The organism is Rhodothermales bacterium, from assembly GCA_034439735.1.
GTDB lineage: Bacteria > Bacteroidota > Rhodothermia > Rhodothermales > JAHQVL01 > JAWKNW01.
Window position 1 is genome coordinate 1 of the sequence record JAWXAX010000122.1, and the last position, 42,339, is coordinate 42,339.

Below are 42,339 nucleotides of genomic sequence, written 5' to 3' on the forward strand. Positions count from 1 at the left end.
CCCATCCGCGGCGAACAGCCGCAGGCGGTGCAGGATGTCTACCTACCCGAACCGGCCGGCATCGAGGTCCAGACCTGGGTGGATAGCCTCTCGATCCCCTGGTCGATCGTCTTTCTTCCAAACGGCGATGCCCTCATCGCCGAGCGGCCCGGGCGGATCCAGCGGGTGCCGGCCGGCAGCACATCGCCCCACGTCGTCGCCACCTTCGAGGTAGTACACGATGCCGACATCGGGCTCATGGGGCTGGCCGCGCACCCGGAATTCGAGACGATGCCCTACATCTATGCGATGTACGCGTATCGTGCCGGTGAGACCATCTATTCGAAGGTCGTGCGCCTGACCTTTACGCCGGACCGGTTGACGGAGGAGCGCGCCATCCTCGATCGCATCCCGTCGGCGATCATGCACGCCGGCGGGCGCATCGCGTTCGGGCCGGATGGGATGTTGTACATCGGCACGGGCGACACCGGACAGCCGGAGCTGGCGCAGGAGCTGCATTCGCTGGCCGGCAAGATCCTCCGCATCACCCCCGATGGCGCCATCCCGGCCGATAATCCCTTTGCCGGCTCCCCGGTCTATTCGCTCGGACACCGCGCCATTCAGGGCCTCGCGTGGGACCCGGCCACGGGCGCGCTCTTCGCCTCCGAACACGGGCCGTCCGGCTTCCCCCAGGAAAGCGGCGTCCGGAATCGCGACGAGATCAACTGGATCCTGCCTGGCAAAAACTACGGATGGCCGAATGTTGTCGGCGCTCCCGGATTGCCGCAATACGAGGACCCGGTCGCCATGTGGCAACTCCACTCCGTCCCGCCGTCCGGCATCGCGTTTTATGAGGGCGACCTCTTCGTGTCCACCTTGCGCACGCAGGCGCTCATCCGCATCCGGTTCGCCGATGACTACACGGTCTCCGCCGTCGAGCGCTGGTTCGCGGACAACCCGAACGAGGGCCGGCTCGGTCGGCTTCGCACCGTGGCCGCCGGGCCAGACGGCTACCTCTACGTCGGCACCGGCAATGGCGATGGCAAGGCACCCTTCCGCCCCGGCGACGACCGGATTCTCCGCATTCGATACACGCCGTAGAGACGGGATACCTCGCGTCTCTACACCATAATCGCGTATTTGTGCCGTTATTGCGATCGTACCCCGGTTTGCGTTGATATCCCTTCCCGGGATCACCCTACGCACCATCTTCTCAGCGGCCTACAACCGACCTGGCGTCACACCGGCCAGTACCGTAGTCCACTTCACCCTACCCTGTCATTGTCCGGGCTACCCGGCGCGAAACCAATTCTGACAACGACATGGAAACGACATACACAGGCAAAACAGCGCTTGTAACGGGTGCCTCTTCGGGAATAGGTAGGGCAACGGCTATCGCTTTCGCTCAGGCCGGCGCCTCGGTGGCCGTGGCCGACTGGGACGAGGCCGGCGCGCGCGAAACCGTCCGCTTGATTGCCGACAATGGCGGCAAGGCCATCGCCATAAAAGTCGACGTCTCCGACCCCGCCCAGGTCGACGCCATGGTAGCCCAGACCGTAAAGGCCTTCGGCCGGCTCGACGCGGCGTGTAATAACGCCGGCATCGGCGGGGCGCTGGCGCTCACGGCCGACTACCCGATCGACGAATGGGATAAGGTGATCGCCATCAACCTGCGCGGCGTCTTTCTCTGCATGCGCGCCGAGATGCCGCATCTCCTACAACAGGGCGGGGCCATCGTAAACGTGGCGTCTATCCTCGGGACCGTCGGGTTCGCGAACGCCTCGGCCTATACCGCCGCGAAACACGGCGTGGTGGGGTTGACAAAAGTCGCCGCGCTGGAGTATTCCGCGAAAGGCGTCCGCGTGAACGCCATCTGCCCGGCGTTTATCGAGACCCCGATGCTGGAAAAGGCGGGGTTGCTTGGGGATCCGGTCGCGAAACAGGGCCTGGTGGCTGTGCATCCCATCGGGCGGCTCGGAACGTCGGACGAAATCGCCAGCACCATTGTCTGGATGGCCTCGCCGGCCGCCGGATTCGTCACCGGAGCGGCCGTCCTGGCGGACGGCGGGTATTGTGCTCAGTAGGCGGGAAATACCATAAAAAAAGCCCTGCGTGTTTGGCGCGCAGGGCTTTTTTAATATATGTGCGGTCCGGACGGGACTCGAACCCGCGACCTCCGCCGTGACAGGGCGGCATTCTAACCAACTGAACTACCGGACCAGGATGTAATGCCAATCGTAACGAGCGGCGTTTTGGTTCGAGGGGGCTTCTACCGGCCGCCACGAAAAGAGATCCAGATGATACGGTGGGCGGTATCTCGCCACAAGCCCCGTGTTCACGAAAAAGGCCTGTGGGCCGTGAAAAACAGTTGAAGAGCCAGAATGCCTCCCAAAAAGGCCTTTCTCTACCTATTTGCACATGGTTTCGGATCTGTTTAGATTGCCCGTCGCCACGACACATGCTCGAAATGGGGGTGCGGTCGTGATGGTCACGTGTTGTTGTTTCTGAATTGCCTTTATGAGATCAGTGCCGCTGTAAGCGCTTGCGGCCGGCGCATCACCGTTCCACCACCGGCCCGATGCGTCGCTGTTCCCCCCGCGAATACAGCTTCTGATAGATTTTTTCCCAAACAGTCCGGTCGCTTGCTTACCGCCAAGCGTCCCGTGCCGGGCTGACGTTTGTACATCTGACCGTGGAGAAACCAACCATGACAACAAGTAACGCGGGCATCAATCGCGAAAAACTGTTCTGGGGCAGCTGTTTAGCGTTGCTCACCACCGCTTTTGCCTTCACAGTGATCACGTCGATTGCCTATGCCGTGAAGCAGGAGTTTAACGTCACGAACGAGCAGCTGGGCCTGTTTACCGGCGTCTTTTTTATCGGGTTTACGGTCTCCCAGGTGATCTTTGCCCCCTTCTGCGACACGATCGGCATGCGCTGGATCGTTCGTCTCGCGTTTGTCGGCCATGTGGTGGGCGCGCTGCTGCTGCTCTTCGCCGGTAGCTTCCCGATGGCGGTCGCCGGCTCGCTGTTCGCCGGGCTAGGCGCCGGGTTGGTCGAAGCCGGCTGCAATCCGCTCGTAGCGGCGCTCTATCCGGATAATAAGTCGACCAAGCTGAACCTCTTCCACATGTGGTTTCCCTACGGCAACCTGATCGCCGCCCTGCTCACTACCTTTATTCTGAGCAGCCTCGTAGGCGACGGCTGGAGAGGGTACACGGCCCTCATCCTGGTGCCCGCTGCGGCGTACGGTGTGATGATGCTTTTTGTGCCTTATCCGAAGACGGAAGGCGCCAGCGCTGGCATCAGCTTCACGGAATCGCTGAAAGCGACCTTTGCCCCGATCATGCTGATCATGCTGCCGATGATGTTGCTTACGGCGTCGATGGAGCTGCCCCCGAGCAGCTGGGTGCCCTCGGTACTCACCTCGGGTGGAGTCAATGGCATCCTGGTCTTTGGCTTTATCTTCGGGATCATGGGCACCTTGCGGTTGGTGGCCGGCCCCATCCTGAAGGCGCTTACGCCTACCGGTGTCCTCTTCGGCGGCTCCATTCTGGCCACTATCGGCCTCTATCTGTTCAGCCAGGCCAACTCGGTAGGCATGTACTTCGCCACCGCCGCCATCTGGGCCACCGGTATAGCCCTTTTCTGGCCGACCATGCTCGGCTTCGTGTCCGAGCGGAATCCGCGTAGCGGTGCGCTCGGGCTTGGCGCGATGGGCGCCGTCGGCATGCTCGCTTCGTTTCTCGTGACCCCGTGGCTGGGCCAGATCGCCGACATCGAAGGCCACTCGCAAATCGGCGCTGCGCCGACCATGGAGGTGTTCGAGACGGTCCAGCGCGATTGGCCGGCGGCCGCCGCCAACGCCGGCGTCCTCCGGACTGAACTAGAAGCCGTTATTGCACAAGTTGACGGCGTCACGTCAACATATGAAAGCACGGGCGAGCTACCCGCCGGGACCACGGCGCAGGCACTCCGCGCCGTCGCCACGGCCGACATCGACTCTCCCGCCAAAGGACAGGCTTCGGCCATCCTGAACCCGGCGGATAACTACGGCGGAAAAACCTCATTCGCCAAGCTGGCGCCCATAGGCATCATCCTCATTCTGGTCTTCGGCGGGTTCTTCATCCGAGATCGCATGACGGGAGGTTACAAGGCCGAGAAGCTGGTAGCCTACGACGCGGAAGAGGCGTCGTCCTACTAACGGTTCAACGTTTCGGGTTCAAGGTTCAAGGAGGGCTTGTTGCCTTCCTTGAACCTTACCCCGTTAACGCTACCGCAAGTACCTTGAACCTGGAACGTTAAACATTAAACCAATGATGGACAGACGCGAAGCACTCAAACGCGTAGGCGCGGTGATGGGGGCGACGCTCTCTTTGCCGTTGATTTCGGGCGTACTTGCCGGCTGCGGCGGCGGCGCGAGCGATATGACGGCGTTTGTCCCGAAGACGCTGTCGGCCGATCAAAATGAGCTCGTCTCGACGCTGGCGGAGTTGATCATCCCTACGACTGACACGCCCGGCGCTCGCGCCGCCGGCGTTAATGAGTTCATCGACCTGATGATCACAGACTGGTACGGCGCCGAGGATCGCACCCGCTTTCTCGAAGGACTTGCCGCGGCCGACGAGCGCGCACGCACCGCTCATAAAGTGGCCTTTGTGGATGCCACTGTCGAGCAGCAAACCGCCATCCTCACCGGGTTCGAACAAGAAGCCCTCGCCGGCTCTAGTGCCGACAAGCCGTTCTTCTCGCTGTTGAAGGAGATGACGATCACGGGGTATTATACATCCGAAATCGGCGCCTCTCAGGAGTTGAAATACCTCCATTCCGCTGGCTATTATAACGGCGATGTGCCCTACGCCGAAGTCGGCCGGGCCTACTCGTAAAACGACGTTAAACGTTATCTCGTTAAGCCTGTCAAACGTTCAACGCCCAAACGTTCAACGTTTTTTGTTCAACGCGTTTATGCACCGATGAAAAAAAACGTTTATATCGCCCAGGAAACGAACACGTACGACGCCATCGTTGTCGGGTCCGGCATTTCCGGTGGATGGGCGGCCAAGGAGTTGACTGAAAAGGGGCTCAAGACGATCGTGCTGGAACGAGGCCGGCCCGTGGAGCATGGGGCCGACTACATCACCGAGCACAAGTCACCCTGGGAGCTGCCCATGCGCGGGCGCGTGCCGACGGCGGTCGCCGAGCAGGATTACGCCATCCAGCGGCGAACCGGCCAGTTCGATAGCACCGCAAAGCACTGGTTCATCAACGACCGCGAAAACCCGTATATCGAGGAGGAGCCCTTCACCTGGATCCGCGGTAACCATGTCGGCGGCCGGTCGCTCATCTGGGGCCGGCAGTGTTACCGGTTGAGCGATCTGGACTTCGAGGCGAACCTGCGGGATGGGCTCGCGGTCGACTGGCCCATCCGCTACAGCGATATCGCCCCGTGGTACGATTATGTCGAGCGCTTCGCCGGCATCAGCGGAGAGTCGCTCGGGCTACCCCATCTTCCCGATAGTGTTTTCCAACCAGGGATGGACCTGAATGTGGTCGAGAAACACCTGCGTGAACGGGTCCGTGCCGCGTTTCCCGAGCGCTACGTCACCATCGGCCGCGTGGCCATCCTCACCCAGGCGCTGAATGGCCGGGCGGCCTGTCATTACTGCGGCCCCTGCATTCGCGGCTGCTCGACAGGCTCGTACTTCAGCAGCCAGGCTTCGACCCTGCCGGCAGCCGCCGCCACGGGAAACCTCACGCTGCGGCCGTATAGCGTCGTCCATAGCATCATCTTCGATCCAGAAACCGGCAAGGCGGCCGGCGTGCGGGTCATCGACGCCGAAACCCGCGAGGCCATCGAATACCGGGCGAAGGTGGTATTCCTCTGCGCCTCCACCCTCGCGAGTACGCAGATCCTGCTTAACTCGGCCGAGACCCGTTTCCCGAACGGACTCGCTAATTCCAGCGGTGTCCTGGGGCAGAATCTGATGGACCACCATTTCCAGGTGGGGGCTTCCGCCATCGCGGAGGGATTCGAGGACCGCTATCACTACGGCAACCGTCCTAATGGGTTCTATATCCCGCGTTTCAGGAATATCGATGCCGCCACCCGGCGGCAAGACTATATCCGTGGGTTTGGATATCAAGGGTCGGCCGGCCGCATGAACTGGGGCCGCGGGGCGCAACGACCGGGATTCGGCGCCGAGCTAAAACAGGCGCTTCGCGAGCCGGGGCCGTGGCGAGTGAACATGACGGCCTTCGGGGAATGCCTCCCGCGGACCGAAAATGCCGTCACCCTGGATCCTACCGCGACGGATATATACGGCATCCCCGCCCTGCGCATCCGGTGCACCTGGGGTGATAATGAAAAGGCGATGCGCGCCGATATGGGCGCCAGTGCCGCCGAGATGCTCAATGCCGCCGGCTTCGCGAATGTCTCCATCTACGATAATTACGTGGAAGGCACGACGAACGCCGCCCCCGGCCTTGGCATCCATGAAATGGGCACCGCCCGGATGGGGCGCGACCCTCGAACCTCGGTCCTTAATGCCTTCAACCAGGCCCACGATGTCCCTAATCTCTACGTAACTGACGGATCGTGCATGACCTCCTCCGGCTGCCAGAACCCGTCCATCACCTACATGGCCCTCACCGCCCGCGCCGTCGATCATGCGGTCAAGGCATTGCAAGGATGATACAAGGCACCTTAACCCTTTAATCCTATAATTTTTAACCACTTTCATGGATAGACGCGCTTTTATTCAACATACCGGCGTTGCCGCACTCGCTGGCTTCGCGCTTCGGTGCGCCGGCGAGACGCCCGCACCCCCTACCGAATCCGCTGCCCTGATAGGGAAGGTCCGGCCCCAATTGGCTACGGTAGGGCTGCAGTTATACACGCTGCGCTCGATCATGGGCGACGACTTTACGGGCCCCATCCGACAGGCCGCCGAAATTGGCTACAAAGAGTTCGAGTTCGCCGGCTACGGCAACCTCACCCCGCAAGAGGTCCGCGCCCTGCTCGATGAGCTGGGCGTGACCGCTCCGTCGACCCACGTTAGCGCCCAGCAACTCCGCGAAGACCTCCCCGGCCTCATCGAACGCTCGGCCATCATCGGGCATAAATACCTCATCTGTCCGCACCCCGGCGAGCTTCCGTTTAAGACGGTGGACGACTACAAGGCGATGGCCGCGAAATTCAACGAATGGGGCGCCGTGACGATGGCCAACGGCATCCAGTTTGGCTACCACAACCACTCGTTCGAGTTCGAAGCCATCGATGGCGTGCTGCCGATGGACATCCTGATCCAGGAGACGGACCCGAACCTCGTCGCCATCGAGCTCGATTTATGCTGGGCGGTCAACGCCGGCACGGATCCAGTGGCGTATTTCGATAAATTCCCGGGCCGCTTCCACCTCTGCCACGTGAAAGACCTGGACGCCGCCGGCGAACTGGCTGACGTCGGGGCTGGCACGATCGATTTTGCAGCGATATTCGACAAGGCACAGACGGCGGGCCTTCGGCACTATGTCGTTGAACATGACCGCCCTACCGAGCCGATCACCAGCATTCGGAACAGCTTCAACTACCTGACCGGGGCCTGATCTGCCGTCGATCGTACGAATGCCCGAAGGTCTGGTCGCTCCGCAAGGAGGGCCAGACCTTCGTCTTTTGTAAGTACCGTCAACGCCGTTGCGTAACTGTCGGCCGTCATCCCATCCGGCGCGATGACGGTGGCCAGGGCGCGGCTCGTGAGCGCCATCCCCGTTCGCGGGTCGAGGACGTGGGAGTAGCGGACGCCGTCTACGTCCATGTACTGCTTGGTGTCGCCCGAGGTGGCGACGGCGGCGAACGTGAGCGCCGAGGCTGCCGCGGCCAGGTCTGGCGGAGCGTTCGGGATGGCGATCTGCCAGCCGGCGCGCCCCGGCGGGGCCCCCGAGACCAGAAGGTCGCCGCCGGCCTCAATCAGCGCGCTGTGGATCCCGCGACGCGTTAATTCCACCATGGCCTCGTCCAGGATGTACCCCTTGGCGATGCCCCCGAGGTCGATTGCCATGCCGGCGAGAGCCAGGCGGACCGTTAACTCAGCAGCGTCGAGCTGGACAGCCGTCCAGCCAACCCGGGCGCGGGCCAGCGCCAGATCGGTGCTGTCCGGCAGGGCGCCCGAGCGCCGCGCGTCGCGCCACAGGGCGACGAACGGGCCGGCGGTGACGTCAAACGCGCCGTCCGTCCGCCGCGCCAGGTCGGTCGCTGCCGCCAGTACCCGAAACAGCTCCGGACTCACCGGCGCCGGGCGCTCATGGGCCGTCTCCGAGAGCCGGCGAATTTCACTGTGGGCCCGGTAGTCGCTGAAGACGTCTTCGAGCATGGCCATGCGGTCGTACGCGGCGCGTGCAGCCCCGCGAGCATCCGCCTCTTTTCGCGCATAGAGAACGATTCGGACTTGTACACCTAGATGGAGTTGCCTATACTCATAGGGCTCAGCCGGCGACGCCGGCGGAGCGCCACACGAGATCTGCAGCCCTATAATCGATACCGCCATGAATGCCGGCAATTGGCAGCGCATCGCGCGCCGGATGGCCTGAAATGGCGGATAGGAGAAAACCATGATGGGGAGGTTCGGCCCTACGTCCGTCGCGCGCGCGTCGCTGGGCGCGTTTGTGCTGCTCGGGCTTATCGCCGGGTGGGGATTCGATACCCGAGACCGTCCGATCGTTACCGCGTCCGACCCGGTGCGGGATTCGATTCCCGGTACCCTCGTTTCCTTCGAGATGATCCCCGTTCCCGGGGGGACAGTGACCATTCACACCGACAGCGGCGCCGTTGACGTTGAGGTCGCGCCGTTTCTGATCGGCCAGACGGAGATCACCTGGAACGAGTACGATGTGTTCGCCTACCGGCTGGACCTGCCGCCGGAGCGACGGACAGATCATGAGGATGCGACCTCGCGCCCGAGCCGGCCCTATGCTCCACCGGATTACGGCTTCGGGCACGACGGCTATGCCGCCATCTGTATTACCTACCGCGCCGCGCAGGGTTACGCCGCCTGGCTCTCTGAAAAAACCGGCAAGACGTATCGGTTGCCCACCGAAGCCGAGTGGCAGTGGGCCAGCCAGGCCGCCGCACCGTCCAGCCCCGCCCTGAGCGCGGAAGCGCTTGCTGAAGTCGCCTGGTTCGCCGGCAACGCCGGCGATAAAACCCAGGCCGTGGCCACCAAAGCGCCCAACGGCCTCGGCCTATTCGATACGCTCGGCAACGTGGCCGAGTGGATCACCGGACACGACGGCAAGCCGGTCACGGCCGGCGGTTCGTTCCAGGACGAAGTCGATGCCGTACAGATCCACGCCCGGGCCAAACAGGCGCGGCCATGGAATCAAACCGACCCTCAGATACCCAAAAGCAAGTGGTGGTTGTCCGACGGATACTTCGTCGGCTTCCGGCTCGTACGCGAGCCATGATGGCTGCCACACCGCACAACGAAACCAGAAGGTGTAAACGATGAGTAGCTTCAACGACCCGCGCTTCTCCCTATCACGCCGGCAATTCGTCCAGACCACGGCGGCCGCCACGGCCGGCCTCATGGCGTCCGGCAATTTTGCGTTCGCCCGGGGCGCGGATGCCATCCGCGTGGGCGTCATCGGCTGCGGAGGGCGCGGCACGGGTGCGGCGGTACAGGCCCTGAGCTCGGGCCAGAACGTACAGCTCGTCGCGATGTGTGATGCGTTCCAGGATCGTCTCGACATGAGCCTGATGAGCATCATGGAAGAAGTGGAGGACAAGACCCGTATCGCGGTGCCCGAAGATGCGCGCTTCGTCGGATTCGACGGGTATAAAGAGGTGATCAAGCGGAGCGATGTGATCATCCTGACCACCCCTCCCGGCTTCCGCCCGATACACTTTGCCGCAGCCGTCGAAGCCGGCAAACACGTGTTCATGGAAAAACCCGTCGCCACCGATGCGCCGGGTATCCGCAGCGTGCTGGCCTCGGCCGAAATCGCGAAGCAGAAAAAACTCAACGTGGTCGTCGGTCTCCAGCGCCATTACCAGCACGTGTACCGGGAGTGGGTGCAGCGCATTCACGACGGCGCCATCGGAGACATCACCTCGTCGCGCGTGTACTGGAACAGCGATGGGGTATGGGTGCGACCGCGCGAGGCCGGCCAGACCGAGATGGAGTACCAGATGCGCAACTGGTATTACTTCAACTGGTTGTGTGGCGACCACATCAACGAGCAACACATCCACAATATCGACGTCGGCAACTGGGTCAAGAAAGGATATCCCGTACGCGCCCAGGGCATGGGCGGCCGGCAGGTCCGCAACGGCAAAGAGTTCGGGGAGATCTTCGACCACCACTTCGTCGAATACGAATATGCCGACGGCAGCCGGATGTACAGCCAGTGCCGGCACATCGAAGGGACGATGAGCCGCGTCACCGAGGCGTTTCAGGGCACCAGCGGCTCCGCGCCGCAACCCGGTCTGCTCCTCACGTCGAGCGGCCACTCGATCTGGTCCTACGACGATAAAAACGACCCGAACCCGTACCAGGTAGAGCACGACGAACTCTTCGCGGCCATCGCCGCCGGCGAGTGTAAGTTCGCCGATGCTGAAAACGGCGCCTACAGCACGATGACCTCCATCCTGGGCCGTATGGCCACCTATTCGGGCCAGGTGATCGAATGGAACGACGCGCTGAACTCGAACCTCAGCCTCATGCCGAAGAAATTCGCCTGGGACGCCCCACCGCCCGTCCTTCCCGATGAATACGGGTTCTACCCGGTCGCCGTGCCGGGCAAAACGGTCGTCCTGTAAAACATAAAACGTTTGCACGTTGAACGTTGGATCGTTGTTCGATGAAACGGTTCGCGTTCAACGTGCAAACTCCCCATCGCTACTCGCTACTCGCTAATCGTTTAATCGCTAATCTCGAATCCCGAATGGATCGTCGCAATTTCGTCAAAACCGGCCTCGCCGCCGGCACCGCCGCGTTTGGCGCCCCCGCCTTCAACCGGCTGACCAACCCCTCGGCTGCGGCTTTCAAGCTGCATTACGCCCCGCATTTCGGCATGTTCGAGCAGCACGCCGGCAAAGACCTGGTCGACCAGGTGAAGTTCATGGCCGATGCGGGATTCACGGCCATGGAGGACAACGGGATGAAGGGCCGGTCCGTGGCGGACCAGGAGCGCATCGCCGCCGAAATGGGCCGGCGGGGGATGATGATGGGCGTGTTCGTTGCCCACAAAATCTACTGGACCGAACCGAACCTGGCCAGCGGCAAGGCGGACCTCCGCGACGAGTTTCTTGCGGATATCCGAAGCTCGGTCGATGTCGCCAAACGCGTGAATGCAAAGTGGATGACGGTGGTCCCGGGGTTTGTCGACCTGCGCCTGGAGATGGCGTACCAGACGGCGCATGTCGTCGAGTCGCTCAAACAGGCGAGCGCGATCCTGGAGCCTCACGGCCTCACCATGGTCCTAGAGCCCCTGAATTTCTATAACCACCCGGGGCTGTTTCTGACAAAGGTGCCGCAGGCGTACGAGATCTGCAAAGCGGTTGGTAGCCCGGCCTGTAAGATCCTGGACGACCTGTACCACCAGCAGATCCAGGAGGGCAACCTGATTCCTAACATCGACCTCGCCTGGGACGAGATCGCCTATTTCCAGATCGGCGACAACCCCGGCCGCAACGAGCCCACGACAGGGGAGATCAACTACAAGAATATCTTCAAACACATCCACGGCAAAGGCTTCACCGGCATCCTCGGCATGGAACACGGCAACGCCGCCCCCGGCAAAGAAGGCGAATCCGCCCTGATCCAGGCGTATCAAGAAGTGGATGGGTTTTAGGTTGCAGGTTCTCAAGTTGCAGGTTACAGGTTTCTTATATGTGAACCTGGTGCCATAACTCAATCACGCGCAACCTTCCAACCTGCCTACCTCCAACCTGCCAACCTGCCAACCTGCAACCAACATGTCTCTCGGTAGAAAAATTCGATACGGAATGGTGGGCGGCGGCCCGGGCGCGTTTATCGGCGCGGTGCATCGCAAGGCCGCGGCGCTGGACGGTGAGATTGAACTGGTGGCCGGCGCTTTCTCGTCGTCGCCCGAGAAATCGGCCCAGCAGGGCCGTGAGCTCTACCTCGACCCCGCGCGTGTCTACGGTTCCTACAAAGAAATGGCGGATCGGGAGAGTAAGCTGCCGCTCGGCGAACGGATCGACTTCGTCTCCATCGACACCCCGAATAACTCGCATTATGAGATCGCGAAGACGTTCATCGAAGCCGGCTTCCATGTCGTGTGCGACAAGCCAATGACGATGACCGTTCAGGAGGCAGAGGACCTCTGCCGGCTCGTCAAGAAGTACGACGCCGTATTCACCCTCACCCATAATTACACCGGCTACCCGATGGTGAAAGAGGCGCGGCACCTCATCCGCGCCGGCAAACTGGGCACCCTCCGTAAGGTGGTCGTGGAGTACCCCCAGGGCTGGCTCGCGACCTTCCTGGAAGGCGATGGCGCCAAACAGGCGGTGTGGCGGACGGACCCCAAGCAGGCCGGCGTCTCCTCGGCCATCGGAGACATCGGCTCCCATGCTGAAAACCTCGCACGGTATATCACGGGGCTGGAGATCGAACGCATCTGCGCCGACCTCACCACGTTCGTCCCGGGCCGGAAACTCGAGGACGACGCCAACATGCTGGTGCACTACAAAGGCGGCGCCCGCGCCGTGTTGTATTGCTCACAGGTGTCCGTGGGCGAGGAGAACAACCTCAAGATCCGCGTCTACGGTACGGAGGCCTCCATCGAATGGCACCAGGAGCATCCGAATTACCTGTATTTCCGCCCGGCTAGTGGTCCGGAAGAGGTGCTCAAGCGCGGCAACGGCTACCTGAGCGATGCCGCTAAGCACCACAGCCGGCTCCCCTCCGGCCACCCGGAGGCGTTCCTTGAGGCCTTCGCCAACATCTACGTCAACGCGGCTCGTACGATCGCCGCGAAGTTGGCCGGCGTCAAGCCGGGCCCGTTCGACACCGACTTCCCCACCGTCCAGGACGGCGCCGTTGGCGTCCACTTCATCCATAAAGCCGTCGAAAGCGGCCAGAAAAAAGGATGGGTCGATGCCGGCTACACCCCGCCCACATGATCAACGCCCATTTGCTGAATCACCAATCGCTTAATCGCTAATCGCTTAATCGCTAATCGCTAATCGCTTAATCGCTAATCGCTTAATCGCTAATCGCTTAATCGCTAATCGCTTAATCGCTAATCGCTTAATCGCTAATCGCTTAATCGCTAATCGCCTAATCGCTAATCGCTTAATCGCTAATCGCTTAATCGCTAATCGCTAACCCCATGTCCCGCCCAGTAACCCTCTTCACCGGCCAGTGGGCCGACCTCCCGCTGGCAACCCTCGCCGAAAAAGCGGACGACTTCGGCTTCGACGGCCTCGAACTCGCCTGCTGGGGCGATCATTTCGATGTCCAGAAGGCGCTGTCGGACCCTACGTACTGCCAGAGCCGCCACGACATCCTGAAGAAAAACGACCTCGGGGTGTGGGCTATCAGTAATCACCTGGTTGGCCAGGCCGTGTGCGACCACATCGACATCCGGCACAAATCCATCCTCCCGCCGCACGTCTGGGGCGACGGTAACCCCGAAGGCGTCCGCCAGCGCGCGGCGAAGGAGATGATGGATACCGCCCGCGCCGCGGCCAAACTGGGTGTCAAGGTGGTCAACGGCTTTACCGGAAGCAGCATCTGGCATCTGCTGTACTCCTTCCCGCCGGTTTCGGCCGATATGATCGAGGCCGGCTTCAAGGACTTCGCCGACCGCTGGAATCCCATCCTCGATGTGTTCGACGAGGTAGGCGTCCGCTTCGCCCTCGAAGTCCACCCGACGGAGATCGCGTTCGACATCTCGTCCGCCCGCAAAGCCCTGAAGGCCATTGGCAACCGGCCGGCCTTCGGCTTTAACTACGATCCGAGCCACTTTGGGTACCAGGGCGTCGACTATATCGGGTTCATCGAGACGTTCGGCGACCGCATCTACCACACCCACATGAAAGATGTCTGGTGGTCCGACAAGCCTAAAGAAGCCGGCGTCTTCGGTGGCCACATCGAATTTGGTCATCGTGACAGGTTCTGGGATTTCCGCTCCATCGGCCGCGGCGCGATCGACTTCGAGGAGATCGTCCGCATGCTCAATCGTGTCGGATACACCGGGCCGCTCTCGATCGAATGGGAGGACTCCGGCATGGATCGTGAGCACGGCGCCGAGGAGGCCTGCTCGTTCGTCAAAGGCGTCGATTTCGCCCCCGCCCACGGCGCCTTCGATGCCGCTTTCGCCAAAAAATAACCGGTCGTACGGACACGACACCTCGTGTCCGGGCTGAAAAACCCGCACCTACGTGAAACCTCTCAACGTCATCAGCGCCGGCATGACCGTCCTTTTCGTCGTCTGGGCCTATTACCAGCTGGACGATGTGGATGGCGAGGCCGCGATCTGGGCCGCGGCGTATGGGGTCGCGGCCGTGATTAGTGCGCTGTTCGTATTCCGCAAAATCGCCCTTATGCCTGTCGCGATCGTGGCCGGGCTGTATCTCCTCTGGGCGCTTGTAAACATCCCGCGCATCGAACTGCAAAGCTCGCTGTTTGGCGCCGAGGTGTGGATGCAGAACGAGTTGCTTCGCGAGACGGGCGGATTGCTGATCATGGTCCTGTGGCTGGGTGTGCTCACGCTGCATCTATACCGTCGAGGCAGAGGGTGACGGCGACTTGGGCCGGCTGAACCTTCAGCGGAGGCAGACGTACTTCCTGGGCACGGTGCGCACCCCAGCGCATCGTGCCCTTTTTGATTCACCCCCCGTTTCGTCCGTCTGGCCCCCCACATGGTGCGGTATGCGCGACTGGCAGGTCCTCGTTTTATGCATGGCTATGAGCATCGGTGCCTCCCCGGTGCGCGCACAGCCGCATGTGCTCGGGCCGGAGGTAGTGATGGGGGGCCTCGAGGATCGTGGGCACGTACTCGCCGTCGCGTTGCACCCGGAATACTGGGCGGCGTACGACGTCGAACGTGGCAGTCTGTATCGGGTGTGGAAAGGATCGCTGGATGAGGAGAACGGTGCGTCCGGAGCCGCGGTGCGCGGGCAGGTGGTCCAGCGAGATACCGAGGGCGAGGCATGGCGGCTCCGCATCGCCGGCCGCGACACCACGACGACGTTTCGGTATCTCGGCTTTAGGAAGGAAACGGACCAAATCGTGCTCAGTTACGCGTTAGCGGTGGGAGATAGCGGACGGATCCTCGTCGACGAGACCCCGCGGCTGATCGTTTCCGAGGCCGGTCACCCCGAGTTGCGCCGGCGCTTTGTGGTGCACGACGCCCCGCCCGAGGTGGAGGTGCTCCACCGGGTCGAAATCGAACACGCCGCCGTGCAGGATGCCGTAGTATACGAAGGGATACTGTTCCGCACCGAAGGCCGACGCCACCGCCATGGCTGGGGCATCACCTACGATGTCGGGGGATGGGTCGTCCTATCGCCCGATGGGCGGGTTTCCGACGTGATTACACAGTACGGCCTTGACGTCCTGCGCCGTGTCGCCCGCGACGCCGAAGCACCGGCCCTAACACCGGAGGCTTTCCGTCGCCACCCGCCCGTGGCTCTGCGTACGATCGGCCATTCGCCCGCTCAGTCCGCTCCCTCGTCACCAGACTCGGCTGTCGCCGCGCCGTCGGGCACCCGGGACATTCCGGTCGAGGAGCACCAGAGCAACACACCTTGTTTTTGGGCCGGACCTCCGCCCTTCGACCATTCCGTGGCCACGGGAAACCCCACGCGAGGGGTGACCTGCGCCCCATCGGCAGAGCTTTAACGGTCGCCTCTCGCCTGCGTTACCCTTCTCGCTTTACCCTTTCGCGCGCCCGTGACGATACCGTATATTGTCGCCACACGTCCGTGCATTCGGTACGCGTCTTGCGGACGCATCGACATCTTCTCTTGCGCGCCCCCACTTCGGCGTCGTGGCATCCACCCCACAGGCCACTACCGTCGACGGCGCCGACATCGCTTTATCATCACCCATGATGCTTCGTACCCGCGCGCACGCACGCGCCGGTCTGATCGGAAACCCGTCGGATGGGTATTTCGGGAAGACGATTTCGTTCATCGTCCGCAACTTCGGCGCTGAAATCACCTGTTATGAGTCACCCCGCGTGGTCATCATGCCGGGGCCGCGCGATCATCTGACCTTCCAGAGCCGTGAGGCGCTGGTGTCGGACGTGCGGCTAAACGGTTATTACGGAGGGATCCGGCTGATCAAGGCGACGATCAAAGCGTTCAGCGATTCCTGCGACGAGCGGGGCATCGTGCTGGACCGCCGTAACTTTACGATCGAATACCAGACGAACATTCCGGTTCGTGTGGGTCTCGCCGGCTCGAGCGCCATCATCACCGCCACGATGCGTGCGTTGATGACGTTTTACGGGGTCGAGATCGATCTGCCCCTGCTGCCCAACCTCATCTTGCGTGTCGAAACCGAAGAACTCGGCATCGGGGCCGGCCTGCAGGACCGCGTGATCCAGGTCTACGAAAACGCCGTCTACATGGATTTCGACCGCGAGCTGATCGCGCAGCAGGGGTACGGGCACTACGAATATGTCGATCTGGCCAGCCTCCCCCCGCTTTTCATCGCCTACCACGACAACCTGTCCGAGGGCACCGAGATCACCCACAACGATTTGCGAAGCCGGTTCAACCGGGGCGACCGGGCGGTGGTGGAGGGAATGAAGACGTTCGCCGGCTTCGCCGAAGAGGCGCGCCAGCTGATCGCCACGGGGCGAGGCCGCGAAATTGGTCCGCTGATGGACGCCAACTTCGATCTTCGCGAGCGGCTCGTCCGGATCAGCGAAGGCAACATCCGACTCATTCAAACGGGCCGCCGCCTCGGCGCCCACACGAAGTTCGCCGGCTCGGGCGGCGCCATCGTTGGCGCGTACGACGGCGACCCCGAACGGCTGGAGCGGCTTCGCGCCGCCTATGAAGCCTTCGGCGCCCGCCTGATTCAACCCATCATCGAACCCATCCTACACGAGGTCCACGCATGAGCGCGAAACAGGTAAGAAAAGCCATCATCCCAGCGGCCGGTATGGGCACGCGGTTTCTGCCGGCGACCAAGTCGATGCCCAAGGAGATGCTCCCGATCATCGACAAGCCTGTCCTCCAGTTTGTCATCGAGGAAGCCATCGCCAGTGGCATCACGGACATCCTGATCGTCACCGGGCGCGGCAAGCGGGCCATCGAGAACCACTTTGACTATGCGCCGGAGCTCGAGGCCTTCCTCGTGCAGGCGGACAAGCGTGAGCTGCTCGGTCAGATCCGAGACATCGGCGAGCAAGCCTCCATCTTCTACATCCGACAGAAAGTCCAGCGCGGCCTCGGAGACGCCATCCGTCTCGGCCGCGACCACATGGGCGACGAGCCGTTCGCCGTCCTGCTGGGCGATACGATCATTCACCCGATCGATGACGAGCGGCCCGGGTTGCGTCAGCTGCTGGACATATACGAAGAAAAACAGGCGAGTGTCGTGGCCGTGCAGAAGGTGCCCCACGAGTGGGTGAGCCGCTACGGCATCGTCGCCGGCCGCGCCGAACCGGACAACCACGAACTCGTCCGCCTGGACCACCTGGTCGAGAAGCCGGCCGCCGGTAAGGCGCCGAGCAACCTCGCCATCGCCGGCCGTTACGTCTTCACCCCCGAGATATTCGACTGCCTCGATGAAACGACCGAAGGCCACGGCGGTGAAATCCAGCTCACCGACGCGATGAATCTGCTGGCCCAGCGCGAGCCGATGTTTGCGCTCGACTGGCATGCGAAACGGTATGACATCGGCAATCGGGTGGAGTACGCGAAGTGTTTTCTCGACTATGCCCTGCGCCGTGAGGATACCCGCGACGCGATCCTCGAACATCTGATCAAACTGCTATCGCTTCGTCAAGAGGCGGCCTGAAAACGTGGCAACGGACTCGCTGGATGCATTTTTCGCTGTTGGCGATCGGGTTTCGATCCCCGGCCTGTACGAGGACCTGGACCGCCGCCGGCGGCTGCTTTCGACCTCCGCCCGGGCCGTGGAGCGCAGCCGCGCTGTCGTGGAACGAGCGCTCGCGGCCGGCGAGGTGCACTACGGGATCAACACCGGGTTCGGCTATCTCAAAAACAAGCGCATCCCTCCCGAACAGATCGAAACGTTACAGCAGAATCTGATTCTGAGCCATGCGGTCGGGGTAGGGGACTGGATTCCGCGGCCCATCTGCCGGCTGATGTTGCTGCTCAAGATCCACGCGTTGGGACTGGGGTATTCGGGTGTCTCGCCGGGGACCTTCGCACGGTTGCTGTTGCTGGCGGAGCGGGACCTCATCCCGGCGGTGCCGCAACAGGGCAGCCTTGGCGCTTCCGGGGACCTCGCGCCGCTCGCGCATCTGTCGTTGCCTCTGTTGGGGTACGGATATTTCTGGGATGAGGCCGGCGCCGGCGTGACGCCCACCGAAGAGGTTTATGCCCGTGAAGGTCTGGCCCCGATTGCACTCAAGGCCAAGGATGGGCTCGCGCTCATCAACGGCACCCAGATGATGGGCGCCTATGGCGCGTTTATTCTCCATCGAGCCGTTCACGCCGTAAAAGTGGCCGACATTCTGGCCGCCATGAGCCTCGAAGCGCTCCAGGGCAGTCTCACCCCATTCGATCCGCGCATCCAGGCCCTCCGCCCCCATCGCGGGCAGCGTGAGGTGGCGGACAACGTCCGTGCCCTGCTGGCCGAGAGCCAGATTTTAGCGTCCCACCGCGATTGTGGCAAGGTGCAGGATCCCTACAGCCTCCGTTGCGTCCCACAGGTACATGGCGCCAGCCGGGACAGCCTGCGGCATGCCGTCTCCGTCGTCGAGACCGAGATCAACAGCGTGACCGATAATCCGTTGGTGTTTGAAAATGGGGATATTCTGAGCGGGGGCAATTTCCACGGCGAGCCGCTGGCTCTGGTGTACGATTTTGCGGCGATGGCCCTGGCCGAGCTGGCGAGTATTTCCGAACGACGCACCTACCTGCTGCTCGAGGGGCATGACGGCCTGCCGGCGTTGTTGATGAAAGAGACCGGCATTAACTCCGGCTTCATGATTCCCCAGTACACGGCCGCGGCGCTGGTCTCGGAAAACAAGGTCCTGTGCCACCCGGCATCCGTCGACTCCATCCCCACCTCGCTCGGGCAGGAAGATCATGTGAGTATGGGGAGCGTAGGGGCCCTCAAGTTGCTGCGGGTACTACATAACGTAGAGCATGTGTTCGCCATCGAAGCCTTCACCGTGGCGCAGGCACTCGATTTTCGGCATCCACTCCGGCCGGGTCGTGGCGTCGAAGAGGCCCACGGCTACATTCGCGATCGCGTGCCGCATGGCGAAAAAGATTATTATTTCAAGAACGACTTAAACGCCTGCACCGAGATTGTGCGGAGCCCGGACTTTGTTTCGATGGTAGAAACAGCAACCGGAGCGCTTGTAGGTCTGCCGGCGTAACCCACCCCGGTGACTGTCTGAGCAGCGCGGAACGATTTGTGACTCGCACGTCCACGCTACCTTCCGCTAAACTTTTCCCTGGGGCTCGCCTCCAGCGTCCGATGAACTTCTCGCCCTCGATCATACGTCGTCTCTCACGCCGCCCTATGGCCACATCCGCACTGTTGGCCCTGTTTGTGGTCACCGGCGCCTTCAGCTTGCTAGTGCCAGGACCGCTGGTCTGGCGCGAAGTGGATCAGACGAACACACCGGATGCCCGGCACGAAAATGCCTTTATCGAAGTAGGGGGTAAGTTTTACCTGCTCGGCGGCCGGAGTACACGCCGCGTGGAGATCTACGATCCGTCGGACAGCACCTGGACCAACGGGGCGTTCCCACCCTTGTCCATCTCGCTCCATCACTTCCAGGCCGTCGCGATCGGAACCACGATCTACGTGGTCGGCGCCTATACCGAATCGTACCCGGACGAAGTGACGGTGCCGAATATCTATACCTATAACACGACGAACAATACGTGGTCGACCGGGTCTGCGATTCCGACGGAGTTTCAGCGCGGCTCCGCGGCAGCGGTTGTGTATAACGGTAATATCTATCTGGTCGGGGGCAGCGTCGGCGGTCACGGCGGGTCGGCCGTCCGGAAGAAGGACTTTTCGATGTACAATCCCAACACGAACACCTGGACGGCGCTGACCCAGGCGCCGCGTGCACGCGATCACTTTCACGCCACGGTACACGGGCACAAGCTGTATGTCGCCGGCGGGCGCGACGGCTCCAACCCGGACAACATCGCTCCGGTCGACGTCTACAACTTCAACAGCGGGTTCTGGTCGACGCTCAGCAACAACATTCCCACGCCCAGGGGCGGCACGACGTCGGTTACGCTGGGAGACTATGTGCTCGTCATCGGCGGCGAAACGTCGCAGCAGCTCGCGCATGACGAGGTCGAGGCCCTCAATGTGCTGACGGGCGACTGGTTGGAACTGAATCCGCTGGTCACGGGCCGGCATGGGATGCAGGCGATCGTGTATGGCGACGACCTTTTTGTCGTCGCCGGCTCCGGGGAGAAAGGGGGCGGTCCGGAATTGACCTCGCTCGAAACCTATGAAACGAGCGGCGAGACGACGCTTCCGGTAGAACTGGCGCCCGGCTTCGAGGCCGTGGTGGATGGAGGGTCCATACACCTCCACTGGGAGACGCTGTCGGAAACCAACAACGCCGGCTTCGAGGTTCAGCAAGACGTTGATGGCCGTTTCGAGACCCTGGGCTTTGTGCCGGGATTTGGGACGACCACCATTCACCAGAAATACACGTACACCGTCAACCACGCCACGCCGGGACGGCATCGATTCCGCCTCAGACAGGTCGATTTCGACGGGGCGTTTGTCCTCAGCCCGGTCGCGCACGCCCTGATCGATCTCTTGGGTAGCCACTACCTCGGCGAGGTCTACCCGAACCCGTTTAATCCAGAGGCGCGCTTTGTGCTCACCGTTCCGCGCGAGCAGCAGGTGAAAATCGAGATTTATGATCTGCTCGGGCGCCAGCAAAAGACCCTGTTTGATGGGATGATCCTGGCCCAGGAGCCGACGTCGTTTACGATTCAGAGCGATGGCCTGGCCGGCGGAAGGTACCTCCTACGCGTCGTCGGCGAAAGCTTCACGGACAGCCAGGTCATCACGCTGCTGAAATAGAGGTGAACGTTTTGTACGTTTAACGTCGAACGTCACCATCAGCCGCTGCCCATGCCCACCGTTACCCCTGCCTCATCCGTTTCGACTTCGCCGCGTCAAATTCTCGTCCGCGTGGGCCTGCCGCTCTTGTTCATGGGTATCGCGGTAGCGGTTCTGGTGAGCAGTACCCGGCCGGCCGCGCCGTTTGTGCTTGCCTTTGACGGGCCCGTGGCGCCCCCGGCAGGGGTTACCCAACCTGCCGGCATGGTCTACATCCCCGGGGGGCGGACGCAGATCGGATCACAAAAGGGCCTCCCGATGGAAATGCCGGTTTTCGAAACAGAGATCGGACCCTTCTTTATGGACGAGCACCCGGTCACCGTCGCCCAATTCCGTGCGTTTGTCGATTCGACGGGGTACGTGACGCAGGCGGAGGCCTTTGGCGATGCGGCGGTGCTGAACATGGAAACGTACGAGTGGGTCCTGCTATCCGGCGCCACGTGGGAGTACCCGCAAGGTCCCGGTGGGCCCGTGGCGGCGGATGACCACCCGGTGACGCAGGTCTCCTGGAACGATGCCGCTGCCTACGCGCGCTGGGCCGGGCGCCGGCTGCCGACCGAGTTCGAGTGGGAGCACGCGGCCCGTGGGGCCACTTCGGCGCCGCACGAGTATGCCTGGGGCAATGCCCTCTTCGCCGATGGGAAGCCGCGCGCCAATACCTGGGAGGGCGAGTTTCCGTTTAATAATTCGGGGGAAGATGGATTCCTCTTCACATCGCCCGTCGGCGCTTATGGCAAAACGCCGCTGGGGCTGACCGACATGGGCGGCAACGTGTGGGAGTGGACGGATAGCTGGTACCGCTCCTATGCCGACCGCGATGCGCCGTTCGAGGCCGACGAACACAGCGAACGTGTCCAGCGCGGTGGGTCGTTCCTATGCAACGACGGCTACTGCCACGGCTACCGGGTGTCGGCGCGCAGCCACTCGACCCCGGAGTCATCGCTGTTTCACGTCGGCTTCCGCACCGTGATGGACCTACCCGGCTGAGGCGTCAGGGAGCCGGCGAATTCCAGATCGAGCGGAGTCTCCACACATCCAGCGACTCGATCGTAGCCGTGCCGCCTTCACTTGTGAACCGAACGCCCTGGCTCGAGGCGCGCGGGAACACACGGTCCGACAGCACCGCCAATCCGTCGTCGGCAAACACCTCCACCGAGGACCAGTCGACAAACACATGCAGCCGGACGCGTCCGTCCGGGGCCGCCAGAGGTGCGGCGTGGCGGGCGAGGAAGGCCTCATGGAAATCGCCTACACCGGAGGCCGACCGATCGATGTACACCTCGCCTTCGACGGCGTCGTACCCCACGATGGTGCGTTCGGTCTCGCCGGCCAGCACGGCAAGTTCGACGCGCGGCGCCCCGTTTAGGACAACATCCACCAGTATCTCCAGCTGGTTGTCGCGGATGTTCAGATCAGTCGCGTCGTCGAAGTCGAGGGATGAAACCGATTGATGCGCTTCGCGAAGCGTTTGCAGTTCGCGGACGGGCTGCTGGACGAGGCGGATGCCCTCGGGCGAAGCGCGGAGGCCGAGCGTCCGAGGGAGCGATTGCGAACTGCGCCAGGGCGAAGTCGGGATGTCCTGCGCGTACTGCCAGTTGTTGAGCCAGCCGAGCAGGATGCGCCGGCCATCGGAGGCCGGCATGTCCGACCATGTGACGCCGGCGTAGAAGTCGGCCCCATGGTCCACCCACAGGGTCTGCTCCGGCGGGTTGTCGTTCAGGAACGTACGCCCGTCGAACGAGCCGACGAAATACTGTCCGCCGGACCCGCCCGCGGCGGCTTTGGACCCGATATTGACGATGAGCACCCAGCGCGATTCGCCGCTGCCTTCGACGGGCAGCAAGAAGATATCCGGGCATTCCCAGATGCCTTCGGTCTCGCCGGCCGGTCCAAATTCGCTCAGAAACGTCCAACTCTTGAGATCTGGCGAGCCGTAGAAGTGCACTTTGCGCTCGGTTGAGAGCGATACGACCATGATCCACTGGCCAGATTCCTCGTGCCAGATCACCTTCGGATCCCGGAAATCCTTCATACCGAGGTCAAGCACCGGGTTGCCGGCGTATTTCGTCCACGTCCGGCCTCGGTCCACGCTGTAGGCGAGGTTCTGGTTTTGTAGCGTGTCCGTGTGGCCCGTGTAGATGGCTACCAGCGGCGTTTCGCCAGGGCCGGCGAATCCCGCCGTATTTGCGGCATCGACGACGGCGCTGCCGGAGAAAATCATGACCCCATCATCTTCCTCCAGCGCGACGGGCAGGTGCTCCCAGTGCACGAGGTCCGGGCTTATGGCGTGCCCCCAGCTCATGTGTCCCCAGCGGTCGCCAAAAGGATTGTACTGATAAAAGAGGTGATATTCGCCGTCGTGGTACACCAGCCCGTTCGGGTCGTTCATCCAGTTGCGTTCGGGCGAAAAGTGGTACTGGAGGCGATACGGCTCGCTGTAGGTCGTGGGCCGGGTGGTGCAACCGCTCGAAAGGAAACAGGTTAAGAGCACTATGGCAAGGCGGGAGATCATACGATACTGGGACGGAGAGGATCAGAGGGATGGTCGAACGCACGATAATCCTGGCACTCAAAATACAACGCAGGATGCGATATGCGTAATAGATTGATGGTGATTCTGCTGATGCTGGGAATCGGTCACGCGACGGCCGCGCAGCCTTACCGCGTAGCGGCCGTGATCGATGGCGATCGGCTGGTGCTAGACGATGGTCGGCGGATCCGGCTCGCCGGCGTAGATGCGCCTGAACGCCATGTCTCCGCCAAGCTCTCACAAGATGCCATCGCCTCCGGTCACGACGCCCCCCAGGAAGCACGGCTCGGGGAGATCTCGGCGGCCTACCTGGCTGCACTTGTGCGGGGAAATCTGTTGACAGTCGAGGTGATCGGCGATCCCGTCGTCGAGGTTGAAGGTGCGGAGCCGGCCTATCAGCCGGCGGTGGTGTACCTCGCCGATGAACGGGGCAACAGCCAGTACGAACTCAACGCTCGCCTCCTCGCCGACGGCTACGCACGCATCGCGATCGACGATGCCGTGGATGGGCTTAAGGAGTACATAGGCCTCTATCGCGAGGCACGCGCCAGAGGTCTGGGGCTGTGGGCGCCTGAGTCCATCGTTACGCCGCGCCCTGAGCTCGTCGGACCCGACACCCTCCCGTCCAATGAATCCGATCCCGGCGAATCCGTCTGCACCACGCATACCGCCTGCCGCTGGGTTACCGCCGATACCACCGGCGCCGGCCCGGGCGTATGGCAATCCACTCCGGGCATGCAATGCCCCTGTGCGCGGCCGAAGTTTTAAATTGAGGACGGATATAACGTTAAAAAGCGCAAAACGAGTCATCGTTTAGCGCTTTAACGTCGCAGGGGGAAGTGCCGGACGGAGGCCATACCCACCATGTAGGCCTCCGTCCTCCTTGGAAGTGCAATTAAGCAATTTGCAAAACGCGTGCCCGTACATCGTGGGCGTTAAAATAATTTTACGGTTGATGCTTCGGCCCGGCATGCGTACCGCCAATAGGGTTTTTTGGTGGAAATCGGGCGGATTCTGAGCGGGAACGGGGAGGAAATGGGGAGTGACGAGTGAACGGCACATCACGCGATTCGGGGAATCAATCGGAGCGACGCCAGAAAACGTCTACCCGGGAGGAGGCACAAGCGTAAGTGAGACAGAGCCTGGCACTCGAAATGATATTGTGCGTTGAGACGCGCAACCACTTCGGCGTTGGAGAAGCGCCTTGCGTGGTTAATCCTGGCCGGCCCGGTCGGCCTCGGCGGGTGCGGACTCGTCCTCGCCCATCGACACTTCAAGCGCCTTAAGGTAGGCGGCGAGCAGGGCGTAAGCCGGGAATCGGGCGGTTTCGCTGATATACCGTTCGGCGATTTTTACGCCGGCGCGATACACGCCCTTTGAGGAGTAGAGAACGGACCACAACCAGTTGCGGGACTCGATCGTTTTCTGGATGACCGCCTGGAGCAACGCATGGTCCTCCTGCGTGGCGTTTCGATACTCGATATGGGCCCGGCCGGAGTCAAATACGATCGTGTACCACGGCTCCTCGAAATCGTGCTCTTCGGTGTACTGGCAGCGGTTCGGCTCCAGCTGCGCCCAGCGGTCGAGGAGGTGTTCCAGCTTCATGACGGTTAGAATACCGGCAGGTCATTCTGAGGCCGGGCATCCCGCCTCGTCATCGCGAGCCGGTACGCTCCAGCCGGGGAGGAGGGGGGACGGAGATGGAATCCGATCTACAGCATACTTCCTTCGTCACGGCCGGCCCCTGGAGCAGGAAAAAAAGAAAAAACCGGCGCCGATAATCATACGATCGGATCCGGAAGGGCGAGGAGCGGGCAGCGGGCGCCGTGTGGGTACTACCCAGGCAAAAGCCCGCGATCTTACGGGACCGCGGGCCATGTGCTCGGACACTCAATCAAACTCGAGGATGCACTAAAGTAGGTAGGCGTCCGGCGGAATGTGTGGTCGAAGTGTGCCGGTTTCGTAGTGAAAGCTTAACGAATCAGCGCGTTACCGATTGCTGGACTTCCTGCTGAGCCGCGAGTACGATAAAGACGGCGATCAGGGGCAACATGAATTGCCCGGTGAACAGGCCAAAGACGAACATACCCAGGGCTACCACATGCCCTACGAAGGCCGCCATCTGGGTGGCTCGGCCATATTCGAAGGACGTGGCCAGGCCGGCGCGTAACACACGCCCGCCGTCCATCGGAAACGCGGGTAGCATGTTGAAGGCGGCCATCGAGAAATTAAACCACATCAGCGCGCCAAGCACCTGCGTGGGGGCGGCCAGCACGCTTGGGAGCGAAGGCGCTCCTCCGAAAAGGCTCAGTAGCACGTAGAGGGCGCCTCCGATGCCGAGGTTGACCGCCGGGCCGGCAATGGCGATCATGAACTCCTGAAACGGCTCTCGAGGCAATCGACTCAGGCGCGCGACGCCGCCTATGGGGTACAGGGTGATATCAAGCGTCGGGATGTTGTAGTGACGGGCCATCAGCGCGTGTCCATATTCGTGCAGCACTACACAGACGAAAGCGGCGCCCATCATCGCCACACCGGCCAGCGCCGCGAGGACGCTTGCCCCTTGATACAGATAAAAGACAAAAATGCCTCCCAGCAGGAAGAAAAACGACCAGTGTAGATTGACATCAATCCGGGAAAACGTCCCGATGCGAAATGGCTTCATAACGGTGCCGGTTGGTTGAAGATTGCGGCGGGTGATTGTGCCGGTCCGATGGGTGTAGTGCGAAGCCGGGCGGGTAAAGTTTCATTTTCGTATGTTCTCTCTCCTTGATTCTAGCTGCCATGGTGCGATGACGGTTGAACGATTCGAATCCTCGCTGACGGAAGCCGAGCCTCCCGCCGGCCTTACGCCGCCGTTGCTCGGTCTGTGGCTCGCCCTCGCCGGCCGGTGGGACGATGCCCATACCGCTGTCCAGGATGAAACGACGTCCGCCGCTGCCTGGGTCCACGCCTATCTCCATCGCGAAGAGGGGGATAACTCGAATGCCGCCTACTGGTACCGTCGCGCGGGTCGGCCCATCGCACGGGGCAATCGAGAAGCCGAATGGCGTGAGATTGTGCGCTCCCTCCTCGAAATGCAATAAGATGAAACGCGATCGGTCCGCCGTACTCGCTCTTTTTGTCCTGGTCACCCTCACAGGCGCCGCGCAGGCCCAGCCTCTTTCGCTCGTGGAGCAGGCGCTGCGCGAGGCCGTCGACCGCCGGGCGGACGAGGCCATTCCGTTCCTCGAACGCACCGTGGCCATCAACAGCGGTACGTTTAATCTGGAGGGCGTGCGCGCCGTGGGGGCCGTCTACGACGAGGCGTTTCAGGAGCTGGGGATGACGACCGAATGGATCGAATATCCAGACTCGATCGGTCGAGCCGGCCATTTCGTCGCGCGGAGCCCTGGCCGGGAGGGGCCTCGGGTGCTGTTGCTGGGCCACCTGGACACCGTGTTCGAGCCGGCGAGCCCTTTTCAGAACATCGTCCGCGAAGGGGGAAATCTGGTCGGGCCCGGCGTGGTGGATATGAAAGGCGGCAATGCCGTCATCCTGTTCGCCTTACGTGCGATGCACGACGCCGGCGTCCTGAACGACGCCGCGATCACCGTCATGCTCACCGGGGATGAAGAGGATCCCGGCCATGTGGAGGTCGTCCGTCGCGAACTGGTGGCCGAAGCTCGATTAGCCAGCGCCGCGCTCGAGTTTGAAGGCTCCGCGGGTACGCACCACGCGACTGTTGCGCGGCGCGGCGTCAGCCGCTGGCAACTCGTCGTGGAGGCGCGCACCGGCCACTCGTCTCAGATCTTCTCGGATGCGCTCGGCTATGGCGCCGTTTACGAGGTGGCGCGCATCCTGGATGCCTTCCGGCGGGCGCTCGACAGCGAGACGTTTCTGACGCTCAACCCGGGCCTTGCGGTGGCCGGCGCCGATGCGTCGCTCGACGAAACGGCCTCGATTGGCGAGGCGTCGGGGAAATCCAATATCCTTGCCTCGCGCGCCCTCGTCGAGGGCGACCTTCGATTCATGACCGAGGAGCAGAAGGAGATGGCCCGATCGACCATGCGCAACATCGTCCGCCAGAACCTGCCCGGCACGCGCGCGACGATTTCGTTTCGCGACCGCTACCCCGCCATGCCGCCGACCGCCGGCAATCAACGTTTGTTCGACCTCTTCGATACGGCCAGCCGTGACCTCGATCTCGGCGACATCCAGCCCATCGACCCCGGCGCCCGCGGCGCGGCCGACATTTCTTTCGCCGCTCCCTATGTCGACGCCCTCGCCGGCCTGGGTCCCAACGGCGGCGGCGCACACGCTGAGGGCGAACACATGGTGATCACCTCCCTGCGAATCGCTACCCAGCGCGCCACGCTGCTGATCTACCGGCTCACGCGGCCTTGATCGTGAAACCTACAAAACATATGTTCGTTATGTGTGTAACACGCATACACCAATTATCCTGCACCAGTTATTCTTCACGATGAACCATGGCGTACGACCAGGGACTGGCGGAGCGCATGCGCGACTGCCTGTCGTCAACAGCGGCTATCACCGAAAAAAAGATGTTCGGAGGCCTCGCCTTCATCCACCGAGGCTACATGTTCTGTGGGATCGTGGGGAGCGAATTGATGGCGCGTGTGGGGCCGGAGGCGCACGCCGCCTGTCTGGCGTTGCCGCACGTACGCCCGATGGACTTTACCGGCAAGCCGATGAGGGGGTACGTCTTTGTGGGCGTGGAGGGGATCGAAACGGATGAGACACTCCGGCTATGGATGGAGCGGACGATGAGGTTTGTGGAGACGTTGCCCGATAAAACGGGCGGATGAACTCAGCGCCGCAGCGCTTTGACCACGAGAATCGCCTGATCTTTCGACACCTCGGCGATTCCGGCGTCGCGCTCATGGGCTTTCGCGTCCTTGATTATGTCCTCCAGCTCCTGGACCTTCTCCGAATACGTGTAGCTTTTCCGGCGCTGCAGGCTTACCTCGAACCCTTTGTAGTGGGCCTGCTCCTTCGGCTCCTCCATCAGGGCGTAAATCAGCGGCGCCTTCAGGGCTTCGAGTTCCTCTTCGAGCGCGGCGAGCTCAGCCTTGATTTCCAAGTAACGATCGAGGATGGAGGCATCGTCCAGGGCACGCAGCATCGGCTCAACGGGTGTTGTGAAAGAAAAGGCGCGGGCGTTAGAGCCGGCGTTTTCGGAGCAGTTCGATCAGGACATCGACCTTGGAAGATAGGACCTTGATATCGCTTTTGCGATGTAGCTCGGTCATGGTGTCGAACAGGATCGGCTTCTGGAATTTTTGGGAGATGAGGAAGATCCAGCCACTAAATACCAGGATCAACGCACCGAGCGCCCATTCGTACCAGGGCACGGAGACCCGTGGGAAGAACAGGTAGACGACCGGATGGAGCGCCATGACGGTTCGAATCAGCAGCGACGTCAGCCGGCGATCCCACCGCTGGCCGGGGTACCGGCTGAGCGACCACGGGAATCGCCCCACCTTGACGGCGCTTTCCCGGTCGCGCAGGTAACGCGTGCCTTCAATCGCGTCTTCCATGAAGGACTTGACATACGACAACACACCGGCCGTGAACATGAGCGCGAACAGCGTATACCGCTCGATGGGTGTGCGGATGCTGCCGAAGGTGTAAATGGACAACTCCGGTGGATTCGTGATCAGCAGCATGAGTGAGATAAACGCCAGCGCAAACGAAAATCCGTGGTATCTACGCGCGCGAGTGAGGCTTTGGAGCACCGCCTCGGGGTGGGGGCCGAGCATCGAATCGCCGCGGGGGGTGGATGACATGAGCGCCGCGGAGTCCGTGCTGAACGAGTAGATGCCGTTGATGCCGGCGAGCACGTCTTTCGCCCCACGCAACCGAGTGGTTTCGTCGATAAAGGCGCCGCTGAAGTCGACTTCGCTGAGATTCGCGTCCTGCAGATTTGCGCTACGCAGGTTAGAACCGATGAGCCGGGCTCGGAATAAAATGGCCTTGCTGAGATCCGCCTCCTCCAGGTTGGCGCGTGTCAGGTTGGCGCGGCTCAGGTTGGCGTTGTGCAGCCGGGCGCGGCACAAGTTGGCGCGGAAGAGGTTGGCGCGCACGAAGTTGGCCCGGGTGAGGTCCGCGCTGAAGAGCTGTGCGCCGGAAAGGTCGCACTCGAATAGATTCGCCTTGATGAGATCTGTCCAGCGCAGATCCGCACCCTGGAGATTGGCCTCCAGGAGATTGACTTCGCGGAGGTTCGCCCCGCTGAGGTCGACTCCCTTCAAATTCAAACCGTGGAGGTCGGGCAGAACAGCTCGGTGTTCGTCGCGCCACTGGTTCCAAATCTCCACGCCCTGCCTTAAAATCTCAACGTGCTCGATATTGGCCATGATGCGAGCTTCAAGTACGACATTCAATCCGCATGACGCTTGCAGGTGCGGAGATTGGGGGTTGGGTAACGGACAGGGTCAAAGGAGGAGCCGGACGAGCCGGCGCTTCCGCCGAGTTGAAGGGTGGATTCAGATTACACTCGTCCCGAATGGCTGCGCTGCGAAGAGTCAAGGCGCATCTTTTCACCGCTAGACTCCTATCTGCACGCCACGGTCGCGCATTGTATCTTGGCCGCACATTCATCCAGCCCTATCTAGTATGCTCCGTCATCGCAGAAGGCGTAAGAAACCAGGCCTGGCGCCGGGTACCATGGAGTACACTGGGGCGCCTCGCACAGCGCCGGCTGAAATCTCGATTGTTGATTATGACGCCGACACGGTGCGCGAAAGCTTGAATGCAACCACGGCCGATTGCCAGATACTCGTGAATCCGGCGACGGTGACCTGGGTGAATGTCAACGGGGTGCACGATGCGAAGGTCATTGAAGCGATCGGAACGATTGCCGGACTGCACCCGCTCGTGATGGAAGACATCGTCAACCCGAACCAGCGCCCCAAATTCGAAGCCTACGATACGTACGCCTTCATTGAACTGTACATGGTACACCAGCGGCAGAACGGCTCGTTTGAGATCGAACAGGTGAGCATGGTGGTGGGGCCCCGCTACGTGTTGTCGTTTCAGGAGTTTGCCAACGACGTGTTTGCCCCCGTCATTGAACGGATCCGAACCGGCAAGGGAAACATCCGTAAACAGGGGTCGGACTACCTCGCCTACGTCCTCATCGACACCGTCGTCGACCATTATTTCCACATCGTCGAGCGGGTTACCGACCGGATGGACGAGATCGAGTCCGCCCTCCTCGCCGATACACACGACGGTGGCCTCGTGACGATCAACAACGTCAAACGGGACGTCCTTCACCTCCGCCGCGCCATCTGGCCGCTCCGCGAGGTGCTGGCCGTGATGGAACGCGATGAGGACAAATTGTTCGATAAAAAGACCCGCATCTACCTGCGCGATGTGCACGACCACATCATTCAGGTCATCGAAATCCTTGAGACGCAACGCGACTTCCTCGCCAGCCTCACCGACCTCTATCTCTCCCGCCAGAATCAGCGGATGAACGAGATCATGAAATTCCTCACAATCGTCGGCACCATCTTCATCCCCCTCACTTTTATCGTAGGGCTTTACGGGATGAATTTTGATTTTATGCCCGAGCTTCGGTGGAAATTCGGGTATCCGCTGGTGCTTGCAGGCATGCTCGGCCTTTCAGTCGCACTTGTTGTCTATTTCAAAAACAAAAAATGGTTATAACTCGTTGCGATCCGTGTTTCTCTGGGGCGCCCGGTGAGCTAATAAAAGGACGATGAGCCTTACGCCGTCTCCAGCGTTTCGGCTTGGCCATGCACATGCGTGGCCAAGGCCGGCCCATTCGGACGGTCGACCGCGGCCTGGATATTCGGGTAGGCGGTGCTGTACAGATGCTGGGCTTCACGCTGGATGGCCATGCGATTGCCATCACCGATGGTAGCTGTCGCCAGAGCGACACACGCCTTCCACAACGCGGCACGCAGCCCCCATTTTGCGATGGAAACGCTGCGCGTGGTCAGTTTGCCGTGTCGCCGAACAGAGACATTCAGGTAGGGAAATGTGCCCGTAGCGCCCTCCTCGTAGCCCACCATCAATCCGGGGACACCCGTTTTGATGCCTTTTCGAGATTCTTCAATGCTCCGGCCGGCGAGCTTGGGGGAGGTCTTGAGTTGTTCGTCACGCCAGTTCATGGCCGCCTGAAGCGCTTCTTCTTGCCCACCGTTCTGGCGGTCGGCAAAAAACTTGGAGCAGGGGTTCGATTTTCGCGTGATACGGACTTGCCATCCGTGGGTCGCCCGCGTATCGATGCGGGAGATGTTATGCCTGTGGTTATTCATCGCAAAGGACAGATTTCGATCCAGGTAGGTGCCTCGGCAAAGATGCTGTAGGGGTACAGCTATCCCCTGCGTTTCTCTTCGAGGGTGGATCGAGAAAACCGTCGCAGTACGCTTGCCTTCCGGATAGCGGCAGCCAGCGTTCGAGCTACACAATGATGTGGGTCACACTCCTATAATAAAACAATCAAATGGAGTTATTCTATACCGAAAATGAAAAGATTATGAGAAGCGGGCCGGTTGGCAGGCCTGTCCTGAGGGACGGCGGCGCAGCCGACGGACCCGAAGGATGGCAGGTTGTTAGGTAGATTATCCGTCTAGGATAATGACCTGTAATCTGCGAATCTGTACCCGTTAATACATCTCGTAGCAGGCGAGACGGCCATCGAGGGCGCCGTTGACGAGGGGCTTTTTCCAGGTGGGGCGGAGGCCGACGGACTTGAGGAGGTCGCGGTCGCCGGCGTAGACGAAGGCTTTCGAACCGGTGCATTGCTGCTTGAGGAAGTCGCCAAGCTCCGCGTAAAACGGGTGCAGGTTCTCGTCGCGGCCCATCCGGAGGCCGTAGGGCGGATTGGTGACGATGGTTCGGTTGGCCAGGCCGCCGAGTTTCTGGTAGGGGGCGACGGTGAGGCGGATGGGTTCGCTGCCCGGCAGGGCGGCGAGGTTGGCGCGGGCCATCGCGATGGCCTCGAACGAGCTATCGCTGCCGGCGATCAGGCCTTCGGGCAAGGGGCGGATGAGGCCGTCCATCTCTGTTTTAACCTCATTCCAGCGGCGCTTTTCGAAATCGGGCATCCCCTCGAATCCGAATCGGGAGCGGAGAAAGCCGGCGGGGATGCGGCAATAATGCATGTGGGCCTCGGCGAGGAGCGTGCCCGAGCCGCACATCGGGTCGTAGAGCGGCATTTCTCCCTGCCAGCCACTGTGCCGGATGATGGCTGCGGCCACGGTTTCCTGCATGGGCGCCATGCCGCCTTCGAGGCGGTAGCCCCGCCGGTGGAGCGACCCGCCGGAGACGTCGATGCTGATCGTCGCGTGGTTGTTTTCGATGTAGAGGTTGATCCAGAGGTCGGGTTCGCGGGTGTCGACATCCGGCCGGCCCCCGGTCCGCTCGCGAAACTGATCGACGATCGCGTCCTTGATGCGCAACGCGGCGTATTTCGAGTGGCGGATCTTGCTGTTGGAGACATTGGCGGAAACGGCAAACGTCTGGTCGGCTTGCATGAAATCCGTCCACTCGATCCCCATGGCCGTCCGGTAGAGGTAGTCCGGATTGTGGCAGTGGAACGCCGCGATGGGGGCGAGGACGCGCGTGATGAGACGGGAGCCGTAGACGATGCGGTAGAGCGAGGGCGGATTGGCGTCGAAAAAGATCCCACGGTACGAGGTGGAGACTCCGCGCGCGCCGAGTTCGGTGAGTTCTAGGGCGCCAAGTTCTTCGGTGCTGTGCGCGATCTGGGCGAAGAAGCGGCGGTTTTCCTGGTAGAGGTACATAGTGGGGTCAGGGTTGGAAGAGGCCTTTATAGCCTCAGCCGGCGGGGATGTTCGGTGGAGTGTTTCAGGTTCGACGTTTAGAAACTGTTGAGATTTGAACAACCAAAGGCATAGTCATCCCCCGGCTTTGACCGGGGGATGACTTACTCACTATGCAAAACGCAAATCTCGACGATTTCTTAATGGTTAAGGAATTGGGTAAGCCGTGCGCGGTGCAACGAAGCCTCGATCCTGGCCATAGCCTATTATTGATTTTGATTGTATTTTAGCGCCGGCCTGCGCTCTCGCTCAATCAATGTCTCTGTCTATGAGGATCCGGACGTGTTCGATTTGCCTGCCTGGCATGGTCTTGACCCTGGCGATCTTCGTGGCCAGCGCGCACGCGCAGCCGGTTCAGTTTCAGCGCTACTCCACCGCCGAGGGCCTGTCCAGCCACGCTGTTACGGCCGTCTTGCAGGATTCCAGAGGGTTCGTGTGGGTTGGGACATACGACGGGCTCAACCGCTACGACGGGCGCCGATTCGTGCGTTATCCTGTCGGCGGCGCCTATCTGACGGATGACGCGGTGTTGCCGGGGGCCCTTCTTGAGCACGCCGGCGGTCTCTGGATCGGCACGGTGAACGGCCTCAATCGGCTCGATCTGGCGACGAACCGGGTCGATCGATTCCTGGAGGCGTCGCCAGCCGATGCCGCGCCGGTGGCGGGCGCGATCACCAGCATGGCCGCCACCGATACGGCATCGCTCTGGGTGGGTACGCGCAGTGGGCTCTGGCGATTGGATATCGCGACCCGCACGATGGAAGCCTATGCCGTCGATGCGGACACCATTCCGGGCGCGCGGCTTGTCATGGCGCTTCACGTGGACGCGACCGGTGGGCTCTGGACCGGCACGAGCTCTGGCCTGTACCGCTTCGATGCCGGCCGCAACGCCTTTTCGCGGGTCGAAACGCCCGAGCCCCTGCCCGTTGTGCCGGTCACCGCGCTGCAAACGATGTCGGACGGTGCCTTGTGGATGGGGATCCTCGGCGGCGGCGTCATACGGCTTGAACCAGGCTCCCGGGCCTGGGCCACGGTCCGGCGTCCCCGCGAGGTGGTCAATGCCGAACATCACCGGGTGTACGCGATGGCGGAGGACCACGCCGGCACGATCTGGATCACGTCGTTTGGGGACGGTGTCTGTGCCTATGGAGGAGCGCCGGACGCCTGGTCTTGCGCCACGCACGCGCTGGATGATCCTCGATCGCTTTCGGATAATCAGACGACTTCTCTCCACGTAGATCGTTCAGGAAATCTCTTTGTGGGCACCTGGAACGGCCTCAGCAAGCTCAGGTCGCCCAAAGCGTTTACGGTCTACCCGGCCGATCACGACGCGCCGGGTCTCCATCTGTCGCATCCCCGGGTGAACGCCATCCACGAGGCCCGCGACGGCGCGCTGTGGGTGGGGCTGTACGGGGAGGTTGGATCGGCTGGATCGAGCGGCCGGCACACGCTCGCACTTCGAAGGACGCCCGGATCGCGACAGCCTCAGCAGCAATGAGGTGTGGGACATCACAGAGGATAACGCCGGCGACATCTGGGTTGCGACAGGTGGGGGTGGCGTCAACCGGTTTAATCCGGCTCGACGGGCCTTCACGCGATACCTACCGATTCCGGGTGATTCCACCAGTCTACCCGACGCGCTGACCTACTCCGTGTTTGAGGATAGTAGGCAACGGCTCTGGATTGGCACCGTGACCCGGAGTCTGGCGCGGTACGACCGGGCGACGGACTCGTTTGTGTGGTATCCTCCCGGCGCCGGCCCTTCCCATTACTCCGTCTGGCCGATCCTGGAGGACCGGCGCGGGACCCTCTGGCTCGGCACCGTTGGGAGCGGGGTCAACCGGCTGGATGCCGAAAGCGGGCGGTTCGAACGATTCCCGAACGTGCCCGATCTGCTCGTTCAGGCATCGCGGTTGAAAGTCGTGTCGATGACCGAGGCCGGCGACGGCGCCATCTGGGCGGCTACCATGGGCAATGGAGTGGTCCGGCTCGACCCCGAAGCCAACACGCTCCGGGCCTATGTCACGGCCGACAGTCTGGCGCACACCTCCGTCGCCTGCGTGTTGCCGGGGGATGGGAACGACCTGTGGGTGGCCACGGCGGCCGGGTTGTCGTATTTCGATGGGGAGAGGCAGGCGTTTACCAAGACCTATACCCCGAGCGATGGTCTGCCGGATGCGGCGTTTCTGGATGGGGCTTGCCACCGGAGCCGGCGGGGGGAGTTGTTTTTTGGGACGAACGATGGCCTTGTCGCGTTTTTCCCCCGGGACATTCGCGACAACGAGACCCCGCCCCTGGCGGCGATCACCGGGTTCGATCTGTTCGGAAAACCGTACGTGTCGGGGTTGCCGGGGGACCCCGTGAGCGGCGCGCGACTGAAGCACAACGAGAACGAGGTCACCCTTCATTTCGCGGCGCTGGAATTCACTTCGCCGGCCGAAAATCGGTTCGCCTACCGGCTGGACGACGTCGATGCCGGATGGGTGTTTACCTCCGATCCGTTTGCGCGCTACCCCAACCTGGCGCCCGGGGACTACACCTTTCGGGTGAAGGCGGCCAACAGCGACGGCGCCTGGAGCGCGGAGCATGCCACGTTGGCGTGGACGATCCGGCCGTATTTTTTCTGGCAGTGGTGGGTGCAGGCGATTTTCTGGTCCGTGCTGCTGTTTGGGGCCTGGAAAGGGGTTCGGTATCGGCTCAAGAGTGAACTCAAGACCTCGCAGCTGGAGGTTCGCACGGTGCAACTGGAGCGGCAGGTGGAGGGGGAGCGCGAAAAAAGCCGGCAGGATATGGTGAGAAAGCTGCACGACGACATTGGCAGCGAGTTATCCGCGATTGTGCTCCGGGTCGATTTCCTGGCCTCGCGCGATCGGATACCGGGTGAGGACCGGCGCGAGCTGCGGGCGATATGGGAGAGCAGCCGGCGGGTTGGTGAGTTCTTCAGGGATGCGACGTGGGGTATCGAAAGCGGGCACGATCGGTTGACCGATCTCATCGATCGGCTGGAAGAATATGCGTACCACCTGTTCCGCGATGGGCGTTCCATTTTTAATCGCCCGGACATCCTCCCGGACGTGATGCTGGACTCGCGGATCCGTCAGGAGCTCTACCAGATCGGCAAAGAAGCCATCCTGAACGCGCGGCGCCACGCCGGGGCGGAGCACGTCGCCATCGAAGTGACGTGTTCGGCCGACTTCCTGATGCTGACGGTGGCCGACGACGGCGTCGGGTTCGATGCCGCGGCGGAGCCGGCCGGGCACGGGCTCCGGCACATGCGTGAACGGGCGGAGGCGATCGGGGCAGATCTGACCATCGAAAGCGCCCCCGAACAGGGGTGCCGTGTGACGCTCCGCGCCAGAATAGCGTGATCACGTGATGCCCTAGGACCGCTCAAAGCAGTATGATTAGAGGTACCTCGACAGAAACCAGATTGACACCAATGGCACGTTCGTCCATCCGGGTATGGGTAGTGGAAGATAACGACGCGCAGCGCATGGCCCTGTGCGCGCCGCTCTCCGAAGTGACGGACATGCACTGTGCCGCTTCGTTTCCGCATGGCGAGGCCTTGCTGGCGCATGTGGAGGCCATGGCCCCGGAGGATGGCCCGGATGTCGTGCTGATGGATGTCGAGCTGGATAGTATGGCGCCGGGGAAACACAGGAATGGGGTCGAGTGCACGGCGCTGCTGAGGGCCCTGTTGCCGGATTGTGCGGTGGTGATGCTTACCGTTAGGGAAGATCCCCAGACCATTTTTAAGGCGTTTCGCGCCGGCGCATGTGGGTACATTACCAAGCAGCCTAGCATCGAGGAGGTGGTGAACGGCATTCGCGAGGCGCATCGCGGGGGGATGTACATGTCGCCGCCCGTGGCGCGTCTGGTGATGGCGCATTTTACGGGTGAGACGGGCCCGGACGCCCACATCCTGAGCGATCGCGAGCGCGAGATCCTGCGGCTCATGGAGCGGGGATTGCGCCAGAAACAGATCGCCGAGACGCTGTTTCTGAGTCCGCACACGATCGATTCCCACCTGCGTCATATTTACCAGAAACTGCACGTCAACTCCGCCGCCGAGGCGCTGGCGCGGGCGATACGGAAGGGGGAGATCTAGAGGGGGTGTATCGTCCAGGGTAGTAGACGGATCCGAATCGTTGGGTATATTGTACATCGGATCAGCATCAAGTACCAGATGGAACTTGAACGCGTCGATTCATGATACAAGCCGTTAGATAGCGTATCCGCATCCAGGCTGGAGGCGTCATCTCGGTGCAGGACGCCTCGCTGCCCGAAGGGGTCCAGGCAGAAGTTATTGTACTCCTTCCCTATGCCATTGGTGATGAAATGCCTCCTCTGACACTGGCCAACATGTTGGAAGCGGCAAAGGATTGTTCGCCACACCGGAGGACGACGCGTACATGATGCCCGTCGCGTGAGCGGGTTGGGCAAGCAAAGCCCTTTGCCGCCCCCGCCCCCGAAGCCTCAAGCCGAAGCGGATAACGCCCTGCGGTTCACCTGCGCGCCGCGAAGCGGCGTGACAGGTGCAACCGCTCGTTATGCCTCACCGCCCGAGCGGGAAACGACATCTAGGAAGCCTGGAGTGGTTGACATCCGCGGCAGACCTCTGCGACGCGCCGGCGAATCAGCGCAGGAACTCCTCAACGTGCCGAAGAAAGGCGTCGGCCTGCTCAAGGTGCGGGAAATGGCCGGAACCTTCCACGAGGACCAACCTAGCTTCGGGAAACGCCGCCTCCCATTCCGCGGCGGAGACAGCCGGGATCGGATCCTTGTCGCCGTGGATGATCAGGACCGGCACCCGAGCGTCTCCGAAGTCGGCTCGCCAATCCCAGTCCCCCATCGGTCCCAACACGGACGCGTAAACGAGCCCGCCGTTGCGTATCGCCTCGGGCGGGGCGTCGCAGACATCGCCGCGCATCCGCGCGTGCAGGGCCGTGTCGTGGGGATCGGCGAAGTAGCCGCGGGCAAAAACCGACCAGTAGGCCCGACACGCGGCCACCGGATCGCTGGCGTCGCGGCGGGCCTCCGCGAGCGTTGCGACCCGGGCCGCAGTGGTGCTGTCCATCCATGCATGCAGATTCTGACCGAACTGTTGCATGTAGGGTGTGGCCCGCGGCGGAATGGCGTCCACGAGGATCAGCCGCGCCGCGCGGTCCGGGTGCGATCGAGCGTAATGCGCGGCGAGGCCCGCACCCCAGGAGTGTCCGAGGAGGGTCACGCGCGTCAGCCCAAAATGTCCCCGAACGGCCTCAAGATCCCTGATATGATCGGCGAGCCGCAACCGCATGGAGTCCGTCAGAACCGTCGACCGACCCGCGCCTCGCTGATCGTAAAAGATCAACGCGTGGTTCCGCGAGAGGAGATCGAGGTCCGGAGCCAAATAGGCTGAGCTGAGGCCAGGCCCACCGTGAAGCACGATGAGGGTGTCCGGTCCGCTACCCAACAACTGGTAGTGCAGCCGTACCCCGTCGTCGGTCAGCACATGTCCCTCGTGCACCTGTTCGAGCGGCACCGGCAGGCCCTGACATCCGGCGCTTGCCGCGATCAATAGCACGGTCCCCACTACATAAATCATTCGTTCCATGGCTCCAACTCCCTGTTGTAGGCATAACTAATAATATCCAGTCCTTGTCAAGATATCACACCCGGGCTGCCGGATGCAACGACGGGCAGAATAAAGTGCTTACGGCGAAGGTACGTTTCCTATTGAGCCGTTGTCTGGATAAGAGGATTATGACCTCCCTCCTGCCGACATCCAGGGAAATCCCACCTCTTCGACTGCCATGGAACACCGCCGTCCACCCGAGCCAAAGGTGCTTTCCCGGCTCCACGAAGCCTGCCGGCTTCGCCACCTGAGTCCGCGAACCGAAAAAGCGTACGCCAGCTGGATTCGACGCTGCGCCCACTACGACAACCTGCGCCACCCGGCCATAATGGGTGCGCGCGAAATCAAGCAATCCTCTCCCACCTCACCGCTCACTGCCATGTCTCGGCATCCACACAGAACCAGGCACTCAACGCACGGCTCTTTCTCTACCGCCATGTGCTCGGCCGCATCGTCGACTTCTGGACCTCAAGGTCGCTCGGTGTCGATTCGGCGATCTTACAAAGTCGCATGACCGCCTCGAACAGGATGCCCTGCAGCTCCTCCAGCGATCCCGTTTTCCGTTTCCTGGGCCCGGCCATGATGTGAAGTTGAGTTAGTACGGCTTAAGATCTTGTAATATAAAGATTAAATCCCGTATACCCCCCAGGGGGGCATTTCCCCGTGGTCAACATATGCTCAATATCAGGGAACGAGGATGCGGAGAAGTGCGCAATCTTGCCGGGAGGGGCCGAAACGAGAAACGCCCCAACTCTGCCGTTTCGGGCAAAATTGAGGCGTTTTCTTAGGGTGGTCAGGGAGGGAGTGTTGTTGTAGCCTTTTTAGGACACTTTTGAGGGGGTGAAATGCCCAAATTTGCGCTAAAAAGGCACATTGTGTATCTTGAGGCCGTCCAGATCCTTCGGAAAACAGGGAAAAACCTTTAGTTATACTTTTAGTTGTTTTCCGGTATGTAACGCATGAATGCATCCTATGGCGACGATCTCAATTGTCCGCTACCCGGGCATGAAAAATCACGAGGGAACGGTCCCGCTCTATCTCCGCGCGTCAGCGGGTAACAAGGTTCGATACGCCTCGCTCAACGTGCGCATACCGGAAGCCGACTGGAACAGTCGGACCGAGCAGGTTCGAAAAACCAACCCCCACCACGCAAACCTGAACCGGTACTTGCTGGATGTGAAGTCGGAGGCGCAGGCCGTCCTGGCCGAGTTATTGGCCAAGGGACAACAGGTGACGGCCGCGCGGCTCCGCGACGGACTCCGCTCGAAGATCGACCCGGAAGAGGAGCAGAACGCCGGCGATTTCCTGGCGTACGCCATGGAGCTTTGTAATGAATACGAACGGCGGGGGCAGATTTCAACGTTCGAGAGCTACCGTACCTCCGTCCTTCAGCTGCGTGACTTCATGAAGGCCAGGTATGGCCGAGCGGAACTACCGTTCGAGGAAATCACTGTGACGCTGCTGCGAGGCTTCGAGACGTATCTACACGAAACGGTGAAGAGCGCGATCAACACCGTTCACAAGCGGATGCGATCGATTCGCACGCTGCTCTATACATCCATTCGAGACGGCCGCTTTCCCCAGGAGCAAAACCCATTTTTTCAGCTCAAGCTGAAGTCAGCCAAAGTGGAGAAGGGCCGTCTTTCCATCGAGGAAATTGAAGCCATCGAACGTCTGGAGCTTCCAGCACATTCGCCGATCTGGCACACGCGCAATTCCTTCCTCTTTGCCTTTTACGCCGGCGGCATGCGGTTCTCCGACGTTGTACTGCTTCAGTGGCGTCATGTGCAGGGAGACCGGCTGTCTTACAAGATGAAAAAGACAAACGAGGCCACGTCGATAGCGCTTGTCCCGCCGGCGTTGAAGATCCTGGAGTTCTACGCGGATCGTCGGACATCACCCTATGGGAGCGTTTTTCCCATGATCGACGGCTACGACACATCGACCCAGCGCGATCTGCACAATGCCATCAGCAGCCGGAATTCGCTTGCAAACAAGTACTTAAAGCAGATCCAACAGAAGCTGGGCATCCAGACACGCCTCTCGTTTCACCTTGCGCGCCACAGTCTGGCCGACTACCTCCGGCGGAAGGGGTGGAGCATTTATGACATCTCGAAAGTGCTGGCTCACGCCAATGTGCGGGTAACGGAGCAGTACCTCAGGGGTTTTGACAGCGAGGATCTGGACGAGAAGATGCGGTCGGTGTTCTGAGAAGGAGTGGATTTGATCGGTTCGCTTCGCAGGGTTTGGGCGATCGGGGGGAGATCCGATCATTCCCGCTTACCCGGTTGGATGGGGCCTAATGTGGCATGGTACGTGTGTCACGTCGTGCTGCGAAACGCAAACCCCGCTCCGTGGGTTAGCAGAGGCAATCGGTTCACCGTGGAGACCGAAGTACCACCCTGCCTGCTGTTATGGCCAATTTGCTCAACACCCGGACCGTCACGTTCCAGGAATTGCTGGGCATTGGCAAGAGGTACAGCGTCCCGCTCTACCAGAACGACTACTCCTGGACCGCCGAGCAGTGGGAAGACCTCTGGCTTGATGTGATGGAACTCCAGCCGGACTCGGAACGGCGCCATTACATGGGCGCTGTCGTCGTCAAAACCGAATCCGACCGGCTCGCGCTTATCATCGACGGGCAGCAGCGTATCGCCACGCCCAGCATCTTTGGACTGGCCATCATCGCGCGTCCGCACGAACTGGCCGAACGGACGGGCGACTCGGCCAATCGCGAACGCGCGGATGCACTCCGCGCGCGTTTCATCGGCGAACGCGACCCGGCCCATCTCACCGAAATCAGTAAACTATCCCTCAACGATCACGACGACGGGTTTTACCAGGACTACCTGGTTCAGCTTCGCGCGCCCAAAAATTCCCGCGCCCTGAAGAAATCGAATAAGCTACTCTGGGAGTGTTTTGTCTACTTCAAAAGGCACCTTGAGCAGGAGTGGAGCGTGGCCACGGACGGCATCCGGCTGGCGGAGATGCTCGCGGAGGTGATCGCGCGTCAGCTCCTGTTCATCCTGATCTCGGTGCGCGATGAGATTAGCGCCTACACGGTTTTCGAGACCCTCAACGCGCGGGGATTGGAGCTGACCACGACGG

General features: G+C 61.6%; 38 protein-coding genes and 1 tRNA gene. 28 read left to right on the plus strand and 11 right to left on the minus strand.

All coding sequences use genetic code 11. The annotated features are described in order from the left end of the window. Together SH809_09795 and SH809_09800 are read left to right on the plus strand one after the other, a co-directional pair. Positions 1-1,080: PQQ-dependent sugar dehydrogenase (locus SH809_09795; GenBank protein ID MDZ4699985.1), on the plus strand; the 1,080-nt coding region annotated here is incomplete at its 5' end. Between the two features lie 221 nt (positions 1,081-1,301). Further along, on the plus strand, positions 1,302-2,063 hold the full coding sequence (locus SH809_09800; protein MDZ4699986.1) for an SDR family oxidoreductase: 762 nt from the start codon (positions 1,302-1,304) through the stop codon (positions 2,061-2,063). A gap of 62 nt (positions 2,064-2,125) precedes the next feature. Here SH809_09800 and SH809_09805 read toward each other — a convergent pair. After that, a tRNA-Asp gene (locus tag SH809_09805) sits at positions 2,126-2,199 on the minus strand. Between the two features lie 487 nt (positions 2,200-2,686). Between SH809_09805 and SH809_09810 the strand changes: the two genes are divergently transcribed. From SH809_09810 to SH809_09825, 4 genes are all read left to right on the plus strand, one after another. Beyond that, positions 2,687-4,183 (plus strand): MFS transporter, encoded by a 1,497-nt coding sequence (locus tag SH809_09810; protein MDZ4699987.1) that lies wholly within the window; start codon positions 2,687-2,689, stop codon positions 4,181-4,183. Between the two features lie 112 nt (positions 4,184-4,295). Beyond that, on the plus strand, positions 4,296-4,865 hold the full coding sequence (locus SH809_09815; protein MDZ4699988.1) for a gluconate 2-dehydrogenase subunit 3 family protein: 570 nt from the start codon (positions 4,296-4,298) through the stop codon (positions 4,863-4,865). 87 nt (positions 4,866-4,952) lie between these two features. After that, the gene (locus tag SH809_09820; GenBank protein MDZ4699989.1) at positions 4,953-6,671 is read left to right on the plus strand and encodes a GMC family oxidoreductase; all 1,719 of its coding nucleotides are present in this window, start codon (positions 4,953-4,955) and stop codon (positions 6,669-6,671) included. Between the two features lie 46 nt (positions 6,672-6,717). After that, positions 6,718-7,581 (plus strand): sugar phosphate isomerase/epimerase, encoded by an 864-nt coding sequence (locus SH809_09825; GenBank protein ID MDZ4699990.1) that lies wholly within the window; start codon positions 6,718-6,720, stop codon positions 7,579-7,581. Here the strand turns inward: SH809_09825 and SH809_09830 are convergent. After that, positions 7,563-8,585 carry an FAD:protein FMN transferase gene (locus tag SH809_09830; protein MDZ4699991.1) on the minus strand — a complete coding sequence of 341 codons (1,023 nt, stop codon included), beginning with the start codon at positions 8,583-8,585 and terminating at the stop codon, positions 7,563-7,565. The genes SH809_09825 and SH809_09830 overlap by 19 nt on opposite strands. On the opposite strand from SH809_09830, the gene SH809_09835 reads away from it, so the two are divergent. The 12 genes from SH809_09835 (at position 8,584) to SH809_09890 (ending at position 22,247) form a co-directional block, all read left to right on the plus strand. Next, entirely contained in the window at positions 8,584-9,435 is an 852-nt protein-coding gene (locus tag SH809_09835; GenBank protein MDZ4699992.1) for an SUMF1/EgtB/PvdO family nonheme iron enzyme, read from the plus strand. The genes SH809_09830 and SH809_09835 overlap by 2 nt on opposite strands. A 40-nt stretch (positions 9,436-9,475) precedes the next feature. Continuing rightward, positions 9,476-10,789, plus strand: coding sequence for a Gfo/Idh/MocA family oxidoreductase (locus SH809_09840; protein MDZ4699993.1), 1,314 nt, complete (start codon positions 9,476-9,478; stop codon positions 10,787-10,789). Positions 10,790-10,914: 125 nt separating this feature from the next. Continuing rightward, on the plus strand, positions 10,915-11,823 hold the full coding sequence (locus tag SH809_09845) for a TIM barrel protein (GenBank protein ID MDZ4699994.1): 909 nt from the start codon (positions 10,915-10,917) through the stop codon (positions 11,821-11,823). A 124-nt stretch (positions 11,824-11,947) separates the two neighbouring features. After that, a complete protein-coding gene (locus tag SH809_09850; protein ID MDZ4699995.1) occupies positions 11,948-13,120 on the plus strand; it encodes a Gfo/Idh/MocA family oxidoreductase in 1,173 nt (390 codons plus the stop codon). 209 nt (positions 13,121-13,329) lie between these two features. Then, complete coding sequence (locus tag SH809_09855) at positions 13,330-14,331, plus strand: sugar phosphate isomerase/epimerase family protein (GenBank protein MDZ4699996.1); 1,002 nt, start codon at positions 13,330-13,332, stop codon at positions 14,329-14,331. Between the two features lie 52 nt (positions 14,332-14,383). Then, positions 14,384-14,743, plus strand: coding sequence for a transmembrane 220 family protein (locus tag SH809_09860; GenBank protein ID MDZ4699997.1), 360 nt, complete (start codon positions 14,384-14,386; stop codon positions 14,741-14,743). Positions 14,744-14,909: 166 nt separating this feature from the next. Beyond that, positions 14,910-15,845, plus strand: coding sequence for a hypothetical protein (locus SH809_09865; protein ID MDZ4699998.1), 936 nt, complete (start codon positions 14,910-14,912; stop codon positions 15,843-15,845). Between the two features lie 208 nt (positions 15,846-16,053). Beyond that, positions 16,054-17,076 (plus strand): hypothetical protein, encoded by a 1,023-nt coding sequence (locus SH809_09870; protein MDZ4699999.1) that lies wholly within the window; start codon positions 16,054-16,056, stop codon positions 17,074-17,076. Continuing rightward, positions 17,073-17,978: a UTP--glucose-1-phosphate uridylyltransferase GalU gene (galU, locus tag SH809_09875; protein ID MDZ4700000.1), complete on the plus strand. Its 906-nt coding sequence runs from the start codon at positions 17,073-17,075 to the stop codon at positions 17,976-17,978. Before SH809_09870 ends, galU begins: the two co-directional genes overlap by 4 nt. 4 nt (positions 17,979-17,982) lie before the next feature. Beyond that, complete coding sequence (gene hutH, locus SH809_09880) at positions 17,983-19,533, plus strand: histidine ammonia-lyase (GenBank protein MDZ4700001.1); 1,551 nt, start codon at positions 17,983-17,985, stop codon at positions 19,531-19,533. Positions 19,534-19,679: 146 nt separating this feature from the next. Then, entirely contained in the window at positions 19,680-21,221 is a 1,542-nt protein-coding gene (locus SH809_09885; protein ID MDZ4700002.1) for a kelch repeat-containing protein, read from the plus strand. 51 nt (positions 21,222-21,272) lie between these two features. Beyond that, positions 21,273-22,247 (plus strand): formylglycine-generating enzyme family protein, encoded by a 975-nt coding sequence (locus SH809_09890; protein ID MDZ4700003.1) that lies wholly within the window; start codon positions 21,273-21,275, stop codon positions 22,245-22,247. 4 nt (positions 22,248-22,251) lie between these two features. On the opposite strand, the gene SH809_09895 is transcribed toward SH809_09890, so the two are convergent. Then, positions 22,252-23,772: a glycoside hydrolase family 32 protein gene (locus tag SH809_09895; protein MDZ4700004.1), complete on the minus strand. Its 1,521-nt coding sequence runs from the start codon at positions 23,770-23,772 to the stop codon at positions 22,252-22,254. 81 nt (positions 23,773-23,853) lie between these two features. On the opposite strand from SH809_09895, the gene SH809_09900 reads away from it, so the two are divergent. Further along, on the plus strand, positions 23,854-24,558 hold the full coding sequence (locus SH809_09900; protein ID MDZ4700005.1) for a thermonuclease family protein: 705 nt from the start codon (positions 23,854-23,856) through the stop codon (positions 24,556-24,558). A gap of 444 nt (positions 24,559-25,002) precedes the next feature. Here the strand turns inward: SH809_09900 and SH809_09905 are convergent, their stop codons facing one another. Further along, positions 25,003-25,395 carry a hypothetical protein gene (locus SH809_09905; protein ID MDZ4700006.1) on the minus strand — a complete coding sequence of 131 codons (393 nt, stop codon included), beginning with the start codon at positions 25,393-25,395 and terminating at the stop codon, positions 25,003-25,005. Positions 25,396-25,771: 376 nt separating this feature from the next. Continuing rightward, positions 25,772-26,455 carry a site-2 protease family protein gene (locus SH809_09910; protein MDZ4700007.1) on the minus strand — a complete coding sequence of 228 codons (684 nt, stop codon included), beginning with the start codon at positions 26,453-26,455 and terminating at the stop codon, positions 25,772-25,774. A gap of 91 nt (positions 26,456-26,546) precedes the next feature. Here SH809_09910 and SH809_09915 point away from each other — a divergent pair, with 91 nt between their 5' ends. The 3 genes from SH809_09915 to SH809_09925 all read left to right on the plus strand — a co-directional run bounded on the left by SH809_09915 (position 26,547) and on the right by SH809_09925 (position 28,601). Then, positions 26,547-26,876: a hypothetical protein gene (locus SH809_09915; protein MDZ4700008.1), complete on the plus strand. Its 330-nt coding sequence runs from the start codon at positions 26,547-26,549 to the stop codon at positions 26,874-26,876. 1 nt (position 26,877) lies between these two features. Next, a complete protein-coding gene (locus SH809_09920; GenBank protein MDZ4700009.1) occupies positions 26,878-28,176 on the plus strand; it encodes a M20/M25/M40 family metallo-hydrolase in 1,299 nt (432 codons plus the stop codon). Between the two features lie 86 nt (positions 28,177-28,262). Then, positions 28,263-28,601, plus strand: a complete 339-nt coding sequence (locus SH809_09925) for a TfoX/Sxy family protein (protein ID MDZ4700010.1) — start codon at positions 28,263-28,265, stop codon at positions 28,599-28,601. A 2-nt stretch (positions 28,602-28,603) separates the two neighbouring features. Here SH809_09925 and SH809_09930 read toward each other — a convergent pair whose 3' ends face one another. Both SH809_09930 and SH809_09935 read right to left on the minus strand, forming a co-directional pair. Next, positions 28,604-28,918: a hypothetical protein gene (locus SH809_09930; protein ID MDZ4700011.1), complete on the minus strand. Its 315-nt coding sequence runs from the start codon at positions 28,916-28,918 to the stop codon at positions 28,604-28,606. Positions 28,919-28,955: 37 nt separating this feature from the next. After that, positions 28,956-30,053 (minus strand): pentapeptide repeat-containing protein, encoded by a 1,098-nt coding sequence (locus SH809_09935; GenBank protein MDZ4700012.1) that lies wholly within the window; start codon positions 30,051-30,053, stop codon positions 28,956-28,958. Between the two features lie 358 nt (positions 30,054-30,411). On the opposite strand from SH809_09935, the gene corA reads away from it, so the two are divergent. Next, complete coding sequence (corA, locus tag SH809_09940) at positions 30,412-31,470, plus strand: magnesium/cobalt transporter CorA (protein MDZ4700013.1); 1,059 nt, start codon at positions 30,412-30,414, stop codon at positions 31,468-31,470. 59 nt (positions 31,471-31,529) lie between these two features. On the opposite strand, the gene SH809_09945 is transcribed toward corA, so the two are convergent. Together SH809_09945 and SH809_09950 are read right to left on the minus strand one after the other, a co-directional pair. After that, complete coding sequence (locus tag SH809_09945) at positions 31,530-32,084, minus strand: hypothetical protein (protein MDZ4700014.1); 555 nt, start codon at positions 32,082-32,084, stop codon at positions 31,530-31,532. Positions 32,085-32,435: 351 nt separating this feature from the next. Beyond that, positions 32,436-33,575, minus strand: a complete 1,140-nt coding sequence (locus tag SH809_09950; GenBank protein ID MDZ4700015.1) for a THUMP domain-containing protein — start codon at positions 33,573-33,575, stop codon at positions 32,436-32,438. A gap of 343 nt (positions 33,576-33,918) precedes the next feature. On the opposite strand from SH809_09950, the gene SH809_09955 reads away from it, so the two are divergent. The 3 genes from SH809_09955 to SH809_09965 all read left to right on the plus strand — a co-directional run bounded on the left by SH809_09955 (position 33,919) and on the right by SH809_09965 (position 37,722). Beyond that, the gene (locus SH809_09955) at positions 33,919-35,112 is read left to right on the plus strand and encodes a two-component regulator propeller domain-containing protein (GenBank protein ID MDZ4700016.1); all 1,194 of its coding nucleotides are present in this window, start codon (positions 33,919-33,921) and stop codon (positions 35,110-35,112) included. Next, complete coding sequence (locus SH809_09960; protein MDZ4700017.1) at positions 35,033-36,982, plus strand: two-component regulator propeller domain-containing protein; 1,950 nt, start codon at positions 35,033-35,035, stop codon at positions 36,980-36,982. Before SH809_09955 ends, SH809_09960 begins: the two co-directional genes overlap by 80 nt. Positions 36,983-37,053: 71 nt before the next feature. Continuing rightward, on the plus strand, positions 37,054-37,722 hold the full coding sequence (locus tag SH809_09965; GenBank protein ID MDZ4700018.1) for a response regulator transcription factor: 669 nt from the start codon (positions 37,054-37,056) through the stop codon (positions 37,720-37,722). A 528-nt stretch (positions 37,723-38,250) separates the two neighbouring features. Here SH809_09965 and SH809_09970 read toward each other — a convergent pair. Then, positions 38,251-39,210, minus strand: a complete 960-nt coding sequence (locus tag SH809_09970; protein ID MDZ4700019.1) for an alpha/beta hydrolase — start codon at positions 39,208-39,210, stop codon at positions 38,251-38,253. A 449-nt stretch (positions 39,211-39,659) separates the two neighbouring features. Further along, positions 39,660-39,812, minus strand: coding sequence for a hypothetical protein (locus SH809_09975; GenBank protein ID MDZ4700020.1), 153 nt, complete (start codon positions 39,810-39,812; stop codon positions 39,660-39,662). Between the two features lie 391 nt (positions 39,813-40,203). Here SH809_09975 and SH809_09980 point away from each other — a divergent pair, with 391 nt between their 5' ends. Both SH809_09980 and SH809_09985 read left to right on the plus strand, forming a co-directional pair. Continuing rightward, positions 40,204-41,442, plus strand: a complete 1,239-nt coding sequence (locus SH809_09980) for a site-specific integrase (protein ID MDZ4700021.1) — start codon at positions 40,204-40,206, stop codon at positions 41,440-41,442. Positions 41,443-41,645: 203 nt separating this feature from the next. Then, on the plus strand, positions 41,646-42,339 hold a 694-nt coding region (locus tag SH809_09985), incomplete at its 3' end, for a DUF262 domain-containing protein (GenBank protein ID MDZ4700022.1).

Coding starts and splice junctions, on each gene's coding strand:
- SH809_09845 (MDZ4699994.1), top strand. CDS start 10,915: ATGGATCGTCGCAATTTCGTCAAAACCGGCCTCGCCGCCGGCACCGCC.
- SH809_09920 (MDZ4700009.1), top strand. CDS start 26,878: ATGAAACGCGATCGGTCCGCCGTACTCGCTCTTTTTGTCCTGGTCACC.
- galU (MDZ4700000.1), top strand. CDS start 17,073: ATGAGCGCGAAACAGGTAAGAAAAGCCATCATCCCAGCGGCCGGTATG.
- SH809_09890 (MDZ4700003.1), top strand. CDS start 21,273: ATGCCCACCGTTACCCCTGCCTCATCCGTTTCGACTTCGCCGCGTCAA.
- SH809_09855 (MDZ4699996.1), top strand. CDS start 13,330: ATGTCCCGCCCAGTAACCCTCTTCACCGGCCAGTGGGCCGACCTCCCG.
- SH809_09910 (MDZ4700007.1), bottom strand. CDS start 26,455: ATGAAGCCATTTCGCATCGGGACGTTTTCCCGGATTGATGTCAATCTA.
- SH809_09900 (MDZ4700005.1), top strand. CDS start 23,854: ATGCGTAATAGATTGATGGTGATTCTGCTGATGCTGGGAATCGGTCAC.
- SH809_09825 (MDZ4699990.1), top strand. CDS start 6,718: ATGGATAGACGCGCTTTTATTCAACATACCGGCGTTGCCGCACTCGCT.
- SH809_09950 (MDZ4700015.1), bottom strand. CDS start 33,575: ATGTACCTCTACCAGGAAAACCGCCGCTTCTTCGCCCAGATCGCGCAC.
- SH809_09870 (MDZ4699999.1), top strand. CDS start 16,054: ATGATGCTTCGTACCCGCGCGCACGCACGCGCCGGTCTGATCGGAAAC.
- corA (MDZ4700013.1), top strand. CDS start 30,412: ATGCTCCGTCATCGCAGAAGGCGTAAGAAACCAGGCCTGGCGCCGGGT.
- SH809_09885 (MDZ4700002.1), top strand. CDS start 19,680: ATGGCCACATCCGCACTGTTGGCCCTGTTTGTGGTCACCGGCGCCTTC.
- SH809_09945 (MDZ4700014.1), bottom strand. CDS start 32,084: ATGAATAACCACAGGCATAACATCTCCCGCATCGATACGCGGGCGACC.
- SH809_09810 (MDZ4699987.1), top strand. CDS start 2,687: ATGACAACAAGTAACGCGGGCATCAATCGCGAAAAACTGTTCTGGGGC.
- SH809_09975 (MDZ4700020.1), bottom strand. CDS start 39,812: ATGGCCGGGCCCAGGAAACGGAAAACGGGATCGCTGGAGGAGCTGCAG.
- SH809_09895 (MDZ4700004.1), bottom strand. CDS start 23,772: ATGATCTCCCGCCTTGCCATAGTGCTCTTAACCTGTTTCCTTTCGAGC.
- SH809_09955 (MDZ4700016.1), top strand. CDS start 33,919: ATGGTCTTGACCCTGGCGATCTTCGTGGCCAGCGCGCACGCGCAGCCG.
- SH809_09915 (MDZ4700008.1), top strand. CDS start 26,547: ATGTTCTCTCTCCTTGATTCTAGCTGCCATGGTGCGATGACGGTTGAA.
- SH809_09820 (MDZ4699989.1), top strand. CDS start 4,953: ATGAAAAAAAACGTTTATATCGCCCAGGAAACGAACACGTACGACGCC.
- SH809_09800 (MDZ4699986.1), top strand. CDS start 1,302: ATGGAAACGACATACACAGGCAAAACAGCGCTTGTAACGGGTGCCTCT.
- SH809_09850 (MDZ4699995.1), top strand. CDS start 11,948: ATGTCTCTCGGTAGAAAAATTCGATACGGAATGGTGGGCGGCGGCCCG.
- SH809_09970 (MDZ4700019.1), bottom strand. CDS start 39,210: ATGGAACGAATGATTTATGTAGTGGGGACCGTGCTATTGATCGCGGCA.
- SH809_09830 (MDZ4699991.1), bottom strand. CDS start 8,585: ATGGTTTTCTCCTATCCGCCATTTCAGGCCATCCGGCGCGCGATGCGC.
- SH809_09835 (MDZ4699992.1), top strand. CDS start 8,584: ATGATGGGGAGGTTCGGCCCTACGTCCGTCGCGCGCGCGTCGCTGGGC.
- SH809_09980 (MDZ4700021.1), top strand. CDS start 40,204: ATGGCGACGATCTCAATTGTCCGCTACCCGGGCATGAAAAATCACGAG.
- SH809_09925 (MDZ4700010.1), top strand. CDS start 28,263: ATGGCGTACGACCAGGGACTGGCGGAGCGCATGCGCGACTGCCTGTCG.
- SH809_09905 (MDZ4700006.1), bottom strand. CDS start 25,395: ATGAAGCTGGAACACCTCCTCGACCGCTGGGCGCAGCTGGAGCCGAAC.
- SH809_09865 (MDZ4699998.1), top strand. CDS start 14,910: ATGAGCATCGGTGCCTCCCCGGTGCGCGCACAGCCGCATGTGCTCGGG.
- SH809_09815 (MDZ4699988.1), top strand. CDS start 4,296: ATGATGGACAGACGCGAAGCACTCAAACGCGTAGGCGCGGTGATGGGG.
- SH809_09840 (MDZ4699993.1), top strand. CDS start 9,476: ATGAGTAGCTTCAACGACCCGCGCTTCTCCCTATCACGCCGGCAATTC.
- SH809_09965 (MDZ4700018.1), top strand. CDS start 37,054: ATGGCACGTTCGTCCATCCGGGTATGGGTAGTGGAAGATAACGACGCG.
- SH809_09930 (MDZ4700011.1), bottom strand. CDS start 28,918: ATGCTGCGTGCCCTGGACGATGCCTCCATCCTCGATCGTTACTTGGAA.